58 protein-coding genes (2 of these 58 running past the window's edge) are annotated in these 54937 nt (G+C 70.2%); 27 read left to right on the forward strand and 31 right to left on the reverse strand.

From position 1 onward, the window contains the following. Positions 1-464, forward strand: the 3' end of a protein-coding gene (glnA, locus tag R5H19_RS07200; RefSeq protein ID WP_318158309.1) for a type I glutamate--ammonia ligase. Its footprint begins 946 nt before the window's first position; the window shows 464 of its 1410 coding nt (coding positions 947-1410); its start codon lies off the left edge, out of view; it ends in the stop codon at positions 462-464. A 348-nt stretch (positions 465-812) separates the two neighbouring features. Next, on the forward strand, positions 813-1196 hold the full coding sequence (locus R5H19_RS07205; protein WP_318158310.1) for a DoxX family protein: 384 nt from the start codon (positions 813-815) through the stop codon (positions 1194-1196). Positions 1197-1275: 79 nt separating this feature from the next. Here the strand turns inward: R5H19_RS07205 and R5H19_RS07210 are convergent, their stop codons facing one another. Beyond that, entirely contained in the window at positions 1276-1848 is a 573-nt protein-coding gene (locus R5H19_RS07210) for an NADPH-dependent FMN reductase (RefSeq protein ID WP_318158311.1), read from the reverse strand. A gap of 49 nt (positions 1849-1897) precedes the next feature. Further along, a complete protein-coding gene (locus R5H19_RS07215) occupies positions 1898-2509 on the reverse strand; it encodes an NAD(P)-dependent oxidoreductase (protein WP_318158312.1) in 612 nt (203 codons plus the stop codon). Positions 2510-2650: 141 nt separating this feature from the next. Between R5H19_RS07215 and ygiD the strand changes: the two genes are divergently transcribed. After that, positions 2651-3433, forward strand: coding sequence for a 4,5-DOPA dioxygenase extradiol (gene ygiD, locus R5H19_RS07220; RefSeq protein WP_318158313.1), 783 nt, complete (start codon positions 2651-2653; stop codon positions 3431-3433). Between the two features lie 25 nt (positions 3434-3458). Here the strand turns inward: ygiD and R5H19_RS07225 are convergent, their stop codons facing one another. The 10 genes from R5H19_RS07225 to R5H19_RS07270 all read right to left on the reverse strand — a co-directional run bounded on the left by R5H19_RS07225 (position 3459) and on the right by R5H19_RS07270 (position 11676). Continuing rightward, the gene (locus R5H19_RS07225; protein WP_318158314.1) at positions 3459-4658 is read right to left on the reverse strand and encodes an amidohydrolase family protein; all 1200 of its coding nucleotides are present in this window, start codon (positions 4656-4658) and stop codon (positions 3459-3461) included. A gap of 31 nt (positions 4659-4689) precedes the next feature. Next, on the reverse strand, positions 4690-5385 hold the full coding sequence (locus R5H19_RS07230; RefSeq protein ID WP_318158315.1) for a trimeric intracellular cation channel family protein: 696 nt from the start codon (positions 5383-5385) through the stop codon (positions 4690-4692). A 4-nt stretch (positions 5386-5389) separates the two neighbouring features. Continuing rightward, positions 5390-6649, reverse strand: a complete 1260-nt coding sequence (locus tag R5H19_RS07235) for a M20 family metallopeptidase (protein ID WP_318158316.1) — start codon at positions 6647-6649, stop codon at positions 5390-5392. Between the two features lie 49 nt (positions 6650-6698). Beyond that, the gene (locus R5H19_RS07240; RefSeq protein ID WP_318158317.1) at positions 6699-7247 is read right to left on the reverse strand and encodes a DsbA family protein; all 549 of its coding nucleotides are present in this window, start codon (positions 7245-7247) and stop codon (positions 6699-6701) included. Further along, positions 7244-7762 carry a redoxin domain-containing protein gene (locus R5H19_RS07245; protein WP_318158318.1) on the reverse strand — a complete coding sequence of 173 codons (519 nt, stop codon included), beginning with the start codon at positions 7760-7762 and terminating at the stop codon, positions 7244-7246. Before R5H19_RS07245 ends, R5H19_RS07240 begins: the two co-directional genes overlap by 4 nt. A gap of 47 nt (positions 7763-7809) precedes the next feature. Next, a complete protein-coding gene (locus R5H19_RS07250) occupies positions 7810-8193 on the reverse strand; it encodes a TraR/DksA family transcriptional regulator (protein WP_318158319.1) in 384 nt (127 codons plus the stop codon). A 90-nt stretch (positions 8194-8283) separates the two neighbouring features. Beyond that, the gene (locus tag R5H19_RS07255; protein ID WP_318158320.1) at positions 8284-9585 is read right to left on the reverse strand and encodes a S8 family serine peptidase; all 1302 of its coding nucleotides are present in this window, start codon (positions 9583-9585) and stop codon (positions 8284-8286) included. Continuing rightward, on the reverse strand, positions 9582-10217 hold the full coding sequence (locus tag R5H19_RS07260) for a zf-HC2 domain-containing protein (RefSeq protein ID WP_318158321.1): 636 nt from the start codon (positions 10215-10217) through the stop codon (positions 9582-9584). The genes R5H19_RS07255 and R5H19_RS07260 overlap by 4 nt, the downstream gene beginning before the upstream one ends. Beyond that, on the reverse strand, positions 10214-10801 hold the full coding sequence (locus tag R5H19_RS07265; RefSeq protein ID WP_318158322.1) for a sigma-70 family RNA polymerase sigma factor: 588 nt from the start codon (positions 10799-10801) through the stop codon (positions 10214-10216). Before R5H19_RS07265 ends, R5H19_RS07260 begins: the two co-directional genes overlap by 4 nt. 74 nt (positions 10802-10875) lie before the next feature. After that, complete coding sequence (locus tag R5H19_RS07270; RefSeq protein WP_318158323.1) at positions 10876-11676, reverse strand: hypothetical protein; 801 nt, start codon at positions 11674-11676, stop codon at positions 10876-10878. Between the two features lie 461 nt (positions 11677-12137). On the opposite strand from R5H19_RS07270, the gene R5H19_RS07275 reads away from it, so the two are divergent. The 15 genes from R5H19_RS07275 (at position 12138) to R5H19_RS07345 (ending at position 27076) form a co-directional block, all read left to right on the forward strand. After that, entirely contained in the window at positions 12138-12575 is a 438-nt protein-coding gene (locus R5H19_RS07275) for an FdtA/QdtA family cupin domain-containing protein (protein ID WP_318158324.1), read from the forward strand. Continuing rightward, positions 12560-13225, forward strand: coding sequence for an acetyltransferase (locus R5H19_RS07280; protein WP_318158325.1), 666 nt, complete (start codon positions 12560-12562; stop codon positions 13223-13225). The genes R5H19_RS07275 and R5H19_RS07280 overlap by 16 nt, the downstream gene beginning before the upstream one ends. A 7-nt stretch (positions 13226-13232) precedes the next feature. After that, on the forward strand, positions 13233-14183 hold the full coding sequence (locus R5H19_RS07285; protein WP_318158326.1) for a hypothetical protein: 951 nt from the start codon (positions 13233-13235) through the stop codon (positions 14181-14183). Continuing rightward, positions 14170-15102, forward strand: a complete 933-nt coding sequence (locus tag R5H19_RS07290) for a GNAT family N-acetyltransferase (protein ID WP_318158327.1) — start codon at positions 14170-14172, stop codon at positions 15100-15102. Before R5H19_RS07285 ends, R5H19_RS07290 begins: the two co-directional genes overlap by 14 nt. A 14-nt stretch (positions 15103-15116) precedes the next feature. Next, on the forward strand, positions 15117-16259 hold the full coding sequence (locus tag R5H19_RS07295; RefSeq protein ID WP_318158438.1) for a DegT/DnrJ/EryC1/StrS family aminotransferase: 1143 nt from the start codon (positions 15117-15119) through the stop codon (positions 16257-16259). Further along, positions 16256-17506 (forward strand): O-antigen translocase, encoded by a 1251-nt coding sequence (locus tag R5H19_RS07300; protein WP_318158328.1) that lies wholly within the window; start codon positions 16256-16258, stop codon positions 17504-17506. Before R5H19_RS07295 ends, R5H19_RS07300 begins: the two co-directional genes overlap by 4 nt. Before the next feature lie 2 nt (positions 17507-17508). After that, entirely contained in the window at positions 17509-18453 is a 945-nt protein-coding gene (locus R5H19_RS07305) for a glycosyltransferase (protein ID WP_318158329.1), read from the forward strand. Further along, entirely contained in the window at positions 18450-19625 is a 1176-nt protein-coding gene (locus tag R5H19_RS07310; protein WP_318158330.1) for a hypothetical protein, read from the forward strand. The genes R5H19_RS07305 and R5H19_RS07310 overlap by 4 nt, the downstream gene beginning before the upstream one ends. Further along, the gene (locus tag R5H19_RS07315; RefSeq protein WP_318158331.1) at positions 19612-20451 is read left to right on the forward strand and encodes a Wzz/FepE/Etk N-terminal domain-containing protein; all 840 of its coding nucleotides are present in this window, start codon (positions 19612-19614) and stop codon (positions 20449-20451) included. Before R5H19_RS07310 ends, R5H19_RS07315 begins: the two co-directional genes overlap by 14 nt. Positions 20452-20533: 82 nt before the next feature. Next, the gene (locus tag R5H19_RS07320) at positions 20534-21376 is read left to right on the forward strand and encodes a class I SAM-dependent methyltransferase (protein WP_318158332.1); all 843 of its coding nucleotides are present in this window, start codon (positions 20534-20536) and stop codon (positions 21374-21376) included. Positions 21377-21378: 2 nt separating this feature from the next. Beyond that, a complete protein-coding gene (locus R5H19_RS07325; RefSeq protein WP_318158333.1) occupies positions 21379-22611 on the forward strand; it encodes an amidohydrolase family protein in 1233 nt (410 codons plus the stop codon). Then, entirely contained in the window at positions 22611-23309 is a 699-nt protein-coding gene (locus R5H19_RS07330; RefSeq protein WP_318158334.1) for a class I SAM-dependent methyltransferase, read from the forward strand. Before R5H19_RS07325 ends, R5H19_RS07330 begins: the two co-directional genes overlap by 1 nt. Positions 23310-23333: 24 nt before the next feature. Continuing rightward, a complete protein-coding gene (locus R5H19_RS07335) occupies positions 23334-24845 on the forward strand; it encodes a cobalamin-dependent protein (protein WP_318158335.1) in 1512 nt (503 codons plus the stop codon). Positions 24846-24860: 15 nt separating this feature from the next. Next, a complete protein-coding gene (locus R5H19_RS07340; protein ID WP_318158336.1) occupies positions 24861-25976 on the forward strand; it encodes a glycosyltransferase family 4 protein in 1116 nt (371 codons plus the stop codon). Next, positions 25973-27076: a glycosyltransferase family 4 protein gene (locus R5H19_RS07345; protein ID WP_318158337.1), complete on the forward strand. Its 1104-nt coding sequence runs from the start codon at positions 25973-25975 to the stop codon at positions 27074-27076. Before R5H19_RS07340 ends, R5H19_RS07345 begins: the two co-directional genes overlap by 4 nt. 281 nt (positions 27077-27357) lie before the next feature. On the opposite strand, the gene R5H19_RS07350 is transcribed toward R5H19_RS07345, so the two are convergent. The 5 genes from R5H19_RS07350 to R5H19_RS07370 form a co-directional block, all read right to left on the reverse strand. Next, a complete protein-coding gene (locus tag R5H19_RS07350; protein WP_318157052.1) occupies positions 27358-28797 on the reverse strand; it encodes an IS1182 family transposase in 1440 nt (479 codons plus the stop codon). Between the two features lie 143 nt (positions 28798-28940). Further along, the gene (locus R5H19_RS07355) at positions 28941-29660 is read right to left on the reverse strand and encodes an SDR family oxidoreductase (protein WP_318158338.1); all 720 of its coding nucleotides are present in this window, start codon (positions 29658-29660) and stop codon (positions 28941-28943) included. Between the two features lie 107 nt (positions 29661-29767). Then, positions 29768-30412 (reverse strand): HD domain-containing protein, encoded by a 645-nt coding sequence (locus tag R5H19_RS07360; protein ID WP_318158339.1) that lies wholly within the window; start codon positions 30410-30412, stop codon positions 29768-29770. A gap of 17 nt (positions 30413-30429) precedes the next feature. Further along, positions 30430-30891 carry a carboxymuconolactone decarboxylase family protein gene (locus R5H19_RS07365; RefSeq protein WP_318158340.1) on the reverse strand — a complete coding sequence of 154 codons (462 nt, stop codon included), beginning with the start codon at positions 30889-30891 and terminating at the stop codon, positions 30430-30432. Between the two features lie 8 nt (positions 30892-30899). Then, complete coding sequence (locus R5H19_RS07370) at positions 30900-31310, reverse strand: cupin domain-containing protein (protein ID WP_318158342.1); 411 nt, start codon at positions 31308-31310, stop codon at positions 30900-30902. Between the two features lie 92 nt (positions 31311-31402). On the opposite strand from R5H19_RS07370, the gene R5H19_RS07375 reads away from it, so the two are divergent. After that, positions 31403-32806, forward strand: a complete 1404-nt coding sequence (locus R5H19_RS07375; protein ID WP_318158344.1) for a PLP-dependent aminotransferase family protein — start codon at positions 31403-31405, stop codon at positions 32804-32806. A gap of 211 nt (positions 32807-33017) precedes the next feature. On the opposite strand, the gene R5H19_RS07380 is transcribed toward R5H19_RS07375, so the two are convergent. The 4 genes from R5H19_RS07380 to R5H19_RS07395 all read right to left on the reverse strand — a co-directional run bounded on the left by R5H19_RS07380 (position 33018) and on the right by R5H19_RS07395 (position 37344). Beyond that, a complete protein-coding gene (locus R5H19_RS07380) occupies positions 33018-33881 on the reverse strand; it encodes a flavin reductase (protein WP_318158345.1) in 864 nt (287 codons plus the stop codon). A 61-nt stretch (positions 33882-33942) separates the two neighbouring features. Next, the gene (locus R5H19_RS07385) at positions 33943-34572 is read right to left on the reverse strand and encodes a methyltransferase domain-containing protein (protein WP_318158346.1); all 630 of its coding nucleotides are present in this window, start codon (positions 34570-34572) and stop codon (positions 33943-33945) included. 8 nt (positions 34573-34580) lie between these two features. Beyond that, positions 34581-35864 (reverse strand): nucleotidyltransferase family protein, encoded by a 1284-nt coding sequence (locus tag R5H19_RS07390; protein ID WP_318158347.1) that lies wholly within the window; start codon positions 35862-35864, stop codon positions 34581-34583. 7 nt (positions 35865-35871) lie between these two features. Further along, on the reverse strand, positions 35872-37344 hold the full coding sequence (locus R5H19_RS07395; protein ID WP_318158348.1) for a radical SAM protein: 1473 nt from the start codon (positions 37342-37344) through the stop codon (positions 35872-35874). A 226-nt stretch (positions 37345-37570) separates the two neighbouring features. Between R5H19_RS07395 and R5H19_RS07400 the strand changes: the two genes are divergently transcribed. The 8 genes from R5H19_RS07400 to R5H19_RS07435 all read left to right on the forward strand — a co-directional run bounded on the left by R5H19_RS07400 (position 37571) and on the right by R5H19_RS07435 (position 47435). Then, positions 37571-38599 carry a serine kinase gene (locus R5H19_RS07400; protein ID WP_318158349.1) on the forward strand — a complete coding sequence of 343 codons (1029 nt, stop codon included), beginning with the start codon at positions 37571-37573 and terminating at the stop codon, positions 38597-38599. 157 nt (positions 38600-38756) lie between these two features. Further along, on the forward strand, positions 38757-39365 hold the full coding sequence (locus tag R5H19_RS07405) for a peroxiredoxin (RefSeq protein WP_318158350.1): 609 nt from the start codon (positions 38757-38759) through the stop codon (positions 39363-39365). A 165-nt stretch (positions 39366-39530) separates the two neighbouring features. Beyond that, on the forward strand, positions 39531-41279 hold the full coding sequence (locus R5H19_RS07410) for an ABC transporter ATP-binding protein (RefSeq protein WP_318158351.1): 1749 nt from the start codon (positions 39531-39533) through the stop codon (positions 41277-41279). 52 nt (positions 41280-41331) lie between these two features. Then, positions 41332-42345, forward strand: coding sequence for an ATP-binding protein (locus tag R5H19_RS07415; protein WP_318158352.1), 1014 nt, complete (start codon positions 41332-41334; stop codon positions 42343-42345). A gap of 662 nt (positions 42346-43007) precedes the next feature. Then, entirely contained in the window at positions 43008-44384 is a 1377-nt protein-coding gene (gene ntrC, locus R5H19_RS07420) for a nitrogen regulation protein NR(I) (protein WP_318158353.1), read from the forward strand. 128 nt (positions 44385-44512) lie between these two features. After that, a complete protein-coding gene (locus R5H19_RS07425; protein WP_318158354.1) occupies positions 44513-45838 on the forward strand; it encodes a glucoamylase family protein in 1326 nt (441 codons plus the stop codon). Positions 45839-45872: 34 nt separating this feature from the next. Further along, positions 45873-46778 (forward strand): phosphogluconate dehydrogenase (NAD(+)-dependent, decarboxylating), encoded by a 906-nt coding sequence (gene gnd / locus R5H19_RS07430; protein WP_318158355.1) that lies wholly within the window; start codon positions 45873-45875, stop codon positions 46776-46778. A 189-nt stretch (positions 46779-46967) separates the two neighbouring features. Beyond that, complete coding sequence (locus R5H19_RS07435; RefSeq protein WP_318158356.1) at positions 46968-47435, forward strand: hypothetical protein; 468 nt, start codon at positions 46968-46970, stop codon at positions 47433-47435. A 9-nt stretch (positions 47436-47444) separates the two neighbouring features. On the opposite strand, the gene R5H19_RS07440 is transcribed toward R5H19_RS07435, so the two are convergent. The 10 genes from R5H19_RS07440 to R5H19_RS07485 all read right to left on the reverse strand — a co-directional run. Then, a complete protein-coding gene (locus R5H19_RS07440; RefSeq protein WP_318158357.1) occupies positions 47445-47990 on the reverse strand; it encodes a DUF488 domain-containing protein in 546 nt (181 codons plus the stop codon). Between the two features lie 59 nt (positions 47991-48049). Next, positions 48050-48370, reverse strand: a complete 321-nt coding sequence (locus R5H19_RS07445; protein WP_318158358.1) for a type II toxin-antitoxin system RelE/ParE family toxin — start codon at positions 48368-48370, stop codon at positions 48050-48052. After that, positions 48358-48615, reverse strand: coding sequence for a type II toxin-antitoxin system prevent-host-death family antitoxin (locus R5H19_RS07450; RefSeq protein ID WP_318158359.1), 258 nt, complete (start codon positions 48613-48615; stop codon positions 48358-48360). Before R5H19_RS07450 ends, R5H19_RS07445 begins: the two co-directional genes overlap by 13 nt. Positions 48616-48695: 80 nt before the next feature. Continuing rightward, positions 48696-48908: a DUF2945 domain-containing protein gene (locus R5H19_RS07455; protein WP_318158360.1), complete on the reverse strand. Its 213-nt coding sequence runs from the start codon at positions 48906-48908 to the stop codon at positions 48696-48698. A gap of 87 nt (positions 48909-48995) precedes the next feature. Continuing rightward, positions 48996-49349 carry a hypothetical protein gene (locus R5H19_RS07460; protein WP_318158361.1) on the reverse strand — a complete coding sequence of 118 codons (354 nt, stop codon included), beginning with the start codon at positions 49347-49349 and terminating at the stop codon, positions 48996-48998. A 249-nt stretch (positions 49350-49598) separates the two neighbouring features. After that, positions 49599-50303 (reverse strand): LytTR family DNA-binding domain-containing protein, encoded by a 705-nt coding sequence (locus R5H19_RS07465; RefSeq protein ID WP_318158362.1) that lies wholly within the window; start codon positions 50301-50303, stop codon positions 49599-49601. Further along, the gene (locus R5H19_RS07470) at positions 50303-51355 is read right to left on the reverse strand and encodes a histidine kinase (RefSeq protein ID WP_318158363.1); all 1053 of its coding nucleotides are present in this window, start codon (positions 51353-51355) and stop codon (positions 50303-50305) included. Before R5H19_RS07470 ends, R5H19_RS07465 begins: the two co-directional genes overlap by 1 nt. Positions 51356-51385: 30 nt before the next feature. Next, complete coding sequence (locus R5H19_RS07475; RefSeq protein ID WP_318158364.1) at positions 51386-52048, reverse strand: dienelactone hydrolase family protein; 663 nt, start codon at positions 52046-52048, stop codon at positions 51386-51388. A 16-nt stretch (positions 52049-52064) separates the two neighbouring features. Then, positions 52065-52814: an energy transducer TonB gene (locus R5H19_RS07480; protein ID WP_318158365.1), complete on the reverse strand. Its 750-nt coding sequence runs from the start codon at positions 52812-52814 to the stop codon at positions 52065-52067. A 99-nt stretch (positions 52815-52913) separates the two neighbouring features. After that, positions 52914-54937 carry the 3' portion of a prolyl oligopeptidase family serine peptidase gene (locus R5H19_RS07485; RefSeq protein WP_318158366.1) on the reverse strand. 139 nt of this gene lie beyond the right edge of the window, so the window shows 2024 of its 2163 coding nt (coding positions 140-2163); its start codon lies off the right edge, out of view; it ends in the stop codon at positions 52914-52916.

Genomic DNA, 54937 nt, shown 5'->3' on the forward strand with positions numbered 1-54937 from the left:
CCACCAACAGCTACAAGCGCCTGGTGCCGGGCTTCGAGGCGCCGGTGATGCTGGCGTATTCGGCGCGCAACCGCTCGGCGAGCTGCCGCATCCCGTACGTGGCCAGCCCGAAGGGCCGCCGCATCGAGGTGCGCTTCCCCGACCCGATGAACTCCGGCTACCTGGTGTTCACCGCGCTGATGATGGCCGGCCTCGACGGCATCCTGAACAAGATCGACCCCGGCGCGCCGGCCGACAAGGACCTGTACGACCTGCCGCCGGAAGAGGAGAAGAACATCCCGCAGGTGTGCTCCAGCCTGGACGCCGCGCTGGAAGCGCTGGACAAGGACCGCGAGTTCCTGAAGGCCGGCGGCGTGTTCACCGACGACTTCATCGACGCCTACATCGAGGTGAAGATGAAGGAAGTGACCAAGTACCGCGCCAGCACCCATCCGCTGGAGTTCCAGATGTACTACTCGCTCTGAGCGGGTCGATCGTGCGGTGAAGGCAACGGGCGCCTCGGCGCCCGTTGTCGTTTCAGCGGGGTCGCGCTCGGAACGTCACCTGCGTGTACAGGCCGATCACGAAGGCGTCGGGGATGGTGCCGGTGCCGTGGGGCGCCCGCGTGCACGGGATGCTGGCGTCCTCCCGTGCGTGCCGGCGAACCGATTGCGCGTGGATGGCGCCAGGCAGATGATCCTCGCGGGATGGCATGCGTGATTGCGAGTCATCCTGACGGCGTAATGTGGCGAGGTTCGAGTCCAATCCAGGCCATGCCGCCCGTCCCGGACGAGCCGGCATGCGCCATCTGACGAAATCCCGAGGAGAACGTCATGGACAAATTGATAAGCGTGGCGGCACGTCTGTTGATGGCGCAGATCTTCATCATCTCCGGCTGGCAGAAGCTGACCGGTTTCAGCGCCACGGTGGCCTACTTCACCTCGGTGCACATCCCATTGGCCGTGGTGGTGACGCCGTTGGTCATCCTCATCGAGCTGGGCGGTGGACTTGCCCTGCTGTTCGGCTTCAAGACCCGCTGGGTGGCGGCCGTGATCGCATTGTTCACCGTGGGCGCGGCGCTGATCGCGCACACGAATTTCGCCGACCAGGGCCAGGTGATCAACTTCATGAAAAATCTCTCGATCGCCGGCGGCCTGCTGTGGTTCGTCAGGAACGGCGGCGGCACGGCGAGCATCGACGCGCAGATCGAGGAATAGCGTTGCCGGAACCCCCGTGAGCCGCCGCCGTACCCGTGCGCGAACGGCGGCGAGGTTATGCGGGCGGGAAGTCGCGGCTTCAGTTCTCGCGCGGATGCACGGTCAGCACGCGCTCGATGAACAGGTGCAGTTCCTTCAGGTAGTTGCCCAGGAACTCGGCGGTGGAGTCGTCGCTGACCGTGCCGTCTTCCGAGATCAGCCCCGGCTTGAACTGGATGTACGCCTCCATCGTGTTCATCAGCGGCGAGTTGCAGAAGCACAGCACGCCGCGCAGCTGCTGCTGGGCCACCGCGGTGCCGATCGAGCCGGGCGAGGTGCCGATGATGCCGGAGGGTTTGCGCGCGAACGAGTTCTTGCCCCATGGCCGGCTGGCCCAGTCGATCGCATTTTTCAGTGCGCCGGGGATCGAGCGGTTGTACTCCGGGGTGACGAACAGCACCCCGTCGACCTCGGCGATCGCCTGCTTGAACGCGCGCGCCACCGGCGGGAAGTCGGCGTCGTAGTCGTAGCTGTACAGCGGCAGGTCCCGGATCGGGATCTCCACCAGTTGCAGCCCGGACGGCGCGAGGCGGGTGAGCGCCTTGGCCAGCAGACGGTTGATCGAGCCCTTGGCGAGGCTGCCGACGAGATAGCCGACTTTGTAGGTTTTCATGTGCGTGTCGTCCTGGTGGGTGGAACGCGCCGCAGCCACCCGGCTGCGGTCAGTAACCGACGGTGAAGCGCTGTCGCGAATGCTTCGGCGCCTCCAGTTCGTCGACCATGGCAATGGCGAAGTCTTCCATCGAGATCCAGCTGCGGCCGCTCGCGTCGGTGAGCAGGCGCTCGTCGCCGAGCCGGAAGCTGCCGGTGCGCTCGCCCGGCACGAACTCGGCCGAGGGTGACAGGAAGCTCCAGTCGAGCCGCGATTCCTGGCGCAGCGTTTCGAGAAAGCGGCGCCCGGCCTCCGCCTCCGGCTTGTACGCTGCCGGGAAACCCGGCGCATCGATCAGGGCCTTGCCCGGCGCGACCTCCAGGCTGCCGGCGCCGCCGACCACCAGCAGCCGGGGCACGTCGGCCTGCTTCAGCGCGGCGATCAGCGCCGCGGCGTCGGACGTGGCGAATTTCATGGCGCTGATCACGGCGTCGTGGCCGGCCAGCAACGGCGCCAGCTGCGCCGGCCGGGTGGCGTCGGCGTTCTTCAGCAGCAACCGCGGCCGGGCGGCCACCCCGCCGGTATTGCGGGCGATGCCGGTGACCTCGTGCCCGCGCCGAAGCAGTTCCGCCAGCAGGCGCGAGCCGACCTGTCCGCTGATGCCGATCAGTGCGACCTTCATGCTTGTCATCCGGCGGGCCGGCCGGGAATGGACATCCATTCGCCATCGCCATCGCTCACGCCAAGCTAACGCCGCGAATGTCATCACGGCGTGGACACGGGCGGCCACGGGGCTGCGTCCGGCGATACCGAAGGACATGCCATGAACACACGTATGCCGACCATCTTCCTCGGCCACGGCAATCCGATGAATGCGCTGCACGTCAACGCCTGGACGCAGGGCTGGGCGGCGCTCGGCCAGCGCCTGCCGCAGCGGCCGCGCGCGGTGCTGGCGGTGTCGGCGCACTGGTACCTGCCGGGCACCGCGGTCACCGCGATGGCGGCGCCGCGCACCATCCATGATTTCGGCGGCTTCCCGCGCGAGCTGTTCGAGGTGCAATACCCGGCACCCGGCGATCCCAGCCTGGTGCGCCGCGTGCGCGAACTGCTGCAGCCGCTGGACGTGCGCGCGGATCTTGCGTGGGGGCTGGACCACGGCACCTGGTCGGTGCTGCGCCATGTGTTTCCCGCCGCCGACGTGCCGGTGGTGCAGTTGTCCATCGACGAGACGCAGCCGCCGGCGTTCCACTACGAACTGGGTCGCCGGTTGCGTCCGTTGCGCAACGAAGACGTGCTGCTGCTCGGCAGCGGCAATGTGGTGCACAACCTGCACGCCTATGCCTGGGGCCGGCATCCGGTCGAGCCGTTCGACTGGGCGCAGCGTTTCGAGGCGACCGCGCGCGAGCTGATGTTGCGGGGTGACCACCCGGCGCTGGTGGACTACGAGGCGCTGGGCCCCGACGCGGAGCTGGCGATCCCCACGCCGGAGCACTACCTGCCACTGCTCTACGTGATCGGCGCCAGCGAGCCGGGCGAGCCGGTGACGTTCCCGGTCGAGGGCATGGACGGCGGTTCGATCTCGATGCTGTCCGTGCAGTTCGGCTGAGCGCCGACGGCGCCCGCGCCCGTCTTCAATGGCTCGCCGCCTTCGCCGGCCCGCGCTGGACGCGCCCGCTCTTCATCACGAAATCCACCCTGGCAGTGGCGCCGATGTCGGCCAGCGGGTCGCCCGGCATGGCCACGATGTCGGCGTGCTTGCCGACCGCGAGTACGCCAATGTCGTCCTGGCCGAGCAGCTCCGCGGCGACGCTGGTAGCGGCTTTCAGCGCGCGCAGCGGCGTAAGGCCGGCCGCCACCATCGCCTGGAATTCGAGGATGCCGTGGCTGAAGGGGAACATGCCGCAGTCGGTGCCGTAGGCGATCTTCACCTTGCTCTGCGCGATCAGCCGCTGCGACTCGACGATCGTGCCGCTGTCGCGGCTGAACTTCCAGATCGCCTGGCACGGCAAGGTGTGCTCGTGCAGGGCGTGCAGGTCTTCCTGGGTCATCTGCATCGTCGGCACCAGCCAGGCGCCGACCTGCTCCGCCATCGCCAGCGCCTCGGCATCGATCAGGTAGGCGTGTTCCAGGCTGCGCGCGCCGGCGCGGATCGCCTGCCGGCAACCGTCGGCGGCGCCGGTGTGCACCGCCACCGGCATGCCCAGCTGCCGCGCGGTGGCGGCGAGCAGGTTCATCTCGTCGTCGAACCAGGTCACCCGGGCCGGGTCGTCGCCGGGGCTGAAGTAGCCGCCGGTGTTGGTGGTCTTGATCCAGTCGCTGCCGAAGGCGTGCTCGCGGCGCACCAGCGCCTTGATCGTGCCCGCGTCGTCGGCGAGGGCGGAGACGGGGATGTCCCAGCGCGGGCCGTAGAACCCGCGCAGGTCGCCATGCCCGGCCGACGAGCTGATGATGTGCGCGGCGACGATCAGCCGCGGCCCCTCGACGAGGCCGGCGGCGAGCGCGTTGCGCAGGTCCACGGTGGGGAAGTCCGGATCGACGCAGCCCATGTCGCGCAGGGTGGTGAAGCCGTAGCGCATGTACTCGCGGGCGATGCTCAGCCCCTTGAGCGCCTTGGTTGCGGACGAGGCCAGCGTCTGCTGCGCCAGGTCGGCGGCATCCATGGTCAGGTGGACGTGGCAGTCGATGAAGCCGGGGCTCACCGTGTGCCCGGACAGGTCGATCGTCTGCACGTCGGGCGGGCGGCGCACCGCGGGTCCGATCTCGGCGATGCGATCGTCTTCCACGAGGATCTCGACCGGGCCGGTCAGGCGGTCGGCTACGCCATCGAACATGCCACCGCACCGCAAGACGCAGGTTCCCATGTCAGTTCTCCTCGTCGTGGTGTCGGCGCTGCGGCGCGTCCGCTGCTGCAGCCTCTGGCGGCCGCGCCGTCGGCAGGTGCCAGCCGTGGCGGATCGCCATGAAACGCAGCGCGAAGCACACGCCGCCGCCGGCTAGCGCAGCCGCCATCGGCGACAGGTGCAGCAGATGGGCGCTGACCACCACGCCGGCGCCGGCCAGCGCCGCCAGCGCATACAGGTCGGCGCGCAGCACGCTGGGGATGCCAGACACCAGCACGTCGCGCAGCATGCCGCCGCCGATGCCGGTGAGCATGCCGAGCAGGGCCGCCATGACCGGGTCGATGCCGTGCAGCAGTGCCTTCTGGGCGCCGGCGACCGCGAAGAAAGCCAGTTCCACGGCATCCAGCCACAGCACGTCGCGGCGCAACCGGTTCGTCACCGGGTACCAGAAAAAGGTGAGCAAGCCGGCCAGCGCGGACACGCCGACGTACTTCAGATCGGCGATCGCCGCCGGCGGCACCGCACCGATCAGCAGGTCGCGCGTGATGCCGCCCGCGTTGCCTGCTGCGAACGCCAGCACCAGCACGCCGAACACGTCGAGCCGATGCCTGACCGCGACCACCGCACCGCTGATGGCGAACACGAAGGTGCCGCCGAGGTCCAGCACCAGCGGCAGCACGTGCAGCACGGCCCGGGTGGCTTCGACCGGCTGTTCCATGGGCTCAGGGCGCCGCCGCCAGCCACGCCCGCGCGGCCACCATCAGCGTCTCCACGCCGGTCTCCAGCGTGGGGTGCAGCACCGGCAGGAAGCGCGGGTTGTGGTTGGTGGGGATCTCGTTGAGCCGGTTCGCGGCCTTGGCCTTGGCGTAGGTGTCGGGATCGGTGCCGCCGACGAACCAGAACACCGACGGCACGCCCCACTCGGCGCCGAACGAGCCGAAGTCCTCGCTGGCCGAGGTCGGCCCGGTCTGCCGGATGCGCTCGGCCGGGAAGTGGCGGCGGAAGGCCTCGACCACGGTCGTGGTCGCCGCCTCGTCGTTGGTGACCAGCGAGTAGTTGTCCAGCGGCGTGATCTCCGGCGGCTTCGGCGCGCCCGATGCCGCCGCCTCGGCGTTGACGATGCGGGTGATCGCGGCCAGCACGCGCGCGCGCACGCCCTCGTCGAAAGTGCGCACGTTGAGCTTGATGACGGCCTCGTCGGGAATCACGTTTTCCTTGGTGCCGGCCTGCAGCGAGCCGATCGTGAGCACCGCCGCCTCGGTGGGCGCCAGTTCGCGCGCGACGATGGTCTGCAGCCGCAGCACCGTCGATGCCGCCATCACCACCGGATCGATGCTGGCCTGCGGCATCGAGCCGTGCGCGCCGCGCCCGAACAGGCGGATCTGCAGGCTGTCGGCCGCCGAGGTGATCACCCCCTTGCGTCCACCGATGGCGCCGGCCGGACCCACCATCACGTGCTGGCCGAGCACCACGTCGGGCTTGGGGAAACGCTTGAACAACCCGTCGTCGATCATCGCCTGGGCGCCTTCGGCCGTTTCTTCCGCCGGCTGGAACACCGCCATCAGCGTGCCGCGCCAGCTGTCGCGCGTCTGCGCCAGCAGCGTGGTGGCGCCGACCAGCCAGGCGACGTGCATGTCGTGGCCGCAGGCGTGCATCACCGGTACGGTGTTGCCCTCGCGGTCGGTCGCGGTGGCTTTGCTGGCGTACGGCGCGCCGGTGGCTTCCTCGACCGGCAGCGCGTCCATGTCCGCGCGCAGCATCACGGTGGGCCCGTCGCCGTTGCGCAGCAGGCCGATCACACCGGTCTTGCCCACGCCGGTGGTCACTTCATACCCGGCCGCACGCAAGTGGTCGGCGGCCAGGCTCGCGGTGCGGGTCTCCTGCATCGAGAGTTCGGGGTGCGCGTGGATATCGGTGTACAGCGCTTCGAGCTGCGGCAGCAGCGCCGGGAGATTTCCCGGCAATGATTCGGTGGAGGGCATGGTCTTCTCGTTCGTGGTGGTTGGCGTTTCGGGTGCCGGCCGCATGCTGTCACTGCTGCCGCGCGATGACCCGGCCGATGGCGTGTACCAGCGAATCGAAGTCGCCCTGGTACAGGTAGCCGTTGACGTAGAAGCTGGGCGTGCCGTTGACGCCGCTGCGCACGCCGCCCATGAAGTCGCCGCGGATGCGGGCGTCGATGTCGGGGTTGCGCAGCGTGGCGGCGATCGCCGCCTCGTCCAGACCCAGCGCGCGCACGCCGGTCTCCAGGCCGGCGGCGCCACGTGGAGCCCAGGCCGCCTGGTTCTCGTACAGCCAGTCGTGCATCGCCCAGAACCGGCCATCGACCGCCGCGGCTTCGGCCAGCTCGGCTGCCAGTTGGGCATATGGGTGGGCCTGGCTCAGCGGAAAATGGCGGAACACGAAGCGCAGGTTGCCGGCATAGCGGTGCTGGATCTGCTTCACCAGCGGGTAGGCGCCGCCGCAGGCGGGACACTGGAAATCGCCGTATTCCACCAGGGTCACCACGGCATGGGGGGTGCCCTGGATGTGGTCGCGTGCGGAGACCGGCACGGCCAGGACGGCTTCTTCGGAGATCATGCGGTCCCCCGTGCGTCGGCGTCCGGCGCGTCGAGCGCTTTCTGGATGTTGTTCGAGGGCAGCGCCTCGAGCGCCTTGACGATGCCTGCGGCGCCGGGGTTCACGCCCATCGGCGACAGGTAGCTCCAGCGGATCACGCCGTCGCCGTCGATCACGAACAGTGCGCGCTGCGCCAGGCCATGCTGCTCGTCGTACACGCCATACGCGCGCGCCACCCGGCCCTTGGGCTCGAAGTCGGACAGCAGCGGGAAGTGGTACTTGCGCTCGCGCGCCAGCGCGGCGTGGCTCCATACGCCATCGACCGAGATCGCCAGCAATTGCGCGTTGAAGCGGGCGAACTCGTCCAGCAGTTCGTTGTACAGCGCCAGCTGGTCGCTGCACACCGGGCTCCAGTCGGCGGGGTAGAACGCCAGGATCACGTTGCGGCCGCGGAACTCCTTGAGCGCCACGGTCTGGTCGGGGGTGGAGTGCAGGGTGAATTCCGGTGCGGCGGTGCCGGCGGCAAGCATGCTCATGGCTGGCTCGTTTCAGGCGCTGTTCGGTGACGTGGGCGATGCGCGGCTCAGCCGCCGGTTTCGCGGCGGCGTTCCTCCTGCACGGTGAGGGTCGCCTCGGGCGTGCTTTCCAGCCGGGCCCGCGGGATCGGTTCGCCGCTCAGGTCGGACAGGCCGTAGCTGCCTTCGGCGATCTTCTGCAGCGCCCGCTCGATGTCCGCCACGCGGCGGTCGTCCACGTCATGCAGGGCCTGGTCGATTTCGTACTGTGACAGGGCCTGCGCCCGCTCCTCTTCTTCCTTGGCCTCGTCGCCATGCTCCTGGCGGAACGCGCGCTCCCTCGCCAGGTTGGCTCTCTCGCCGCCAAGCAGCCGCTCGCGCAACGCCAGCAGGCGCTGGCGCTGCTGCTCGATGAACTCCCGGCTCAGGCCGGCATGCTGTTCCGACGGCATGGGATGCTCCCGCCCGCAGCGCCTGTTCGCGTGCGTCCGTGCAGACTGGAAGCAGCCGGGTGAATGCGCCGTAAAAAATCGGTAGCCGGATCAGCGGGCGGCGTTCGGCGTGTTGCGCAGCTCCGTCACGGCGGCGGCGGCGTTCACCTGCAGCACGCCGCCGGAGAGTTTGCTGCTGCGGAGCAGGAGATCGCGGATCGCGCGCGCGTCCAGCCCCGGCGCCAGCGACAGCAGCAGGGCGGCCATGCCGCTGACGTGCGGCGCGGCCATCGAGGGGCCGGAGGTGAAGTCGTAACCGCCGCCGGGCTGGGTGGTCAGGATGTCGTTGCCGGGCGCGCTGAGCACGTCGGCCGGCGCTGCCGACGGGCCGCTCACGCGGACCAGGATGACTCCCGGTGTGGCGTCGGGGAAGCCGTTGACGTTGCCCTCCGGCGGGATGGCGGCGACCACGATGCGGCCCTGTTCCAGGATCTGCCCCAGCAGCAGGTCGAGCAGCGGATCGGCGGGGCCGCCCAGGCTCAGGTTGATGATGCGCGCGTCGCTGTCGATGATCGTGGCCAGCGCCTTGGCCAGCGTGAAGGAGTTGCAGCGCGCGCCGGCGTTCGGCGCGGGCGGATACCAGCAGGCCTTGTAGACGCTGAGCTCGGCCCGGGGCGCCATCCCCACGATGCCCTGATGGTTGTCGCCGACCGCGGCGATGACGCCGGCGACTTCCGTGCCGTGGCTGTCGCGGTCGAACGCCGCCGCATCGTCGTCGACCATGTTGTGTGCGTCGTGGATGCGCCCTTGCAGATCGGGATGGGCCAGGTCGACGCCGGTGTCGACGACCGCGATGCGTACCCCGCTGCCCTGGCTGAAGGCGTGTGCGCGGGCGGCATCGGTCTCGACGAAGCCGCGCTGCAGGCCGACGTAGGGGTCGTTGTACGAATGCCTGCCGGCGGGTTGCTTCGCGTAGACGGCATAGTCGTGCAGCGGCTGCGCAAGCCGCACCCGGCGGTCCCCGGCCAGCGCCTTGAGCAGGTCGTCACGATTGGTGCCGGGCGGCGGCTGCAGCACGATGCAGTACAGGTCGAGCGCCTTGATCGGCCAGCCGGCGAGTTCGCTGAATGCATAGTGCCGCTGCAGCGCGGCCAGGGCGGAGGCCGCCTGCTGGCCGGCGCCGTAGTAGCGGGACGGCGCGTAGCCGAGCAGGCTGGAGCCGGCGTGGATCGGCGGCGGCTCCAGCGGGTTGGCCACGGCCAGGATGATGTCGCGCCGGCTGTCCATCGCCGCCGCGCTGGCCACCGTCATGCGGCCGAGGCCGGCGTGGTCGCTCGCCGTCGGCAGCGGGCGCGTGGACGCGCATGCGCCCAGGGCCACCGCCATGACGGGGATGAGCAGGCCGTGCTTCATGGCGTGGCGGCGACCGGCTCCGCCAGCAGGATGCCCCGCGTGGTGCGCAGCTGCTGCAGTGCCTGCTGTGCGGTGGAGGCGGAGCTCGCCGGCGCGACCGTATAGGCGCCCACGTCGTTCGGACCACTCACCACCTGCAGCCGCAGGGCATGCAACAGCGCATTCCAGTCGGCCAGCGTCATGCCGGCATCGGGCACCACGCGGATCGCTCCCGGCGCCGCGGGCGGGGCTTCCTGGCTGAGCGTGCGATACGGCGGGTGGCCGTCCGCCGACCACAGCCTCACGCCCAGGAAGCCGATGCCGAGCGCCTGCACCAGCACCGCGGCGACCAGTGCCCGGCTCACCCAGCTTCCTGCCCGCGCGCGGGCCGGAGCCTGCTGCGGGTCGTGCGTGTCGAGGCGGGTCAGCAGGTGCTCCAGTCCGGCGTCGACGTCGACCGGCACGTCCGCCGGCAACGACAGCGCCAGCCGCAGGCGGCTCTGCTGCGCGAACTCCGCGCGGCACGCCGCACATTGCGCCAGGTGGCCTTCCAGCCAGGCGCCCTGTTCCGGCGTGGCGCTGTCCTGCAGCACCCACGGCATCATTTCCCAGGCGCGGACGCAGTCCTTGCCGGAATCCTGCGGGAACGTCATGGCGCGTTCTCCGTGCGTTGAGGCGGCTCTCCCGCCAGGCTCGGCAGCACGTTGCGCAGCTTGACCCGCGCATGGAACAGGCGTGCCTTCACCGTACCCACCGGACACTGCATGATCACCGCGACGTCGTCCAGGCTGTGCCCCACGCCGTAGACCAGTTCGATCACCACGCGCTGGTCCACCGACAGCCGCTCCAGCCCCTTGCTCAGCCAGTCGCGCAACTCGCGGTCCTCGTCCGCCAGGTCGTGGGCGGGGCTGCGTTCCTCGTGGCGGGGGTCGTCCTCGACCGGCTCGTCGCCGTGCTGGCGCAGCGTCTTCAGCCCGCAGCGGTAGGCGATGCCCATCAGCCAGGTGGAGACGCGCGAATCGCCGTGGAACGTGCCGGCCTTCTGCCAGGCGATCCAGAAGCAGTCGTTGATGACTTCCTCGATGACGTCGGCGCGCCGCGTCAGGCGGGCCAGGAAGCGGCACAGCCGGCCGTGGTAGCTGCGGTAGAGAATCGCCAGCGCGGCGCGGTCGCCCGTCGACATGCGTTGCAGCAGCATGCGGTCGGTGGCGTCGGAGTCGATGTCGTCGTCGTTCATCGGTCTGCGCGGACTGGGGCGGTGTTCAGGTCACGAGGTAAGTACCGCGCCGGCGGCAAAAGGTTGCCTGCGGTTCAAAAGGATCGCGTGACGGTGGCGACCCAGGGCGAGGCGCCCATGACGTCCCACTGCCAGCGGGTTTGCGGGTCGGCCAGGATGCGGTCGAGTTCGATGCGCCAGGGGCCGTGGTTCCACAGCAGCCCGAGGTGGCCGTAGCGGTGGCGGTCCGTGCCGCGGCGGCGACTGCAGGAACCCGCAGGGCCGTACTCGCAGGCGTCGGCGTAGCCGTAGCCGTAAGCGTTGTAGGGCGCGATCGGAGACTGCGCGATGCCCGCGCCGGCGGAAAGCGAGAGCTGGCGGGTCAGCGGCCAGTGCAGGCTGATGTCCGCGGCGCCGCGCAGCCGGTGCCGGCTGCCGACGACGTGGATGGCCGACAGGCCGAAGGTCAGCACGTCGCGGTAGCTCCAGCTGAGCCCCGATTCGGCGCGCTCGAAACGGCGGGAACGGGCCGTGCCGGCATAGCGGTAATAGAGCAGGTTCGCCTGCATCTGCCAGTCGCCGCTCAGCGACCAGTGGCGGGAAGCCTGGGCGATGGCCGCCACGAGGCGGCCAGGCGAGCGCAGCTCGGCGCTGCCGGACAGCCCCAGCGACCAGCCGCTGGGGAAGGTCCAGTCGGCGGCGCCCTGCAGGACCGGCGTGCGGGAAGTCATCGCCTGGCCGCGATCCACCAGCTGCGAGCTGAGTGCCGCGGCGCCACTGAACGTGACCGCTTGTGCATGCAGCGCCGGCGGCAGGCCGGTGCCGGCGAGCAGTGCCGCGAAGCCGCTGCGGATGAACCGGCTGCGGCGGGCAGTAGCGGGTTGCGGTCGCTTCACGTGCGCATCAGCCGCGTGAGGCCCGCGCCGGCCGCAGCGCGCCGGCGGCCGGAGTGCAGCGCGATTCCCTACTGCTTGCCAGAGTGTGCTCGTGCCCATCGGTTCGTGGTGCAACGGCCAGTGATGACATCGGTGGCGTTCGCGTCATCCCGAAACGGATGGCGCGGGATGCCGTCGTGCTGCGCTGGCTGAAGCATGTCACGGATGGAGGTCGCCGAGCCATGAAAAAAGGATTGGCCGGGTCGCGGGAACCGGGCCTCGTGCCTGCCGCGACAGGCAACCGGGTATCGGCTCCCACGCCAGGCGTGCAGGCATCCGATGGCTTGCCGCCCGGCAAGGTTCCCGTGGCGGAACCGTGCGCGGTCCACGCCGCTCGCGTTGCCGCCGCCGACGCAACCTTTCGTCCGCCGGGCGGCACCCAGACAGGTCGGTCTTTCCCGACATCACCGCCGGGCCGGAACATGGAAATCGAGCGCATCCCGTTGCAGAAACACGGCGACAGCCGCGGCATGCTGATCGCCCTGGAGCAGGACCGGAACGTGCCTTTCGTGATCCGGCGCGTGTACTACCTGTTCGCCACCTGCGGCGGCGTGCACCGGGGCTGCCACGCGCACCGCCACCTCAACCAGCTGGCGGTGGCGGTGCGCGGCTCGGTCACCTTCCTGCTGGACGACGGCAGCGGGCCGGTGGAAGTGGTGCTCGACGACCCTGCGTACGGCCTGCACCTCGGCAGCATGGTGTGGCGCGAGCTGTACGACTTCAGCGAGGACTGCGTGCTGATGGTGCTGGCCGACCACCTGTACGACCCGGCCGACTACATCACCGACTACGCCGCCTTCCTGCGTGAAGTGCGCGGCCCGCTGCCGCAGGAGGACATGGCCGCATGCCAAAGCCTCTAGTCCTCGTCGGCGCCGGCGAGTTCGCGCAGATCGCCTGCGAATACTTCGAACACGACAGCGACCGCGAGGTGGCCGCCTTCAGCGTCGAGCGCGACTATCTCGCGCAGCCGCAGCTGGCCGGCCGCCCGGTGGTGGCGTTCGAGACGCTGGAGGCGCACTACCCGCCGGCGGAGTTCGACGCGTTCGTCGCGGTGCCGGCCAGCCAGCTCAACCGCCTGCGCGCGCGCCTCTACCGCGAGGCGAAGCGCCGCGGCTACCGGCTCGCCAGCTACGTCAGCTCGCGCGCCTTCGTCTGGCGCAATGCCGAGGTGGGCGAGAACAGCTTCATCTTCGAGGGCAACGTGGTGCAGCCGTTCGTACGCATCGGCAACAACTGCGTGCTGTGGAGCGGCAACCACGTGGGCCATCGCACGGTGGTGCACGACCACGTGTTCGTCGCCTCGCACGCGGTCATCTCCGGCTATTGCGAAATCGGCGAGAGCAGCTTCGTCGGCGTCAACAGCACCTTCAACGACCACGTGAAGGTCGCCGCCGACAACGTGATCGGCGCCGGCGCGCTGGTCACCCGCGACACCGAGCCGGGCCGGGTCTACGTCGGTTCGCCGGCGCACGCGCTGCCCGACCGCTCCAGCCTCGACGTGAGGCTTTGACGCGCGCATGTTCGCCTGGGCCAAGCAAGGGTTGGTCTTCGACGCCGCGCGGCAGGGCGTGGGCGGCTGGATGCGCCACTCGGCGCTGACGCCGACGCCGTACCGCCTCGACGACGAGCTGATCCGCGTCTACGCAGGCTTCCGCGACGCCGACGGCGTCAGCCGCATCGGCTACGTCGACGTGCGCGCGGACGATCCCGCGACGGTGGTGCGGGTCAGCACCGAGCCGGTGCTCGACGTCGGCCGGGCCGGCTGCTTCGACGACAACGGCCTGATCCTCGGCGACGTGGTGGACGCGCCCGGCGGCCTGCACCTGTTCTACGTCGGTTTCCAGCGCGTGGCCCGCGCCAAGTTCCTCGCCTTCAGCGGCCTGGCCATTTCCCGCGACGGCGGCAACAGCTTCCGGCGCACCCAGGAAACCCCGATCCTGGATCGCGCGCCCGGCCGCAGCACCATCGGCGCGGTGCATTCGGCCATGTACGAAAACGGCCGCTGGCGCTTGTGGTACGCGGTGGGCGACGACTGGGAAAGCATCGGCGGCCAGCCGTTCCCGCGCTACCACATCCGCCATGCGCAGACGGCCGACCTCGCCGCGCTGCCGCGCGCGGACCAGGTCTGCCTGCTGCCGCAGGGCAGCGAGTACCGCATCGGACGGCCGCGCGTGTACCGCTTCGGCGACCGCTACGTGATGTACTTCACGCGCGGCAACCGCACCGGCGAATACTTTCCCGGCGTCGCCGTGAGCGACGACGGCATCGCCTGGGAACGCCGCGACGCGATGCTGGGCATCGCGCTGTCCGCCGACGGCTGGGACTCGCGCACGCTGTGCTATCCCGCGCTGATCCGCAGCGGCGACAAGCTGCTGATGTTCTACAACGGCAACGACATGGGCGTGGACGGCTTCGGCGTGGCCGCGGCCGAGCTGCGTGGCGACGGGGAAGCCGATGTGCAGCGTTAGGCCCTACACCGCCGCCGACGTGAACACCTGGGACGCACTGGTCGGGCGTTCCCGCAACGGCAACCTGCTGCACCGGCGCGGCTACATGGACTACCACGCCGACCGCTTCGTCGACCGCTCGCTGATCGTCGAGCGGCACGGCGAAGCGGTGGCGGTGTTCCCCGCGGAGATCCGCGGCAAGCAGGTGACCAGCCACGGCGGCCTCACCTACGCGGGCCTGGTCACCACGCATGCGCTGCGCGCCGAATCGACGCTGGCGGTATTCGGGCAGATCGCCAGCCACTACCGCGCGCAGGGCGTGGAGCGGGTGATCTACAAGGCGGTGCCGCACATCTTCCACGCCTACCCGGCCGAGGAGGACCTGTATGCGCTGCACCGGCTGGGCGCGCGGCTCAGGCGGCGCGACCTCTCCTCGGCGATCCCGCTGCGCGAGGCGTTCCACTTCTCGCAGGGGCGCCAGCGCGCGATCAACAAGGCGCGCAGGACCGGCATCGAGCTGCAGGCCGGCACCGATCCGGCGGACTTCCACGCGCTGCTGAGCGAGGTGCTGCGCAAGCACGACGCCGTGCCGACCCACAGCCTGGCGGAGCTGCGTCTGCTGCAGTCGCGCTTCCCGCAGCAGCTGGTGCTGCACGAGGCGCGCCGCGACGGCGTGCTGTTGGCGGGCGTGCTGGTCTATGACCTGGGCAAGGTCGCACACACCCAGTACATGGCCGTGTCGGAGGAAGGGCGCCAGCTCGGTGCGCTGAGCTTCCTGCTGGCGGAGCTGATCGGCGGCGTCTACGCGCAGCGGGCGTACTTCAGCTTCGGCATCTCGACCGAGCGGGAAGGGCAGCTGCTCAACGGCGGCCTGGTCAGCCAGAAGGAGTATTTCGGCGCCCGTGCCGTGGTGCACGACTTCTACGAGTGGTCGCTGTGATGGCGGGCGGGCCGATGGACGGCGTGCTGCTGCGGACCGAGCCGGCGGACGTCCCGTTCCTCGACGTCGGCGCGATCAATGCGCGCCACGCCGACGAGCTGAAAGCGGTCGCCGCGCGGGTGATCGACTCGGGCCGGTACGTGCTGGGCGAGGAGCTGGCCGCGTTCGAGCGCGAGTTCGCCGCCTGGTGCGGCGTGCCGCATGCCGTGGGCGTGGGCAACGGGCTGGACGCGCTGGCGCTGATCCTGCGCGGCTACAAGCAGCTCGGCGCGCTCGGCGAGGGCGACGAGGTGATCGTGCCCGGCAACACCTTCATCGCCAGCTTCCTCGCGGTCAGCGCGAACCGGCTGCTGCCGGTGCCGGTGGAACCCGACCCGCTGAGTTTCAACCTGGACCCGGCCCGCGTGGCGGCAGCGATCGGGCCGCGCACGCGCGCGATCATGGCGGTGCACCTCTACGGCCAACTGGCCGACATGCCGGCGCTGGCGGCGCTGGCCCGGCAGCACCGTCTGCTGCTGATCGAGGACGCGGCGCAGGCGCACGGCGCGGCGTGCGATGGCCGCCGCGCCGGCGCGTTCGGCGACGCGGCGGCGTTCAGCTTCTTCCCGGCCAAGAACCTCGGCGCGCTGGGCGACGGCGGCGCGGTGGTGACCGCCGACGCGCGGCTGGCGCGGGCCGTCGCGGCGCTGCGCAACTACGGTTCAGAGGTGAAATACCGCCATCTTTTCCAGGGCGTCAATTCGCGGCTCGACGAGCTGCAGGCGGCGCTGCTGCGGGTGAAGCTGAAGTACCTCGACGACGAGGTCGCCTGGCGTCGCCGCGTGGCGCGCCGCTATCGCGACGGCATCCGCCACGCGCAGATCCGGCTGCCTGGCGTGGCGCGCGAGGAGCAGCACGCCTGGCATTTGTTCGTGCTGCGCTGCCCCCACCGCGATGCGTTGCAGCAGCACCTGCAGGCGCACGGCATCCACAGCCAGGTGCACTACCCGGTGCCGCCGCACCGGCAGCCGGCCTACCCGGAGCTGCACCACCTGTCGCTGCCGCTGACCGAGCGCCTGCACGAGGAAGTGCTGAGCCTGCCGATCGGGCCGACCCTGGGCGAGGACGCGGTGGCACGGGTGATCGCCGCCTGCAATGCGTTCCGGTGTCCGCCGTGAACATCGCACGCGCCGGTTTCTACTCCGCCTTCGCCACCGGCGCGCGGCTGCTGGCGGCGCTGGTGGTGGTCAAGCTGGTGGCCTGGTTCGCCGGGCCCGAGGGGGTGGGCAAGCTGGGCCAGTTCATGAGCCTGATGTCGTTGCTGGCCGTGCTCGCCGGCGGCGGCATCGGCGCCGGCATCGTGAAGTACGTGGCCGAGTACCGTCACGACCCGCAACGGCTGGAGCGGTTGCTGGCCGCGGCGCTGTGGTATGCGCTGTGCGCCTCGCTGCTGATGGGCTGCCTGGCGCTGGCGTTCAGCCGGCCGCTGGCGCAGTGGCTGCTGGACGACGTCGCCTATGCGGGATTGATCCGCGTGCTGGCCGTGGCCCAGCTCGGCATCGCGCTGCTCAACTACATCCTGGCTGTGGTCAACGGCTTCATGGACGTGCGCCGGCTGGCGCTGATCCAGGTGCTGGGCTCGCTGCTCGGCATCGTGACGGTGATCGTGCTGGCACGCTGGCTGCAGCTGTACGGCGCGCTGCTGGCGCTGATCGTGGGCCAGCTGCTGTGGCTGCTGGTCGGCCTGCCGGCGTGGTGGCGCAGCCCGTACTTCCGGCGCAGCATGCTGCGCCTGCGCTTCGACCGCGAGATGACCCTGCGCCTGGCGGGCTTTTCGGTGATGACGCTCACCGCCGCGCTGGTCTCGCCGCTGGTGAACATCGCGGTGCGCGACCACCTCGCGCTGGAACTCGGCTGGCAGCAGGTCGGCTACTGGCAGGCGGTGAGCAAGGTCTCGGATGCCTACCTGCTGTTCCTCACCGCGGCCATCAACATCTACTACCTGCCCAAGCTGGCGGCGATCCAGGAGCGCGCCGCGCTGGTGGCCGAGCTGCGCAACGCGTACCGCTACCTCCTGCCGGTGGTGGTCGCGCTGGCGGCGGCGGTGTACCTGCTGCGCGACTGGGTGACGCGATGGCTGTTCAGCGCGGACTTCGCGCCGGCCAACGCGCTGTATGCGCCGCAGCTGGCCGGCGACGTGGTCAAGATCGCCGCCTTCATCCTGTCCTACGTGATGCTGGCCAAGGCGATGACGTGGCTGTTCGTGGTCTCCGAATGCGTGTTCGCGGCCAGCTACCTGGCGCTGGTCTACGTGTTCACCGCGCGCTTCGGCCTGGTCGGTGCGATGTACGCCTTCGCCGCCAACTACCTCGGCTATCTCGCCTTCAACGTGCTGGTCGTGCGGCGCTACCTGGGAGGGCCGTGACGATGGCCTTCGACGTATCCAAAGGCACGGCGGCGCCGCTGGTCTCGGTGCTGATCCCGGCGTTCAACCACGAGCGCTTCGTGCGGCGCTGCCTGGACAGCGTGCTGGAGGACCCGTATCCGGCCAAGGAGCTGATCATCATCGACGACGGCTCGACCGACCGCACCGGCGCGCGGATCGCCGACTGGGTGGCCACGCACTGCATGGACATCCCGATCGAGTACGTGCAGCGGGAGAACCGCGGCATCGCGGCGACCCTCAACGAGCTGGCGGCGCGCGCCAACGGCGAGTTCCTGCGCCCCGGCGCCAGCGACGACTACCTGCTGCCCGGCGGCCTCGACGCCCAGGTCCGCTACCTGCAGGAACACCCGGACAAGGGTGCGGTGATCGGCGATTCGGTGGTGGTCGACCAGAACGACCGCAAACTGCACGACAGCGGCATGTGCGACCTGCACGGCGCCGACAAGAGCCTGTACCGCTCCGACGATGGCATCCGCCGCGCGGTGATCCGGCAGTGGGCCATCGGCGGGCCGGTCGCGCTGATCCGCAAGAGCGCGCTCGACACCGTCGACCGCTGGAGCGAAGGGCTGCGCATCGAGGACTGGGACCTGTTCCTGCGCCTGGCCGCGCGCGACGCGCTCGGCTTCGTCGACGTCAGCGTCTGCGCCTACCGCATGCACGACGCCAACCTGAGCCGCACGCGGCACCGGGAGACGCGCCTGGGCAACCTCGCCGAGTCGCGCCACATCGCGCTGCGCCGGGCCGGCCTGTTCGACGAGCCGTACCGCACCCTGCTGCACGCGCAGTCGCACTACATCGGCGCCAAGATCTCCTTCCTGGAACACAAGCCGGGGCCGCTGCTGCTGCACCTGGCGGCCTACCTGTCGCTGGTCGTGGCGGCCCGGGCCCGGCCGTCACCGGCGGGCCGCGGCGCGGAGGGCGCATGAAACGGCTGCTGCGGCTCCCTTCGACCTGGCTCGGCCTGCCGCTGCTGTTCGCCTGCGCGCTGACCTGGTTCACCTACGACCTGCCGGTCGACTACCTGCAGGGCCTGCTGCTGCTGAGCGTGCTCGCCGCGGCGATCATCCTGTTCGACGTGCAGACCGGCGTGCGGCTGCCGCCGTTCGCGCAATTCCGCGCACGCCGCTACGCCGGCACCCGCGAGGCGTTCCTCGCGCTGATCCTGGCCGGGCTGATCGTGCTGTTCTGCGTGCTCGACCTCACGCTGTTCCCGATCCCGCTGTTCGACAAGCCATCGGCCTATGCGGTGATGGACGGCGGCCGCGCGCACGTGCGGCACGTCTCGGACATGTGCTGGGTGCTGCCGCCGATCGGCTTGCTGTGCACGCGCAGCCGGCGGCTGCGCGTCGCGCTGATCGCCATCGGCTTCGCGTTCCCGGTGCTGGTGATCGACCGCAACCGGCTGTTCGCCACCTTCTTCTCGTTCGCGCTGGTGCTGGTGCTGCGCCGCGACGAGGCCAGGCCGCTGCCGTGGAAGACCCTGCTTGGCCTGGCGTTCGCCGCCGGCGGCATCTTCTCGATCCTCGGCCTGCTGCGTTCGGGGCCGCTGGAGTACGTCACGCTGCCGTTCAGCGCGACGTACCACGCCGCGCCGCAGGGCATCAAATGGCTGCTGCTGTACGCCAGCGCCGGGCCGTACAACTTCAGCTCGATCCTGGCCAAGGGCTATCTCAACCCCGACTTCCTGATCAACCAGCTGGTGCCGCTGCGCGGTTCGGTGGCGACGGCGGGCACGGGCATCCCGCTGGATGCGTCGAACATCAACGTGGGCACCGAGCTCTTCCCCTTCCTGATGGCGTTCGGCCCGGTCGGTGCTGCGCTGGCGCTGCTCGCGCTGTACGCGATGCTGCTGTGGAGCGTGCAGCGCCTGCGTCCGGCGGTGCCGCTGTTTTCCCTGCTGATGTTCCTGCGCGTCTCCTATGTCTGCGTGATGTCGCCGTTCGCGCCGCAGGCCTTCACCTGGACCAATGCCGGCTTCATCGGCATCTGCCTGCTGCTGCCGGTGCTGGCCAGCTGGCTGCCGAACCGACGGACGTCGGCCGCCCCCGATCCGTCTTCACCCTCTTTCCAGCGAGTGCCGAACCATGGAACGCGATGAAATCTATCTGATCGACCTGTGGCGGATCTTCACCCGCGAATGGCTGTGGTTCGTGCTGGTGCTGGTGCTGACGCTGGCCTGCACCTGGGCCTTCGCGCACCTGGCGAAGCGCCAGTGGGAAGCGACTGCCTGGATCCAGATCGCGCAGGTCGGGCTGGTGCCGCCGGGCCAGGATCCGAAAGTCGAGCCGCTGCAACGCGTGACCGAGCGGCTGCAGCTGGTGCCGTTCAAGAACGAGGTGCTGGCCAGCGCCGGCTATGCGAAGACCTCGGCGGTGGCCCGGCTTTACCGCAACAGCCTGAAACTGGAGCCGATGCTGTACGCGGGCTCGCTGGTCAAGCTGACCGTGCGCGCCTACTCCCGTGAGCAGGCCGGCGCACTGGCCGCGGCCACGGTCGCCCGGCTGCGGGCGGTCCACCGCGAGCTGGAAGAGGCGCCGCTGAAGGCGGCGCACGCACGGCTGGCGCAGCTCGAGGCCGACCTGCAGAGCGCCGAGGCCGACCGCGCCCGCTACCAGCAGGCTGCCGCCGCGGGGAACCGGCGCGAGGCCGGTGGCCAGGACGTGGCGAATCCGATGCTGGCCAGCCTGCTGCTGGCCGGCAAGAACGAGGAGATCCGCAGCCTGCGCCAGGCGCGGGGCGATCTCGTCGAGCGCCTCGGCCCCGCCTACACCTACGACACCTCGATGGTGTGGCCGGCCTATGTGCCCGAGCGGCAGGCGTTTCCGAATCCCGAGCTGACCTGGGGCATCGGCCTGCTGCTGGGGATTTTCCTGGGCTCGTCCGCGGCCCTGGCCAGGGACGTCGCGCGGCGGTCGCGGGGTTAGTCCGCACCGGTCGGGCATTCAACCAAAGCAGTCCGGGCCGGCACTCACCGGGAAGGTTGGCAGCAGCGAAACGCGGATGGGCATGAACGGGCAGCACAAACTCGAAGGCGTCGGCATGTCGCTGGACCAGGCGCAACTGCTCGACACGCAGCGCGCCTTCGACAGCGTCGCCGTGGACTACGACGGTCCGCGCGGCAACAACGAACTGATCCAGCGCATGCGCCTGACCCTGTGGAACACCATGCAGGACCAGTTCCCGACCGCCTCGCGCCTGCTCGACCTGGGCTGCGGTACCGGCATCGACGCCATCGAGTTCGCGCGGCGCGGCCACCAGGTCGTCGCCAGCGACTGGTCGCCGCAGATGGTCGAGCGCACCCGCGCGCGCGCCGCCGCCGCGGAGCTGCCGTCGCGCGTCAGCGCGATCCATCTGGGCATCCAGCAGCTCGACCGGCTCGACGACGCGTTCGACGGCATCTACTCGGACTTCGGCCCGCTGAACTGCGCGCCGGATCTCGGCGGCGTGGCGGCCGAATGCGCGCGCCTGCTGCGCCCCGGCGGCCGGCTGGTGTTCTCGGTGATGGGCCGGATCTGCCCGTGGGAACTGGGCCACTACGCGCTGCGCGGCCGCTTCCGGCGCGCCGGCGTGCGCGCCGCGCGCGGCGCCACGCCGGTGGGCATGAACCGCCACACGATCTGGACCTGCTACTACCTGCCGCGCGAGTTCTACCGCGCCTTCGCCGCGCACTTCACGCTGGCCGGCTACCGCGCGCTCGGCCTGTTCATGCCGCCGCCCTACCTGGTGGACTACTACCGCCGCCACCGCCGCTGGTGCGAGTGGCTGGGCCGGCTCGACGACCGCTTCGGCGCGCTGCCGCTGCTGCGCGACATGGGCGACCACTTCCTGATCGTGATGCGGCGGCGCTGACGATGGACGTGTTGCAGGCCGCGCTGGATGTCAGCCTGTGCCGCGGGGCGACGGTCACGCCGGCCGGCACCTCGCGCGCGCCGCTGCCGATCCGCGCCGGGCGCATCGGCGCCTCGCTGGCCGCGCGGGCGTGGCGCATCGACCTGCGCGACCACCTGATCTTCCCCGGCCTGATCAACGCGCACGAGCATCTGCACGTCAACGCCGTGCCGCCGCTGCGCAGCGGCGCGCCGTTTCCCGACAGTTACGCCTGGATCGCGGCGTTCCAGGCGCACTTCGCCGAACCGGCCGTCGTCGCCGCGCTGCAGGTGTCGAAAGAACTGCGGCTGCGCCACGGCGCGCTGAAGAACCTGCTTGCCGGCGTCACCTGCGTGGCGCATCACGACCCGTGGCATGCAGCGCTCGACGCAACGGATTTCCCGGTGGCGCTGCTGCGCGACTACGGCTGGAGCTACGCGCTGGGCTGGCCCGATTACGGGCCGCCGGTGCAGCCAAGCTTTGCCGCCACGCCGGCCGATCGCCCGTGGCTGATCCACCTGGCCGAAGGCACCGACGCCACCGCGCAGGCGGAACTCGATCAGCTCGATCGGCTGGGCTGCCTGGCGGCGAACAGCGTGCTGGTCCATGGCGTGGGCCTGCGCGAACGCGACGTCGATCGGGTGATCGCCAGCGGCGCGGCGGTGGTGTGGTGTCCGACCAGCAACCGCAACCTGCTCGGGCGCACGCTCGATCCGCGGCGGCTGCACGCGGCCGGGCGGCTGGCGCTGGGCAGCGACTCGCGGCTCAGCGGCGCGCGCGACCTGCTCGACGAGATGCGCGGGGTGGTCGAGCGCGGCGAGCTCGATCCGGCAGCGCTGCTGGAACTGGCCAGCGTCGCTGCCGCGCGCATCCTGCGGCTACCCGGGCGCGGCAGCCTCGCGCCCGGCGCGCGGGCGGACCTGGTGATCGTCGCGGACCGCGGCGGTGATCCGGCGAGCAGCCTGGCCGGCATCCGCCGCAGCGAGTTGCGCGCGGTGGTGCGCGACGGCGTGCCGCGCATCGCCGATCCGGATTTCGCCGACTGGTTCGCCGCCGCCGGCGTGGACGCGGTGCCGGTGATGCTGGACGGCAAGCCGAAGCTGCTCGCCGCGGCGCTGGCCGAGCCGGCGCTGCTCGCGCTCGAACCGGGGCTCGAACTTCTCGCCGGGCGCCACGCACACGCAGGCGACGCCACCGCCGAAGCCGGGTGCCGGTGATGGCCCGCCCGCCGCTGCTCGAACCGCGCGAGGCCTACATGCTGTGGGCGACCAGCTATCCGGCGCATGCGCACAATCCGGTGATGCAGGCCGAGGAGCGCGCGCTGCTCCGGCTGATGCCGGACGCGCTGCACGGGCAGGCCGTGCTCGACGTCGGTTGCGGCAGCGGACGCTACATGCTGCATGCGCTGCGCCGCGGCGCGGCACGCGTGACCGGCGTGGATCTGTCGCCGCACATGCTGGCGCGCGCCGGCGCCGAACTGGAGGCGCTGCATGCCGACGCGCCGGTCGCGCTGGTGCAGGGCAGCCTGGCGGCATTGCCGCTGCCGGATGCGCGGGCGGACCTGAGCGTGTGCGGGCTGGTCGTCGGACACCTCGATGACCTGGCGCAGTCGCTGGCCGAGCTGCGCCGGGTGACCCGGCCCGGCGGCACCGTGTTGTGCAGCGACGTGCACCCGATCGGCCACGCGCTCGGCTGGCGGCGCGACTTCAAGTCCGGCGGCCGCCGCTACGCCGTGCGGCATACCCAGCACCTGTACAGCCACTGGCACGCCGCCTGCGCCGCGCTCGGGCTGCGCATCGAGCGCGTGCTGGAACCGATGCTCGACCCCGCCGACATCCCCGCCGGCGCGCATTTCGACCGCATGGCGCTGGAGGTGCCCGTCGCGCTGGTGTTCCAGCTGCGCCGGGCGCCCTGACGCCGCTTGCCTGCAGGCCCTGCCATGACCGCTCCGCGCACCTTGCTGATCAACCCCACCATCACCTCGCGCCACAGCGCGCGCTTCCCGCTGGCGCTGCTGCACCTGGCCGCGGAGCTGGACCGCAACGGCGAGAGCCGCATCATCGATGGCAACGTCGACCGCGACTTCGTCGCCGACACCCTGCGCGCGATCGAAAGCGAGCGCTACGACGCGGTCGGCATCGGCGTGATGGGTGGCCCGCAGGTGGCGCCGGCGATCGCCGTGTCCAAAGCGATCCGCGCACGCCAGCCGACGCTGCCGATCATCTGGGGCGGCTACTTCCCCACGCTGCACACCGACGCCACGCTGGCCGCGCCCTACGTCGACTACGCGGTGCGCGCGCAGGGCGAGGACACCTTGTCGGAACTGGTCGCCACGCTGAGCGGCAGTGGCGGCCCGGCGCTGGAGCAGATCGCCGGGCTGTCCTGGAAAAACGCCGGCACGGTGGTGCACAACCCGGCCCGCCGCATCATGCGCCACGACCCCGCCGGGCTGCTGCCGTACGACAAGCTCGGCGACCCGCGCCGCTACCTGGCGCGCACCTACCTCGGCGAGCGCACCGTGGCGCACCAGGCGGCGATCGGCTGCCGCTACCACTGCACCTTCTGCGGCGTCGCCGCGATGTTCGGCGGCGCCACCTTCCTGCCGGCCGCCGCGCGGCTCGAACGCGAGCTCGGCTACCTCAAGCACACGCTGGGCGCCGATTCGGTGCAGTACTTCGACCACAACTTCTTCGACCGCGAGGCGGACATGGTGCCGCTGCTCGAGGTGATGGCCCGCTTCGAATTGCCGTGGTGGTGCTTCGCCCGTGCCGACGCGCTGCTGAACCTGTCCGAGCGCTCGTGGGAGCTGGTGCGCAAGAGCCGGCTGCGCATGGCCTACATCGGCGCCGAATCGCCCAGCGGCCAGATGCTGCACGACATCCGCAAGGGCACGCGGCCGGACCAGACCCTGGCGGTGGTCGAGCAGTGCCGCCGCTACGGGGTGATCCCCGAGCTGTCGTTCATGGTGGCGCCGCCGGAGCACACCGAGGAAGAAACCGAGCGCACCTTCGAGTTCATCCGCGAGCTGAAGCGGATCAACCCGCAGACCGAGATCGTCATCTACGTCTACACCCCGCTGCCGGAGCACAGCCGCCACGAGCAGGACCGCCGCAAGCGGCCGGGCGCGCCTCTGCGCGACCTCGACGGCGCGCCGGTAGTGTTCCCGCGCACGCCGGACGAGTGGACCGAGCCGCGCTGGGTGCACTACGCCTGCCACGTCGACGCGCCCTGGCTCACCGACAAGCTGCGCCAGCGCATCAACGACTTCGTCACCGTGCTGCGCTGCCGCTACCCCACGGTGCAGGACCTGCGCGCGCCGCCATGGGCCAAGCGCAACCTGAGCGCGCTGGCCAGCTGGCGTTACCGCTTCCGCCGCTACGACCGGCCGTGGGAACTGCAGCTGGCGAACCGACTGGTGCGCCTGCGCATGCCGCAGGTGTCGGGCCTGTAGGCGCGGAGGCCGGCCATGCACGTGGCGCAGATCAACTTCCTGCCCGCGCCGGCGAACTTCGCCGCGGCCGACGTGTTCGAGCAGTGGCCCACGCTGGCCGACGTGGCCGAGGCGACGGCCAGCGCCGGCACCCGCGTGTCGGTGATCCAGCTGGCGGCGCGCCCGGAGCGGGTGCTGCGCAACGGCATCGACTACCGCTTCGTCGCGCTGCCCGGCGTGCAACGCACGCGTCGTCTCGCCGATGTGCTGGACGAGCTGCGCCCCGAGGTGCTGCACGTACACAGCCTGGGCTTCGCCGCGGATGCGTTCGCGCTGGCGCGCTGGCTGCCACAGCTGCCGATCGTGATCCAGGACCACGCCGACCGCCCGCCGCATCGCTGGCGGCGGCCGTGGTGGCGACGCTGGTACGCCGCCGCCGCCGGCATCGCCTTCACCGCCACCGAGATGGCGCAGCCGTTCACCCGCGCCGGCCTGTTCGCGCCGCGCACGCGGCTGTTTTCGATCCCCGAATCCAGCAGCCGTTTCACGCCGGGCGATCGCGCCCGCGCGCGCGTCGAAACCGGCTTGCGCGGCGATCCCTGCGTGCTGTGGGTCGGTCACCTGAACTCCAACAAGGACCCGCTGGCGGTGCTCGACGGCGTGGCGCAGGCCGTACCGCAGTTGCCCGGACTGCAGCTGTGGTGCGTGTTCGGCAAGGCGCCGTTGCTCGACGTGGTGCAGCAGCGCATCGCGCACGATCCGCGGCTGGCCGGGCGCGTGCATCTGCTCGGCAAGGTGGCGCACGCGCGGGTCGAAACCCTGATGCGCGCGGCGGACCTGTTCGTCGCCGGCAGCCATGCCGAGGGCTGCGGCTACGCGCTGCTGGAGACGCTGGCCTGCGGCGTGGCGCCGGTGGTCACCGATATCCCCGCGTTCCGCGCGCTGACCGACCAGGGTCGCATCGGCCGCCTGTGGCCCTGCGGCGACGCCGCGGCGCTGGCCGAGGTGCTGGTGGCGATGGCGGCGCAGCGGCCGTCGCCGGCACAGGTGCGCGCGCATTTCGAGGCCGCGCTGTCGTTCGCCGCGCTGGGTCGCCGTTGGGCCGATGCCTACGCGCAGGTGCGCGCCGACCGGCTGTGGAGGCCGGGATGAAACTCGCGCTGGTGGTGCCGGGCGGAGTGGACCGCAGCGGCGAGTTCCGCGTGATCCCGGTGCTGCTGGCGCTGATCGGGCGGCTGGCGCGCGCGCATGAAGTGCACGTGTTCGCGCTGCAGCAGGAGGCCGCAGCGGCACGCTGGGAACTGGTCGGCGCCACCGTGCACAACATCGGCGAGGGCTGGACCCGGCTGCGCGCGATCGCGGCGATCCGCGCCGAGCATCGCCGCGCGCCGTTCGATCTGGTGCAGGCGATCTTCTCCGGCTCGTGCAGTTTGGTGGCGGTGGCCGCGGCGAAATCGCTGCGCCGGCCGAGCCTGGTGCACGTCGCCGGCGGCGAGCTGGTGGCGCTGCGCGCGATCGGCTACGGCGGCCGGCTCAAATGGAAAGGGCGGCTGCGCGAAGCGGTGGTGTTGCGCGGCGCCGACGCGATCACCGCAGCCAGCACGCCGATCATCGACGCGCTGGCCGCGCTCGGCCTCAAGGCCCGGCGCGTGCCGCTGGGCGTCGACCTGCGCGGCTGGCCACCGCTGGCGCCGCACGCGCGCAGCGCGGGGCCGGCGCGGCTGATCCACGTCGCCAGCCTCAACCGGGTCAAGGACCAGCCGACCCTGCTGCGCGCGCTGGCCGCGCTGGCCAAGGCGGGTCTGGATTTCCACATGGACATCGTCGGCGTCGACACGCTGCACGGCGAGATGGAGCAACTGGCCTGCCGGCTCGGGCTGCAGGAGCAGGTCCATTTCCACGGCTTCAAGACCCAGCGCGAACTGCGCCCGCTGATGGCCGCTGCCGACCTGCTGGTGCTGTCCTCGCTGCACGAAGCCGGCCCGCTGGTACTGCTCGAAGCGGCGGTGGCCGGTGTGCCCACGGTCGGCACCGCCGTCGGTCACCTGGCCGAATGGACGCCTGCGGCCGCGCTGGCCGTGCCGGTCGGCGACTGGGCCGCGCTGGCCAGCGCCATCAGCCGCGTGCTGACCGACGAAGCGCTGCGCCTGCAACTGGCCGCCGCCGCGCAGTGCCGCGCGGTGCGTGAGGATGCGGATCACACCGCGCGGGCGTTCGAGATGCTGTATCTGCGTTTGCTCGCAGCGCGCTGATGAAAGGCGTCGCGGGGCTCGTCGTGACCCGCAGGGTCGAGATTAGCGGGCTGCCATGCTGATTGCCGGGTTCGCGCGGCGGCTATCGGCCCAGGCTGTGTGAAAACGCGTGCGCGCTGCAAATGATGGCGTAATGGCTGCGCCGAGCGGTTTGCTGGCCGCTTGCAATCACCTACAGACGCCGCCGCGAAGACTTCGCCTCTTGAATTTCGGAGCAACTGATCGAGACCGAAGATCGCCATCGCGCCCCTTGGCGGAGGTATTTCGGGTGCAAAGCGCCTTCAGGCGCACATCGTCTGCATCAGCGGTGCGATGCCCAAGATTTTCATCACGCGTTTGAGGTTGTAGGCGAGCACGTGCAGGCTCATCTCTGTGCTGACGTGGTTGAGCGTACGCATCAGGAAGTGCGTCGACCCCATCCAGGCCTTCAGGGTGCCGAAGGGGTGTTCGACCGTCTGCCGTCGGATGCGCATCTTGTCTGGATCCTGATCCAGACGCTGCTGCATCGCGTCGATTACGGCTTCATGCTCCCAGCGTTTGACGCGTCGTTGCGGCGAAGAGGTGCACTGCGTCTTGAGCGGGCAGGCCTTGCACGCAGAGCTCCAGTAGCAATGCAGCGTCAATCCCTTTTCGACCGTGCTGAAACGCCAGATCAGCGACTGTCCGGCCGGGCAACGGTAAGAGTCGGTCTCGGGCAGATAGACGAAGTCCCGCTTGCCGAACAGGCCCTTGGCCTGGTTGTTGGAGGTCTGCGGACGAGGGACGTAGGCGGTGATGCCGACTTCCTCGCACGCCACGATTTCTTCCCCGCTGAAGTAACCACGATCAGCGACAACCTCAATGTGTTCGGCCTGCATTGCGGTGCGCGCACGCTTTGCCATGGCCGCCAGTTGGCTGCGATCGTTACCGATGTTGGTGACCTGATGGTCGACGATCAGGTGGTGCTGCGCATCGACCGCCGTCTGTACGTTGTAGCCGACGGTGCCGGTACCCTTGCCGCTGGTCGCCATGGATCGTGCATCCGGGTCGGTCAGCGAGATCTGCTGGTCAGGGGCGGCCTCGACTTCTTTGGCTAACGCCTGCATGCGCTGCATCTCCGACTGCAACTTCTCGACCTTTTCGTGAAGTCGCGTCGTGTGCGCTTCGGCGACCGGGGCTGCACCCTGGCGATCCGCGCTGTCCAGTTCCGACAGATATCGCGCCACGCTCTCTTCGATCTGCTCGATCCGGCGCTGCACCTTGGCGCGGGTGTAGTTCCGGTCGCGATTGTTGACCGCCTTGAACTTGCTGCCATCAATGGCTACCAGCGCCTGCGAAAACAGATCCAGCCGCCTACACAACACCACGAACTCGCGGCAGACCCGGCGGATCGCCGCACCATTGTCCCTGCGGAAATCGGCGATCGTCTTGAAGTCCGGCGACAGTCGACCGGTCAACCACATCAGCTCAATGTTCCGCTGCGCCTCGCGCTCCAGACGCCGGCTCGACTGCACGCGATTGAGGTAGCCGTAGATGTAGATCTTCAACAGCGTGGCCGGGTGATAGCCCGGACGACCAGTGGCCTGTGCAATCGCTCGCTCAAACCCCAGCGCGGTCAGATCGAGGTTGTCGACGAAGACGTCCACCACCCTCACGGGGTTGTCTTCCGTCACGTAGTCGTCGAGGCGCTCGGGAAGCAAGGTGCTCTGCGAGCGATCTTCACCTTCAACAAAACGTCCCATCGGCAACTCTCGTCGGCGCGGTGGGACAAGTCTATCGACTCAGAGAGTTTTCACACAGCCTGGGCCAGAAGCGGACATCCCGCCCCTTCCAGCCGCCAGGGACACGCGAACCCGTGCCCTGATGCGGAGGTCAGGCAGCTAGGTCAGAACGGCAGCTTGCCGATCGAGGCACCGCCATCGACGTGGAGCGTCTGCCCCGTAATGAAGCTTGCCTCCTCCGACAGGAAAAAGGCGATCGCCGCCGCCAGTTCCTCAGGCTTGCCGAAGCGGTTCATCGGAACGGAGGCGAGGTATCGCTTTTCACCCTCGCTGCCAGGCGGATTGTTCTCACGGAATAGCACGGTCTCGGTCGGGCCCGGTGCTACCGCGTTGACGGTGATGCCGGTGCGCGCCAACTCCAGCCCCCATGAGCGGGTGAAGCTCACCATGGCGCTCTTGGCGGCCGCGTAGGCGGTGCGCTCGATCATGCCCAGGATGGTGAGGCTGGAGATGTTGACGATCCGGCCCCAGCCGCGCTCGCGCATGCCCGGGAGCAACGCCTGCACGGCCTGGACCGCCGGGTGGAGGTTGAGGGCGAGCGTCGCATCGAGATCGTCGAGGTCGATGTCGCCGATGCGCTGCGGACGCACGAGCGCAACGTTGTTGACCACGCCGTCGAAAGCATGGCGCGCGTTCAGGTCGCGCAGGGTCCGGTCGGTGGCGTCGCGGTCGGCCAGATCGAGCGCGACCAGCTCGCCGGGGAAGTTCGCATCACCCTGGCGCGCGACGCCAACGATGTGGTGACCGGCCCGGGCGAGCCGCTCGGACAAGGCGCGGCCGATGCCCTTGCTGGCGCCGGTGATGAGAAACGTACGGGAAGGCATGGGTTCTTCTCCTTGGGACGCGCCCGGCCGAAGGCTTTGCCAGACGAAGGCATTCGGCTGGGCCGTGAACGCGGGGGGCTTATACAGGCCAGCAGGCGGCGGATGCTCTAGTGCGCCCATGGCGAACGCAGGATGACGCTGCACAGGTCCACGCGCTGGAACGTGGGATCCTTGAAGGCCAGGAAGTCATCGTTGAACGTGCCGAAGGTGCTGTCCGGTCGGTGCTTCAGGCCCTCGTAGAATGTGTCGATGATGGCGTGCTTGAAGTCGTTCGCGCGTGGCCAGGCCGCGGTCACGGCGTCCCGCTCGGCGTCGGTGAACTGGTCGTAGGCGCGACCGGCCACGTCCATCCCTGTCGCCATGTGCAGCAGCGTGGCCTCTGCATGCATAAACTGCGGGATGCCTGGCGTGGTGTGGAGTGCGATGGCGCTCCACACCTTGTCGATCTCGTACTCGGGCAGGCGGTGGGTGCGCAGGAAGTCGCGCGCCGCGTTGGCACCGTCGACTTCGAAGCGCAGGGCGCTGCCGCGGAAGCGCTCGGTTAGGCCGAGGTCGTGGAACATCGCGCCGACGTAGAGCAGTTCCGGATCGAAGACCAGGCCCAGGCGCTCGCCCGCCAGTGCGCCCCAGGCGTAGACGCGCATCGAGTGCAGGAACAGCAGTTCACTCTCCGTATCGCGAACGAGTTCCGTCGCCTCCCGGACCATCATGCTGTCGGGAATACGGATACCAGGAATCTGGGGGATGGACATGAGGTGTTCTCCGCGTTTCAGTCTTCCGCGCGCAGCGCCGCCTCTGGCGTGTTGCGGAAGCTGATGGCCAGGCGGTTGTAGGTATTCATCAGGCCGATGGCGAACGTCAGGTCGACCAGTTCCTTTTCGCTGAAGACGGCCGAGGCGGTCTGGAAATCGCCTTCGGGCACGCCGGTCTGCGCCACGCGGGTCACCGTTTCGGCCCAGGCCAGAGCCGCTTTCTCGCGTTCGCTGAAGACCTTGCCGGCCTCGCGCCAGGCTTGCACGAGCGCGAGCTTGTCGATGGCGACACCTTTCTTCACGAGGTCGCGCGTGTGCATGTCCAGGCAGTAGGCGCAGCCGTTGATCTGGCTCACGCGCAGGTAGACCAGATCCACCAGGACCGGATCCAGGCCGGACTGCATGACGTAGCCGTACACAGCGCCGAGCGCCTTGGCGCCGGCCGGCGCGACGTGCGTGTAATCGATGCGGGGAGACATAGCGATACCTATTTGTCGGGGGTGGTGAGGGGTTGCTCGCCGGTGTCGACGACGAACACGGCAAGCAGCTTGGCGGGCTGGGTCTTGCTGGCGTTGCGGCTGATCCGGTGATGGGCGCCCGGCGCCTCGTAGAAGGACTCGCCGGCCCGGTAGATCCGCGCGGCACCGTCGTCGACCTGGCTCTGGATTTCGCCGGAGACCACGTAGGCATAGATGAAGGCGGAATGGGCGTGGCGGTGCGGTGCGGAGGCCCCACCCGGCGGATAGCTCACCTCCACCGCCACGAGCGACTTGCCCGGAACGTTGGGGAGCGCGTGCGCGAAATTGGGTCTGACCGTGCCCTCGGGGGCGTGCGCATGGGCGGCCCCGGCGAGCGCGGCGGTGGCCAGCAGCGTGGCAAGCAGGCGTTTGATCGACATGACGGACTCCTGTTCGGAATGGCCGCGATCTTGCGCCCGGGGCGGTGCACTTCAAAGAACCATAAGTCGATTTTTTCGCTGTACCATGAAGCATGCCGCACGCGCTCGATATCCGCATCGACCGGTCTGCCGCAGCCACGCTGACCGAGCAGATCCGCCTTGGTGTGCTGGCGGCCATCCACAGCGGCGTCCTCGCTCCGGGCGCGAAGTTGCCCTCGTGGCAGGCCCTGGCTGCGCAGTTGGGCGTCTCCCGGGGCACGGTCAAATCGGCGTACGAGCGGCTGGCGGATGAACAGGTCATCGTCTCGATGCGACCGGGCGGCACGCGGGTGGCCGAACACCCCGCGACCCTCCGGACCGTCCCGGCCACGGGTTTCGAGGACGTGCCGGAGCTGTATCAGCACCTGTTCGTGGGCCCGGCGATGTTCCAGATGGGGGTGCCCGCATCCGACTGCTTCCCAGCCACCCTGTTCGCCCGCTTGCGCGCGCATGCCGCCCGACGCGAGGTCGCGGCGCCGGCGGTCTATCCCGATCCCCGTGGCGAGCTGGAGTTCCGGCGCGAGATCGCCGCCCACCTTGCGCTCGCGCGGGGTATCGCGTGCCGTCCATCCCAGGTCTTCGTGACGGCCGGTTTTGCCGGCGCGCTGGAGATCACGCTACGTGTCCTGCGCGTGGAGGGCGGCATGGCATGGATGGAAAACCCGGGATTCTTCCAGAGCCGTCGTGCGCTCGAACTCGCCCAGCTCGTGCCCGCGGCAGTTCCAGTGGACGACGATGGCATGGACGTCGGCTATGGCATGGAGAAGTTTCCGGACGCCGCGCTCGCCCTGGTCACGCCGGGCCAACAGGCGCCACTTGGCGGAACGCTGTCGCTCAGCCGGCGGGTGGCGCTGATCGCATGGGCCGCACGCACCGGCGCGTGGATCATCGAGGACGATTACCTGGGCGAACTCCAACTCCGGCGCCGCGCTGCACCCGCGCTGGCTGGCCTGGACGACAATGGACGCGTCATCCATATCGGCTCGTTCAGCAAAACCATCAGCCCAGCGCTGCGACTGGGCTTCATCGTCGCGCCTGCGGAGTTGGCGGATCGGTTCACAGAGGCGGTGATGTGCCTGGGCTCGGCGCCTGGCCCGGCCGTCCAGCGCGCCACTGCACGATTCATGAGCGAAGGACACTACATGCGGCATCTGCGTCGAATGAAGCGCGTCTATTCGGCCAGAGGCGAGGCTTTGCAAAGCACTCTGGAACGCAAGGGCTACCAGGTACGCATCGGCGGGCTGGCCGCCCTCGTGCACCTGCCCGCTGGAGTGCCTGATGTCGCTCTAGCGAAGGAGGCCCGCGCCTGGGGCCTTGCGCCGGAACCGCTGTCGACCTGGTTCGAGCCCGGCAGCGCGCGGCAATCGGGACTGCTGTTGGGGATCGCCACGGTGGACGAAACCAGACTCTCGCTCGCGTGCGAGCGCCTGCATCGCCTGATTAGCCAGTATCGTTAACGTGCGCTCGCAGCTCTGGCGCCGACAGGCGAGCCGATGACCTCTCGCCACGAAAGCGAATCACCCGCCCCGCGCAATGGCCCAATCGCCCCTGCGTTCGCTTTCGGCGGCGGAAGCAGACATTCATCCACCGCGGCGCGCCCAAGCGCGTCACGGCACAACACGTGCAGCGATACCTCGCAACGTGAGGCCACCGCCCAGGATGAGTGGGCTAAATTTCCGCAAACTGCACACCCTGCCGCCGGCGCCAGGCCTGGTGAAAGCCGGCCGTGTGATGCAGCTGGGTACCCTCCGCCAGGCTCTCGTCGGAAACGATGCGGCCAAGGAACAACGTGTGCGAGCCGATCTCCTTGCTGTGCACGATGGCCAGCTCCCGGACGTGCAGCGCCGCGGCGACCGCGGGTATCCCGAACTCCCGCGACGGCCGAACCGGAAACGGAAGCTCGCTCCAGTCCGACAGCGGCTGCTTGTGATGCTCGGCAAGCTGGTAGACGACGTCCTTCATCGCTGCCGGGATGGCGGACAGGGCGACCCGGCGCACCTCGCGCATGGTCGGCACGGAGACGTTGGTGCTGCGCAGTGCGAGCGAGAAAAGTCCGCTGCGTTCCAGCGGGCCGATCAGGTCCATCGGGAAGAGGTTGCGGTGGCCGGGCGCGTCGACCGAGACCAGCACGACCGGCCGCGGGCACAGGTAGGCGATCATCAGCTGCTGCGCCACCGCCGGTTCCATGTTCAGGTGGCTCGACGCGCGGTGCTTGCGCATGACGCGGTTCTGCAGCCACGTGTTCCAGGGGCGCCGCGGCCAGCGAAGGCAGCGGTGTTCGCCGGCGGCGACGTGGTAGAGGGTGAGCGAGGCGTTGTCAGCCGCGATCGCCGCCGCCCGCGTCAGCTGCAGCACGCCCAGCAGCAATCCTGTCGCGCGGTCGCGGTATTCGAGCACGGGGCGCGGGCCCGCATCGAGGCTGCTGGCGATGGTGAGCGGCCTGAGCGACGCCACCGTGTGGTCGGCGGTGACGTCGGCGGTTTGGCCGTCCCAGCGCAAGCGGGCGATCACCGCCTGCTGCGGCGGTGCCACCGCCACTACCGACCATTGCGGCAGGGGGCGCACGAACGGCCTTAGCCAGTCTTTCCACATGTCAGATCAGCCGCAACAGCAGGAACATGTAGAGCTGGACGGCCAGCCCGAGGCCGTGCGGCACGAGGCGCTCCAGCCGGAAATACGGCGCGGCCGCCCGCGCCACCACGCGCGGCGCGAAGCGATGGATGCGGCTCTCGCTTTCGATGGCGTAGCGGCCGCTGCGCAGGAGATCGACGAGGTTCGCCCGCCACCAGCCGTAGCGCGCGTCGCCCAGGTAATAGGGGTTGAGCATGCTGGCGAGGACGAAACCGCCCCGGCGGACCACGCACGACAATTCCTCGAAAAGCGCCACATGGTCGGCGAAGTGGTTGAGCACCGCGAAGTTCGCCGTGACCGCCTGCGCTCGGCAGGCGAGCGGCGAGGCCACCGCGACGACGCGCTTGCCGGCGATCTCGTCGCGACAGTAGCGCGCCAGGCAGGTGCGCATCGCGGCCGAGGGTTCGTACACGAACGTCGGGTGGCCGCTGGCGGCATACACCTTGGCGTCGATGCCGGTGCCGGCGCCGAAGTCGAGCAGGTCCGCTCCGTCGGGCAGCAGCTCCAGCGCCATCTGCTGGAACCGCTCGCGCACCGCCTGGTCGCGCGGCGAGGCCAGCATGAACGCGTGGTACTGCTCGGCGGTATGCATGGCGTGGACTACCTGGCGGGTGAATCCGCCGTCCGATGCGCCGCCGCCGCAGCGGGCCTTGTCCCGAAGCGATCCATGCCGTCGTCGCCGGCAGGCGGCTCCAGCGCCACGCGCACCGCGTACAGCATGTCCATGCGCGGCACCGGCCGCGTGAGCCAGGTCAGCACGCGCCGTCGATGCGGTGCGGTGACCCAGCGTTGCCCCTGCAGCCAGAGCTGGGTGCGCGCCATGTCGGCGCGTTCCTGCCGCGCTTCGTCGGTCGGGCGCACGCGGTTGCGCAGATAGCGCCCGGCTTCGCCGAGCGTGCGCGACCATTCGATGCCGGCGAGCGCGTGCAGCCACAGCTCCGAACTCGACACCTGGGTCAGCGTCTGCCGCCGCGAGATCGCGCGCAGCAGGGGCGGGCAGGCGCGTTCGAGCCGGGCCAGCACGGCGGCTGGAATCGCCTCCGGGTAGTGGCGTGCGGCCAACCGCAGCGGCGGCAAGGCCCACCACGGCGGTTCGTTGGCGTCGGCCCACAGCACGTCCCAGTCGCTGGCGCTCAGCCGCATGGCCAGCCGCGCGATGTCGTGCAGGTGCAGCAGACGCAGGCTGCGCCCGCACATGTTGCCGGCGGCGTGCAGCAGCAGGTGGCTCATCAGCGCGCCGCTCGACGGGTAGGGGTTCAGTCCGGGCTGCGCGGCGCGCGGGTAGATGCGCGCGGTGATGTCGACCATCGACACCGGCAGCCGCTCGCGGATGCGCGTGTGCAGCTCGATGGCGACCGGCGTGTCGCGGTGCTCGCCCAGCCCGGCGAACGGCTGGCCGCTGGCCGGCTTGAACACGCGGTGCTTCCATTGCGCGAACGATTCCACGTAGCCGAGCTTGCGCAGCAGCGCGCTTGCCGCGGCGGCATCCTCTTCGCGCACCAGCAGGTCGATGTCGGCCATCGGCCGCTCGCCCGGCGTGTAGACACCCAGCGCGTGCAGCGCGGCGCCCTTCAGCGGCAGCACCGCCAGCGCGGCTTCGCGTGCGCCGGCGTGGATCTGCTGCAGCAGTGCGTCGATGCGCTGGTGGCGCCACTCGACATGGTCGCGCTGGTTTTCCAGGAAGCGCCGCCACGACTCGTGCTTCCACGCGCAGCAGTGGCACAGCAGCGGCGACACGCCGTGCGCGACGGCCACCGCGGTGGCGAGGCGCCATTCCAGTTCGCTCCACGCCGGCGTGGCGCGGCCCGGCCCGGCCAGTTCCGCGGCGAACGCCTCGGTGATGCGGCGCAGGCCATGCCGGACGGTTCGCAGGGGCGGCAGCATGGCGCGCTCAATACAGCGGCAGGGCGATGTGCCGGGTCGGCACGGAAGGCAACGACGTGGCGTTGCGGTTGCGGTGCGCGCCCTCGCACGCGATCAGCGCGTCCCATTGCGCGTCGAGCGCGGCGCCGCGCCCGGCCTGCTCGGCGGGCGCCGCCTGCTGGATGGCAACCTGCTCGTGCAGCAGGTCGCGCACGCGGCGGTAGAAGTCCGAGTCGTAGGCGCCGCGGAACATCATGGCCAGGTCGCCGCTGTCCTGCCAGTGCGTCTTCGCGCCCAGCTGCGCCTTCACCTGCTCGTAGAACTTGGTGCCCGGCAGCGGGTAGGACACGCTCACCCCGATGTCGTCCGGCGCGGCCTGCGCGATCAGCTCGCGGGTCGCCAACAGGTCGGCCAGTTGCTCGCCGAGGTAGCCGAGCTGGATGAAGAAGCCCACGCGGATGCCGTGCGCGCCCAGCCGCGTGCGCGCGGTGACCAGGTCGGCGACCTTGGTGCCCTTGTTCATCGCGTCGAGCACGCGCTGGCTGCCGCTTTCCGCGCCGATCCACGCCTCCGCGCAGCCGGCTTCGCCGAGCGCGGCGGCCATGCGTTCGCTGATCAGGTCGGCGCGGGTCTGGATGGTGAACGGCACCGGCCCGTCGGCGGCGTGCAGCTGCGCGGCGAACTGCATCACCCAGTCGACGCGGAAGCCGAAGATGTCGTCCGCCAGCCAGACGTGGTCCGGCCGGAACGTGCGCTTGAGGTAGCTCATCTCCGCGGCCACGTCCTCGGCGCTGCGCTGGTTGTAGTGGTTGCCCCAGATCGGCTTGGCGCACCAGTGGCAGCGGAACGGGCAGCCGCGCGAGGCCGCCATGTTGAGGCTGAAGTAGCCGTGCCGTTCCTGCCACAGCGCGCGGTAGCGCTCGACGTCGATGAGGTCCCAGGCGGGGTGGCCGACCAGCCGCGGGTCCGGCGGCAGCGCGCCGAGCCGGGTCAGTCGGATCTGTCCGTCGAGCAGGGTGGCGACGCCGCCGAGACCGGCGGCCCAGTCGTCATCGGCTTCGTTGCGCTGCAGCCGTTCGACCAGGGCGACCAGCGCGGCGATGCCTTCGCCGAGCAGCACGGCGTGTGCACCGGCGGCGAGGAACGCATCGGGGTGGTCGGAGGCGTCGGAGCCGGCAACGATCACCCGCGCGCCGCCGGCGCGCGCCGCGGCGATCATCTGGCAGGCCGCCTCGCGCATGCGGCCCAGGCACATCTTGGTCAGGAAGTTGAAGTTGTCCTCGTACAGCACCACCAGGTCCGGCCGGGTGGTGCGCAGCGAGGCTTCGAAGTCGTCGACGCCGTCGGCGAGCATCGCGTCGAACAGGCTCACTGCGTGTCCCATCTGGCGCAGCAGTGCGGCGACCTGGATCGTGGCGAGCGGCGGATACGGCTTGCCGCGCTCCCACTGTTTCGGGTCGAAGCGCAGGAAGTAGGAATGGCCGACGTGGATCCTCAGCATCGCGCAGTAGCCTCGATCATGGCCATGGGGCCGACGAGCGGCGCCATCGCTCGACGCAGCCGGGCGTAAGTGCCCCGGCACGGGCCTTCGGTTGCCTCTGCGGCGAAAAACTTCGGGGCGGCGGCGTGGGCGCAACCTTTGCGGCCGACGGCCGCACTCACCGGTCGGCGTGTTCGCACGCCCGGTGCCCTGCGCTCAACCACGGCGGAACCCGCGACCGGCGACGATGACCCTGAATCCACCCCGTGCTGTCCCGGACGCCGCCGCCGACCCGTTTGGCGAGCGCCCGCGCGGGCGGGTTTCGCTGTGCCGGCAGATCATGGGCGGGAGCTTTCGCTTCGAAAGCGCCAGCGCGGCACTGCTGGATTTGGTCGAGGCCGCCTACGCCGGCCTGCCGCCGCACCGTTTTGCGATGAGCGTGCCGGAGTTCCACGTCGAGCTGCGCCTGCTGCCGCGCCGCGCATCGCCGCCGGCCGCCGCCGAGCCGCCGCCGGTGCGGATGCAGTCCGGTGCCGGCCTGCTCTGCGGCGTGATGGACGCGTCGAACTACGTGGTGCTGGCGCCGGAGCAGCGCCGCGCGCTGGTGGTGGCTGCCGCGGACATGCTCGATCGCCCTTATTACCTGCGCTACGAGCTCATCGAATTCGCCGTGTTCACCCTGGCCACGCGCGGGCTGGGCCTGGTGCCGCTGCACGGCGCCTGCGTGGGCCGGGAGGGGCGCGGCATCCTGCTGCTGGGGGCCAGCGGCGCGGGCAAGTCGACGCTGGCCCTGCACAGCCTGCTGCAGGGCCTGGATTTCCTCGCCGAGGACGCGGTGTTCGTGCAGCCCGAGAGCCTGCTCGCCACCGGCGTCGCCAACTACCTGCACGTGCAGGCCGATGCGCTGCGCTTCGTCGACGACGGCGAGATCCGCCGCTGGATCGACACGGCGCCGGTGATCCGCCGCCGCAGCGGCGTGGAGAAGTTCGAGGCCGACCTGCGCCAGGGCCACGGCCGGCTCGCACCGGCGCCGCTGCAACTGGCCGGCGTGGTCTTCGTTTCCGGCCGGGCGGCCGACGATCCCGGTGCGCTGCTGGCTGCCGTGCCCGCGGACGAGGTCGCCGCGAGGCTGCGCGCCGACCAGCCCTACGCGTCCGGTCAGCCGGGCTGGCATGCGTTCCAGCAGTGGGTGGCGCAGACCGGCGCCCACGAGTTGCGCCGCGGGCGTCATCCACGGGATGCCGTCGCTGCCTTGTGCCGGCTGCTCGACGGATGACGTCGTCCTGCGCCGGCGGGGTAACCATCGGCAGGTGCGTGGCGAAGCACCTCGGAGTAGCTTGCCGGGGCGTACCGGACAGTTCGGTGTTCAACGGGCGAGAGCGCGGCGCGGATGCATGGCGTGCCGGTCGATGCCCTTCACGAGGATCACGACCATGAAGAAACGTCTTGCGGGAGCGGTGGCCGGTGCGGTGCTGGCGTTGGCCCTGGCGCTGCCGGCCGTCGCCGCGCTCAAAACCGGCGCCACCGCGCCCGACTTCACCGCCGCGGCCAGCCTGGCCGGCAAGCATTTCACCTTCTCCCTCGGCGAGGCCCTGAAGAAAGGGCCGGTGGTGGTGTACTTCTACCCCTCGGCCTTCACCGGCGGCTGCGATCTCGAAGCGCACACTTTCGCGACCGAGAAGGACAAGTTCGATGCGGCCGGCGCCACCATCATCGGCGTGTCGGCCGACAGCATCGAGCGGCTCGACGCGTTCTCGGCCGACCCCAAGTACTGCGCCGGCAAGTTTCCGGTCGCCTCCGACCCCGACGGCAAGGTCGCCGCTTCCTACGACCTCGAGACGGTCGCGGCCAAGCCGGGCATGAAGGACGTGCGCGGCGTGGAGATCGACCACGTGTTCATCCCGCGCACCACCTTCGTGATCGCCGCCGACGGCCGCATCGTCGCCACGCTGTCGTCCGAAGCCGACCACCTGCGGCCCGACCAGCACGTGCACGAATCGCTGGCCATCGTGCAGCGCCTGCAGGCGACCAAGGCGCCCTGAAAACGGACGCGGGAATGCCGCACGCGCGGCGTTCCCGCGGTCCGTCGTCGCAACCTTTTCGGCGGTGCACCGCACCTACCGGCGTGGACATTCCGGCCCGCCGAGGTGTTGCCCTGAACCGCCACGCCACACGTCGAAACCGTGGCCGCGCCACGCGGAGCCGTCGTGAAGCCGGCTGAGTCGCTGCGGCCGACCGAGCGGCCCGCGGCGCTGCTGCGTTCGCTGGCGCGCACGCTCAGCGGGGTCGAGCGGGTGGAGACGCTCGCCTACGTGGCGCTGTCGCTCGGCGCGGCGTTCGCCGGCGCCCTCGCGGCGCTGCTGCTGGTGCCGCTGGTGCAGCCGGGACAGGCGCTTCCGTTCGGCGGCGTGCTGCTCGATCCGCAGCGCAGCGTCGAGCTGCAGGCTGCCGCCTTCGCCGCCGCCACCGGCACCTTCGCGTTGCTGCGCTGGCAGGCGGCACGGCTGGGCGCGCGCCTGGTCGGCCGCTACGGCATGCATTTGCGGCGCGCGGTGCATGCGCGCCTGATCGAGGCGCCGCTGGGCTCGCTGGCGGAGGCGACCTCGGCGGAAATCGCCAACGTGCTCACCCACAACGTCGAGCTCATCGTGCAGGGCTTCAGCGCGCTGCAGCAGCTGCTGATCGCCGGCGTCAGTGCCGCCGTCAGCCTGGGCTTCGCATTCTGGGTCTCGCCGCCGCTGATGCTGGCGGCGCCGGTGCTGGGGGGATTGGGCCTGCTGGCGTCGCGCGCCTACGGTCGCGAGCAGTCGCTGGTCGCCCGCCAGTACGTGGTCGACATGACCCGGCTGTTCTGGCACAGCGAGGATTTCCCGCGGCGCCTGCGCCACGTCCGCTCGTTCGAGCGCGAGGCGGCGGAAAAGGCGAGCTACGGCGCCATTTCCGAACGACTGTGCCACGGCTACCGGCGCCAGCTGGAACTGGTGGCGTCCGGGCGGCTGGTGCTCGAACTGCTGGCGGCGGCGGGTATCGCCGCGCTGTTCGTGCTTGCCCATCGCTGGCGCGGCGTCGGCCAGGCCGAGCTGATCGCGGTGTGCCTGCTGCTCGGCCGATTGCTGCCCTACCTGGTGACCACGCGGCAGAGCTTCCAGCAACTGCGCTCGGCCGCGCCGGCCTTCGAGTTGTGGCAGCGCTACGTGGACCTGGCGCCGCTGCATGCGTCCGCGGCGCCGTCGCCCACCGGCGCGTCGGGCGCCGCGCTGTACATCGAGCGGATGCGGCTGACGCCGCCGCCCGGCGGGCTGGAGATCGGCGATCTGCTGCTGCGGCCCGGCGAACTGACCCTGGTCTGCGGCGACTCCGGCATCGGCAAGAGCAGCCTGGTCGACGTGCTGGCCGGCATGATGGCGCCCGAGGTGTTCGTGGCGCGCCGCGATGGCCGGCCGATCGATTTCGGCGCGTACCGCGCGCTGGTGCGCCATGGCGCCTACGTCAGCCAGGAGGTGCGGCCGTGGCAGCACTCCGTGCGCGAATGCCTGCGCTGGGCGGCGCCCGACGCCAGCGACGCGATGCTGCGCGGCGCGCTGGCCGACGTCGGCCTCGACAAACGGCTGGCCGAGTCGCCGCACGGCCTCGACACCGCGCTGCGCGGCGCGTCGAGCCGGCTTTCCGGCGGCGAACTGCAGCGCCTGCTGCTGGCCCAGGTGATCCTGCGCCAGCCGTTCCTGGCCGTGCTGGACGAAGCCACCAGCGCGCTCGACGCCGCGTCCGAAACCGCGGTACTCACCGCGCTGCGGCGGCGCCTGCCGCAGACGATCCTGATCGTGGTGTCGCACCGCCCCGGCGTGGCCGCCATCGCCGACCAGTGCCTGAGCATCGGCAGCGACCTTGTCGCCACTGTCACCGCCAAGCCGCGCCGCGCTGCGGTGGCGGCCGGATCGCCCCGTCCCGTCGAATAGGCGGCAGCATTCCCCGTTTGCACCAAAACGAGACATTGACCATGATGGTGCAATGAATGAGCTGGCGTGGCGGGCGTGGGCGGAGCAGACGGCGACCGGGCTGGCCCTGGTCGACGCGGAGCTGCGCCTGCGCTGGCTCAACCCGGCCCTGATCGAGTGCCTGGGGCTGGGCTTCCGCCACGCGCCGGGGCAGCCGTTCGGTGTGCTGCTGGCCGATGCCGATGCGGGCATGGCGCGGGCGGCGAAGGTGCTGGCCGAGCAGCGGCCGACGCAATGGCGCGCCATTGCGCTGGCCGTGCCCGACGGCTGCGAACTCAGCGCGGACATCGCGCTGCAGCCGTTCGGCGACGGCCTGTTGCTGGAAGTGCACGTGCTGGCCGAGCCGCCGTCGGCCGCTTCGCCGCTGTCGGCCACCTTGCGTGGCTTCGCGCACGAGGTGAAGAACCCGCTGGCCGGCCTGCGCGGGGCGGCGCAACTGCTGCAGCGGCGGGTCGAGGGGGAGGACCTGCAGGCGCTGGCCGGCCTGATCATCGACGAGGCCGACCGGCTCGGCGCGCTGGCCAACCGCCTGCTGCACCACGACGGCGCGGCGCAGCTTGGTCCGGTCAACATCCATCGCCTGCTGGAACGGCTCGTCGACCTGTTGCTGGCCGAGCCTGCGCCGCCGCAGCTGCGCCACGACTACGACCCCAGCGTACCGGACCTGCACGGCGACGCCGATCGCCTGCAGCAGGTTTTGCTGAACCTGGCGCGCAATGCACTGGAAGCCGGTGCGCGCACGCTCACCCTGCGCACGCGGGTCGAGCACGGCGTGCGCGTGGGCGAGCGCATGCTGCGCATGGCGTTGCGGGTGGACGTGGTCGACGACGGCGCCGGCGTGCCCGCCGCGCTGCGCGACAGCTTGTTCCAGCCGTTGGTGTCCGGTCGCGCCGACGGCAGCGGTCTGGGCCTGGCGCTGTCGCGCGAGATTGCCCGCGAGCATGGTGGCGAACTGCGCTGCAGCGGCAGCCGTCCCGGCCACACCGTGTTCTCGCTGTACCTGCCCATGGAGCGCCCGCATGAGTGATTCCCGCGCGCACGCTGTACGCCCTCCCCTGCGAGCAGGGGGAGGAGCCAAGCCGTGCCGTGCTCCCTCCCCTGCGAGCGGGGGAGGAGCCAAGCCGTGCCATGCTCCCTCCCCTGCATCGCAGGGGAGGGTTGGGTGGGGTGTGCTCTTGATCTTCCCCGCGACCCCGCGCCACCCCCTCCCAGCCTCCCCCTGCAAGCAGGGGGAGGAGCCAAGCCGTGCCGTGCTCCCTCCCCTGCGAGCGGGGGAGGAGCCAAGCCATGCCGCGCTCCCTCCCCTGCATCGCAGGGGAGGGTTGGGGAGGGGTGCGCTCTTGATCTTCCCCGCGACCCGGCGCTACCCCCTCCCAGCCTCCCCCTGCGAGCAGGGGGAGGAGCCAGGCCATGCCGTGCTCCCTCCCCTGCATCGCAGGGGAGGGTTGGGGTGGGGTCGGCTCTTGATCTTCCCCGCGACCCGGCGCTACCCCCTCCCAGCCTCCCCCTGCGAGCAGGGGGAGGAGCCAGGCCATGCCGTGCTCCCTCCCCTGCATCGCAGGGGAGGGTTGGGGAGGGGTGCGCTCTTGATCTTCCCCGCGACCCCGCGCCACCTCCTCCCAGCCTCCCCTGCGACCGAAGGAAGTCCCTTTGGGGACGAGCGGGAGAGGAGCCAAGCGAGGCAAAGTCATGACGGATGAAATCTGGATCGTCGACGACGACCGCGGCGTGCGCTTCGTGCTGGCCGAGGCGCTGCGCGACGCCGGGCTCGCGGTGCGCGAGTTCGACGCGGTGGCCGGCGTACGCGCGGCGCTGCGCGAGGCACGGCCCGCACTGCTACTCACCGACGTGCGCATGCCGGGCGAGGACGGCCTGGCCCTGCTCGGCGAATTGCAGGCGCAGGGCATCGGCCCGGTGATCGTGATGAGCGCGCATACCGACGTGGCCACTACCGCGGCGGCCTATCGTCTTGGCGCGGTGGATTACCTGGCCAAGCCGTTCGACCTCGACCACGCGGTGGCATCGGTGCAGCGCGCATTGGCCAGTGCGGCGACGCCGGCGGCCGCTGGCCCGATGCCTGCGCCGGACCACGCGCTGCTCGGCGAGAGCGCGCCGATGCGCGAGGTGTTCCGGCTGATCGGCCGGGTCGCCGCCAGCGACTTGAACGTGCTGATCACCGGCGAGACCGGCACCGGCAAGGAACTGGTGGCGCGCGCGCTGCACGAGGAAAGCGCGCGCCGCGACAAGCCCTTCGTGGCGCTGAACACTGCGGCGATCCCCAGCGAACTGCTGGAGAGCGAGCTGTTCGGCCACGAGGCCGGCGCGTTCACCGGCGCCACCCGCCGCGTGCTCGGCCGCTTCGAGCAGGCCGAGGGCGGCACGCTGTTCCTCGACGAGATCGGCGACATGCCGCTGATCCTGCAGACGCGCCTGCTGCGCGTGCTGGCCGGCGGCGAGTTCTACCGCGTGGGCGGGCGCGAGCTGATCCGCGGCAACGTGCGCATCGTCGCCGCCACCCACCAGGACCTCGCCGCGCGCGTCGCCGCCGGTGCGTTCCGCGCCGACCTGATGCACCGCCTCGACGTGGTGCGCATCGAGCTGCCGCCGCTGCGCCGCCGCAGCAGCGACATCCCGCTGCTGGCCCGGCACTTCCTTGCCGCCACCGCGCAGGAGCTGAAGCTGCCGCCCAAGCGCTTCTCGAAGGCCGCACTGAAACTCATCGCCCAGCGCGACTACCCGGGCAACGTGCGTGAGCTGGAAAACCTGTGCCGGCGGCTGGCGGTGATCGCCCCCGGCAGCGAGATCCTGCCGGCCGACCTCGGCAGCGGCGCCGACGCGGCACGCGGCAGCGAGTGGACCGACGCGCTGCGCGAATGGGCCACCCAGGCGCTGGCCGACGGCGAGGCGGACATCCATGCGCGCGCCCGCGTGGCGCTCGACCAGACCTTGCTCAACGTGGCGCTGCAGGCCAGCGACGGCCATCGGCAGAACGCGGCGCAGGCGCTGGGCGTGGGCCGCAACACGCTGACCCGCAAGCTCGGCGCCTCGCGCCCGCGGCGGCGCTGAGCCGCGTCAGCGTCAACCTTCGCTTCACCGGGCTGCGGAGTAGGATGGCCGGGCCGTCGATCCGCCGATCGACCGGCGCGGGGGCGGCCGTTCCCGCCGCACCGCCCGCGGCGACCACGACGAGATCCATGCGTTCCCACCCATCCAGCCAACCGTCCACAGCGGGTCCGTTGCTGCAGCATCTGCAGAGCAAGGCGTTCGCCTACTTCCAGTGCGAGACGAATCCGGCGAACGGCCTGGTCGCGGACAAGACCGCACCGGACTGGCCGGCCAGCATCGCCGCCACCGGGCTGGCGCTGAGCTGCTATCCGGTGGCGGTCGAGCGCGGCCTGATGAGCCGCGATACCGCTATCAAGCGCACGCTGGCCACGCTGCGCTTCTTCCGCGACAGCGTGCAAGGCGAGCACCCCGACGCCAGCGGCTACCGTGGCTTCTACTACCACTTCCTCGACATGCGCAGCGGCCGGCGCGCGTGGCAATGCGAGCTGTCCACCGTGGACAGCGCCCTGCTGTTCGCCGGCATGCTGGCCGCCGCGGCGTACTTCGATGGCGACGGCGCCGAGCAGAAGGAAATCCGCGAGACGGCGAATTTCCTCTACCAGCGCGCGGAGTGGCCGTGGGCGCAGGCCGCCGACGGCACCCTCGGCCACGGCTGGCACCCGCAGAGCGGCTTCATCGCGCACAGCTGGCAAGGCTACGACGAAGGCCTGCTGCTGTACGTGCTGGCGCTGGGCTCGCCCACCCATCCGCTGCCGCCCGCGGCGTATGCGGCGTGGTCGTCCACCTACGAGTGGAAGCGCTGCTACGATATCGACTACCTGTATTGCGGGCCGCTGTTCACCCACCAGCTGTCGCAGGCGTGGATCGACTTCCGCGGCATCCGCGACGCGTTCATGCGCAGCAAGGGCATCGACTACTTCGAGAACAGCCGGCGCGCCACCCAGGTGCAGCAGCGCTATGCCAGCGACAACCCGCTCGGCTTCAAGGGCTACAGCGAGCACTGCTGGGGCATCACCGCCAGCGACGGTCCCGGCCCGGCCACGCGCAAGATCGACGGCATCGAGCGCCGCTTCGAGGATTACGTCGGCCGCGGTGCCCCATACGGCTTCGACGACGGCACGCTGGCGCCGTGGGCGGTGGTGGCCTCGCTGCCGTTCGCGCCGGAGATCGTGCTGCCGACGCTGCACCACTTCATCCACACGCTGCAGCTGCACGACGCGCATCCCTACGGCTTCAAGGCCAGCTTCAACGCGACCTGGCCCGGCCCGTCGCCGGGCGGCTGGATCTCGCCGTACTTCTTCGGCCTCAACCTCGGCCCGATCGTGCTGATGGTGGAGAACCAGCGCAGCGGCCTGCCGTGGCGGCTGATGCGCGGCTGCCGCGCCGTCGTCGACGGCCTGCGCCGCGCCGGCTTCGACGGCGCCTGGCTGGATGCCGGCAAGCGGCACGCATGAACGCGACAACCTTTCCCGTTACGGAGTGAACACGATGGAACTTGGCATGGTGGGTCTCGGGCGCATGGGCGCGAACATGGCCGAACGCCTGGTGAAGGGCGGCCACAAGGTGGCGGGCTTCGACCCCGGCGCCGACGCGCGCCGGGCTGCGTCGGCCAACGGCATCGCGGCCGTGGCCTCGCTGGCGGCGCTGGCCGCGGCGCTGCCGGTGCCGCGCGTGCTGTGGCTGATGGTGCCGGCCGGCAAGATCACCGAGGACACCGTCGAGGCCCTGCTGCCGCTGCTGGCGCCGGGCGACGTCGTGGTCGACGGCGGCAACTCCAACTACAAGGACACCCTGCGCCGGGCGCGGCGCTATGCCGAGCGCGGCGTGGGCTACGTCGACTGCGGCACCAGCGGCGGCGTGTGGGGGTTGAAGGAGGGCTACAGCATGATGATCGGCGGCGACGAAAAGACCGTCGAGTCGCTGCGGCCGATCTTCGAGACGCTGGCGCCGGCGAAGGACCAGGGCTGGGGCCGGGTCGGCCCGGCCGGCTCGGGCCACTTCACCAAGATGGTCCACAACGGCATCGAGTACGGCATGATGCAGGCCTACGCCGAAGGCTTCTCCATCCTCAAGCACAAGGAGGAGTTCGCCCTGGACCTGCACCAGATCGGCGAGATCTGGCGCACCGGCAGCGTGGTGCGTTCCTGGCTGCTCGACCTGGCTACCGACGCGCTCGGCAAGAACCCGAACCTGGACGGCATCGCGCCCTACGTGGTCGATTCCGGCGAAGGCCGCTGGACGGTGAACGCGGCGCTGGAACTCAACGTCTCCGCCCCGGTGATCACGCTGTCGCTGATGGAACGCTTCCGCTCGCGCGACAGCGATTCGTTCGCCGACAAGCTGCTGGCGTCGTTGCGCAACGAGTTCGGCGGGCACGCCATCAAGAAGGAATGACGCCCGGCAGGCACAAGCCCGTGCTTTCGCGGCGGCCCACCCGCAGGTGATACCCGCGTCACAAGGCGTGACGCCTGCCGGCAAGAGCCGCCGGAACTCCCTGCTAGACTCGCCCGACCGATCCGCGAACGCACTGCTGCGGTACCGGATCGCGGGGGTTTCGACAGTCCGGGCTGGGGGTTGGGCGACATGGCCATGCCGTTGTCATGGAAGCTGGGTGGTGCGCTGGCGGCGGTGATCGTCGCGGCCTTGGCGTGGCGCGGATTGTCGCTGTACCTGGCGGCCCGCCATGCCGACGAACTCACCCGCGACGTCGCGCGCAATGCGGAAGTGGAAGCGCAGCTGGCCAGGGCGCGTGCGCAGCAGCGCAGCGCCGAACTGGCGGCCACCCTGCGGCGCCAGCGCGAGGACCTGGCCAACACCTACCGGCAGGTGAGCGAGGATGCGGCGCGCCACCGGGTCGAACAGGCCCGGCGCGAGGAAAGGCAACGGCAGGAAGCGCTGCGGATCGAGGCCAGCCATCGGCTGGGTGCGGACCAGACCTGCGTCGACGGCATCGTCATCAACCGCCGCGGGTCGAGCTTCACCCAGGCGGTCGGCAGCAAGGGCCTGCCCATCCAGTGCAGCGGCGACACCGCGGCGGAGCCGTTGCGCTGAGCCGGCCGGCTAGATCAGGCCGGCCTGTGCCGGCGCATAGCTCAGCTTCCCATCCACGATCCGCGCCGGCGACGTGTACGGGTGCACCGTCGTGTGCGTCGCATCGATGAGGTGGATCACCTCGACGCCGCGCAGCTTCAGCACGTCGGCGATGATCGAGCGGTGGCAGCGCCACCACACCGCTTCGGCACACATCAGCGCAGTGCGCTGGCTGGCGGCCAGCGCCAGCAGTTCGGCCAGGCCCTCGGCGAATTCCGCGGTGGCGGTGTAGTCGGCATAGCCCTGGAACGAGGCATTGCGCCACGCGGTGTTCGGCGAGCCCGGCTGCACCTTGCGGCGGCCACCCAGCCTGGGCATCCATCGGTAGGCGATGCCGTGCGCGGGCAGCGTGGCGGCCAGCGCGTCGCTGGCGAAATGCGGATGACGGCGCGAGCCGGGAAAGCGGCGCACGTCGGCGATCGCCTCGATGCGGTACTCGCCCAGCAACCCGAGGAACTCCTCCAGCGTGCGGGTGGAGTGGCCGATGGTCCAGATGGTGGCGGGGTCGTCGGGCATCGCTCAGTCGATCCTGTGCAGCGCCGCGCGTATGGTGGCGGGAGTGCTCCGGGGGAAGCTCAGGCTTTTGCCGCCCCGGCGTGGGACACAAGCCGATGCTTGCGCAGCAGGCGTTCGAAACGCATGACGTGCAGGATGAAGACCCGTCGGCCGTCATGGCGGTAGAAGACGCGGCAAGGCGGTTCGACGATCTGGCGGTAGCGTGATCGCTTGAGTTCGGGCGGGCGGCTGCCGCTTTCGGGATGATCGGCGAGTTGCCCGACGTGATCCACGATGCGCTTGACCAGTTCGGCCGCCGCGACCGGGTTCTCCAGCGCGATGTAGTCGGCGACGGCTTCCAGATCGCTCAACGCCGGCTCCGACCAGATTATTTCAGCCATCGCGCAAGGCGTGTCCGGGCCTGGGCGTGAGTGGCCACGCGACCTTCGGCAACGGCCTGCTCGCCGCGGGCAATGCCTTCCAGCACGCTCATGCGTTGCTGCATGAGTTGATAAGTCTCGACATCCACCAGGTAGGCGCTGGGCAGGCCATGCTGGGTGATGAGGATAGGCTGCTTGTCCCGCTCTATGGCCGAGAGGAGTTCGGTCGCCTGGCGCTTCAGGGTGGTGACGAGTTCAGTACGCATGGAGTGACACTAAAGTATCACTCCGGCAGGCGCAAGTGGCGGCTGTTCAGGACGCTCCCGCAGCATGCAGGCAACCTCGCTCAGTCGATCCTGTGCAGCGCCGCGCCCTTGTGCATGGCGACGTGGTCGGTCTTGTCGCTCTTGATCTCGTACTGCGGATCGGCCTCGCTGCAGCGGCGCATGTGGCCCTTGTATTCCGTGTCGCGCGTGTGCACCGCGATGATCCGGCCGGTGACGTAGCCGGCCTCCGAATTCCAGCGCACGTGGTCGCCGATCTTGAAGGGGTGGTTCATGGCGAACGCCTCGAATCGTGTCTGGAAATGGTTGGGTTCACTTGACTTCATGGAGAGGTGAGCCTGCTCCGGTTCTTGTGAACCCGCTCAGGTGCGGCGCTTATGGCTGGAATTCCCCCCAAACAGCAGATACAGCAAGGGGGATGCAAAAGCCGACCACGCCATCCCGTTCACCGCGAACCAGGCAGCGGGTTTTTCCAGAAGCGCCGGCAGCCCGAGTGAGTAGCTCAGGATCGATGCGGGTATTCCCCACACGTCGATGAAGTGCCCATAGGACGCCAGCAAGTGACCTACGCCAGTCATGCCGCTGGCTCCGGGGGCGTCGTGGGCGAAACCGTTCATCAGGGCCAGGAAAAAGGCACAGAAGAAACTTCCGGCCACCACACCCACCAGGCCCACGGCGGTGACGAGATAGATGAGCGCGAGCTTCTTCCAATTCATGGCGTCCAATGCCTGGCGGATCCCTCACGCGGAGGGAGACTGCCAGATGGTCGGGTTCCCGCCACGTCCCGTCAAGCAAATCGGAACTTGCGTGGGTTCAATACGTTGGTCGTTGGCTCGGGCATGCCCACCACGACGTTGCCGCGTCGCATATCCCACGGATCGCGGTGTTATGTCGTGGCACCGACAACCCGCGGTGATAAAAGTCGCTGTTCCGGCTTGCCTTCAGGGTGTGGTAGCAACAGGCGTTTAACCGAGCCGCAGCAGCTTCCGCACCGCCGGCAAATTGCGCCGGCTGATCTCGGGGGCGAGCTCGCTGCCGTCGAGACGGGCCAGCACGCGGCCGTCGGCGAGGGTCTTGAGGCCGAGCAGGCGCGGCGGCGGCACCAGGCAGTTGCGGTGCAGGCGGATCAGCTGGTCGGGGTAGGCTTCTTCCAGCTGGCGCAGCGAGTCCTCGATCAGCAGTTCGCCGCGGCGGTGCTGCACCACCACGTATTTCTCCTCGGCGAGCAGGCAGATCACTTCGTCCAGCGCGATGCGCACCTGTTCGCCACGCAGGCGGCCGTACAGGTACGCGGCCGGTTCGCGCGGGGCGTCGGCGAGGCGGCGTTGCGCGCGCTGCAGCGCTTCGCGCAGGCGGTCGAGCCGTACCGGTTTCAGCAGGTAGTCGGCCGCGCCCAGTTCGAACGCCTTCAGCGCGTGCGCTTCGTAGGCGGTGCAGAAGATCACCTGCGGCCGCGTGCGGCCGGCCAGGCGCTGCGCCAGCGCCACGCCGTCGGTGCCGGGCATGTTGATGTCCAGCAGCAGCGCGTCCGGCTGCAGCTCGTCGAGCGCGGCCAGCGCGGTTTCGCCGTCGCCGAGGCTGCCGACGATCTCCGCCCCGGCGCAGTCGCCGAGCAGGGCGGCCAGGCGTGCGCGCGCCAGCGGCTCGTCGTCGACGATCAGCACGCGCATCAGGCGGAGCCTCCCGGCAGCTGCAGCAGCACCACGAAGCGCTCGCCCTGCGCGCCGGCCTGCACGCGCGCCTGCGGCCCGTAACGGTAGGCGACGCGCCGACGCACGCTGTCCAGACCATGGCCATTGCCGGCGGCGGGCGGGGTGGCCGGCAGCGGGTTGATGATCTCGATGCGCACGCCGTTGCCGTCGCGCCAGCCGCGCAGGGTCACCTCGCCGCCTGCGCGCAGCGGCTGGATGCCGTGGCGCACCGCGTTCTCCACCAGCGGCTGCAGCAGCAGCCGCGGCAGCGGAAAGTCGGCAGGCAGCTCGTCCAGCTCGCGCCGCACGCGCAGGCGTTCGCCCAGGCGCAACTGCTCGATCGCCAGGTAGCGCTCGACCAGCGCCAGCTCCTCGCCCAGCGTGCCGTCGGCGCTGTCGTGCTGGCCCAGCGCGGCGCGGAACAGTTCGCAGAGGTCTTCCACCGTGCGCTCGGCGGCGGCGGGGTCGACCCGGATCAGCGCGGCCACGGTGTTCATGCTGTTGAACAGGAAGTGCGGGCGGATGCGCGCCTGCAGCGCCTCGACCTGCGCGCGGCTCACCGCCGCCAGTCGTGCCTGCCACTGAGCCAGTACGTAGAAGTAGCGCAGCATGGCGGCGCCGAGCAGGGCGGCGATCAGCAGGTTGTCGCGCACGAAGGCGGGCAGGCTGCTCTTGATCAGCTGCATCTGCAGCGCGCCGTCGAACCAGTGCGCCATGATGCTGGCGGCCAGCACGATCGAGAGGATCAACAGCCACACGCCGACATACGGCAGGTGCCCCGGCAGGCGCTGCAGCCACGGCCGCAGCTTGCACAGCACTACCGCGACCACCAGCGCCAGCCAGGTCACGAACAGCATGCCGACGCTGTAGGCCGACCCGTCGCGCGGGCGATCGCCGGCCAGCCACATCACGGTCACGGTCAGCGCGCCGACCACGAACAGCGCGAACAGTGCCGGCAGCTGGCAGAAGTCCGGCAGCAGGCTGTGCTCGGTGCGGCCGCGCGGGTCGCGGTGGGGCGTGGGTTCGCGCATGCGGGCAAGTATGCCGCAGCGCGCCCGTGCTTACGCCAGTCGCTGGCCCAGCCAGCGACGCAGGTCGTCGATCTCCTCGGCGCAGACCGCGTGGGCCATCGGGTAGGTGTGCCAGTCCACCGTGTGGCCCAGTGCCAGCAGCGCGTCGCGCGAGGCGCTGCCGCGCGGCAACGCGACCACCGGGTCGGCCGTGCCATGGGCCTGGAAGATCGGCGTGGCCGCGTTCGCCGCGCTGCGCTCGGCGGCGAGCGTGGCGGCGATCGGCAGGTAGGTCGACAGCGCGATGATGCCGGCCAGCCTTTCCGCATGGCGCAGGCCGGCGGCCAGCGCGATCGCGCCGCCCTGCGAGAAGCCGGCGAGGAAGATCCGCTCGCTCGGCACGCCGCGTGCGTGCTCGCGCGCGATCAGCGTCTCGACCTCGGCGATCGAAGTGCGGATGCCGGCTTCGTCCTGGCGCGCGTGCGCATCGAAACCGATGATGTCGTACCACGCGCGCATCGACATGCCGTTGTTGATCGTCACCGGCCGCACCGGTGCATGCGGAAACACGAAGCGCAGTGGCGGCCATGCCGGGTCCACCAGTTCCGGCACGATCGGCGCGAAGTCGTTGCCGTCGGCGCCGAGGCCGTGCAGCCAGAGGATGCTGTAACGCGGCTGGGCAGCGGTTTCGTGTTCGACGGTGGGTAGGGTCATGCGGTGCTCGGCGGGGTCAGGGGGCGCTGATTATCGCGGCAACGGAGCTTGGCTGCAGCGGGCTGTCCAGCGCCAGTTCCTGCTCCGAGGGCAGCGGGATGCCGGGCTGGGTTTCCGCGGCGTCTTGCTGTCGCACCACCTCGCGCAGCATCCGGATCTGCTCTGCGGTGAAGTCCATATAGAAGTTCACCGGGATGCGCATGCGCGTCGCCACCGGCTGGCCATCGACCTGTTCCGGTATCGCACGCCAGCGCTTGGCGGCCTCCAGCACGGCCTGCTCGAATGAGGGGCGCGTGCGCCAACCTTCGAACCTGTTGCTCACCGTCATGTCGGCGAGGCGGCCGTCTGGTCGCACGGTGGCATCCAGGAAGAGGAACGCCGATTGCCGCAACTGGCGGGCGTCCCTGGGATACTTCGGCAGGACATTCAGTTTCCGCAACCGGGGACCATTGCCGTCAAAACTGATGCGCAGGCTGTAGTTGCCGCGCGCATCCGGTATGGCCTGCAATTTCGCGAATACGAACGTATGCGCCGGCACCGGTCGGCCGTCGCGTCGGGCCGGCACGAATTGCCATTGCTTCACCGCGGCAGCCAGGGTCGTGGCCAGTGCCGGCGGCACGTCAGAGTCGAACTGGGTATCGGTGACGTGACCCTGAGCATCTACATCGGCGCCGACTTTGTAGGTCATCTCGCGATTGTCGGCAGCTTGCGCCGACAGAGCGAAGGCCAACAACAGCATGCCGGAAAAAAGCATGAGTTTTTTCATCGCGATCCACTCCCTGTGAACGCCGGCGCCCCGCACCGCGCGAGCGAACATCATGACGCAGTGGCGACGCGCCGGATAGCCGGCGCGTCGCCGTTGCGGTTACGGCATGGCGTCCAGCCCCAACTCATGCGCGAAGAAGGTCAGCCCGATCGCGGTGTCGCCGACGCGCTGGCTGAACGGGGCGCCGACGCCGTGGCCGGCGTTCATGCGGGTCAGCAGCAGGACCGGCCGTGTCGATGCGGTGGCGTTCTGCAGCGCGGCGGCGAACTTGCGCGACTGCCACGGTGCCACGCGCGGGTCGTTTTCGCCGGTGGTGAGCAGCACCGCCGGATAGGCGGTGTTCGCCTGCACGTGCTGCAGCGGCGAGTAGGCCAGGGTGGCCTTGAACTGCGCCGGGTCCGCGATGCTGCCGTATTCGGGGATGTTGTATGGGCCGTTGGCGAAGTCGGTCTCGTGGCGCAGCATGTCGTAGATGCCCACGCGCGCCACCACCGCGCGGTAGTCGGCCGGGTGCTGCACGATCTGCGTGCCCATCAGCAGGCCGCCGTTGCTGCCGCCGAGGATGCCGAGGTGGGCGCGGTCGGTCCAGCGCGTGTCGATCAGCGCCAGCGCGGCGGCGTGGAAGTCGTCGAACACGTTCTGCTTGTCGAGCTTTTGTCCTTGCGCGTGCCACTGCTGGCCGTTCTCGTTGCCGCCGCGGATATTGGCGTAGGCGAGCACGCCGCCGTGTTCCAGCCAGGCCAGGTTCGGACCGATGAAGCCGGGCTTGATCGGGATGTCGAAGCCGCCGTAGCTGTACAGAATGGTGGGCCGCGCGCCGTCCGGGGTGGTGCCCGGCAGCGACAGCACGGTCACCGGGATCTTGGTGCCGTCCTTCGAGGTGCCGTCGATGCGCTGCACGACCACCTTCGAATAATCGGCGGCAGGCTTTACCTCGAACACGGTTTTCAGTGTGCCGCTGCGGCCGTCGTATTCGGCCCAGCGCGCGGGCGTGGTCCAGCCGCTGTAGCTCACCAGCGCCTTGTCGCTGCCGGATTCGGAAGCGATGTCGCCGATGCCGATGCCATGTTGCGGCAGCGGCAGGCGGCGCACGAACTTCGCGCCGGCGTCGTACTGCTCGACCCACCAGTCCGGGCCCCAGCTGCGCACCACCAGGAAGCCGTCGCCGAGCGGGGCGATCTGCTGGATCGCTCCGTCGCGTTCGGCCAGCACCGGCACGGCCTTGCCGTCGTCGCCGACGGCCACGATCTTGCCGCGCGGCGCATCGCGGAACGACGCCGCGTACAGACGTCCATTCACCCAGGCGGCCGTGCGCACGTTCGCGTCGCGACCGAGCACGCGCGTGAACTTGTCGCCGTGGCGCAGGAACACTTCGGCCGGGCCGCCGTCGCCGTCGTAGGCGAGCACCGCGGCCTGCGCCGTGGCCGGCGCATTCACCAGCACGTACTCGGCGGTCTTCGCGTAACCCTTGCCGAATACCACGCTGTCCGCGCTGGCGGCCTGGCCCAGCGTGTGGTGCACCAGGGTGGCGTGGAACTGTTCCACGTCCTGCCCCGCCGCCGGCGGCGCAAAACGCACGTAGCTGAAGCCGCGCTCGTCGGCATCCCAGGCCAGGCCTTGCGGCGTGGTGCCGCCGCCGGCCCAGGGCAGGGTGTCGGGCAGGGTCTTGCCGCTGGCCACGTCGAGCACGCGGAGGGTGGTCAGCTCGCTGCCGCCCTCGGCGGTGCCGTAGGCGAGGTAGCGCCCGCGCGGCGACGGCCAGTAGGCGGTGATCGCGGTGCCGCCGTGGTCCGCGTTGAGGTCCACCAGCACTTTCGCCTTACCGTCCGGCCACGCCTGCGCGATCAGCACCGGCTGCGGCTGCGGCGGAGTCTGCTGCAGGTAGAACAGGGTGCCGCCGGCCAGCATCGGGCCGGAGCGCGTGGTCGAGGTGATCGCCAGCTGCTGCACCCGCGCGGTGAGCGTCTTGCCTTGCGGCATCGCCGCCAGGGCGGCTTCGGTGTACGCGTTCTGCGTCACGATCCACTGCCGCACCGCCGGGTCGTGCGGGTTTTCCAGCCAGCGGTACGGGTCGGCCACGCTGACGCCGTGGAATTCGCTGGACGCGGCCTGCTGCGGCGTGG

Source organism: Rhodanobacter sp. KK11 (genome assembly GCF_033345435.1).
Classification (GTDB): Bacteria; Pseudomonadota; Gammaproteobacteria; order Xanthomonadales; family Rhodanobacteraceae; genus Rhodanobacter.

Excerpts from the sequence above, each read along its gene's own strand:
- R5H19_RS07205 (WP_318158310.1), top strand. The coding sequence starts at position 813 with ATGGACAAATTGATAAGCGTGGCGGCACGTCTGTTGATGGCGCAGATC.
- R5H19_RS07210 (WP_318158311.1), bottom strand. The coding sequence starts at position 1,848 with ATGAAAACCTACAAAGTCGGCTATCTCGTCGGCAGCCTCGCCAAGGGC.
- R5H19_RS07215 (WP_318158312.1), bottom strand. The coding sequence starts at position 2,509 with ATGAAGGTCGCACTGATCGGCATCAGCGGACAGGTCGGCTCGCGCCTG.
- ygiD (WP_318158313.1), top strand. The coding sequence starts at position 2,651 with ATGAACACACGTATGCCGACCATCTTCCTCGGCCACGGCAATCCGATG.
- R5H19_RS07225 (WP_318158314.1), bottom strand. The coding sequence starts at position 4,658 with ATGTTCGATGGCGTAGCCGACCGCCTGACCGGCCCGGTCGAGATCCTC.
- R5H19_RS07230 (WP_318158315.1), bottom strand. The coding sequence starts at position 5,385 with ATGGAACAGCCGGTCGAAGCCACCCGGGCCGTGCTGCACGTGCTGCCG.
- R5H19_RS07235 (WP_318158316.1), bottom strand. The coding sequence starts at position 6,649 with ATGCCCTCCACCGAATCATTGCCGGGAAATCTCCCGGCGCTGCTGCCG.
- R5H19_RS07240 (WP_318158317.1), bottom strand. The coding sequence starts at position 7,247 with ATGATCTCCGAAGAAGCCGTCCTGGCCGTGCCGGTCTCCGCACGCGAC.
- R5H19_RS07245 (WP_318158318.1), bottom strand. The coding sequence starts at position 7,762 with ATGAGCATGCTTGCCGCCGGCACCGCCGCACCGGAATTCACCCTGCAC.
- R5H19_RS07250 (WP_318158319.1), bottom strand. The coding sequence starts at position 8,193 with ATGCCGTCGGAACAGCATGCCGGCCTGAGCCGGGAGTTCATCGAGCAG.
- R5H19_RS07255 (WP_318158320.1), bottom strand. The coding sequence starts at position 9,585 with ATGAAGCACGGCCTGCTCATCCCCGTCATGGCGGTGGCCCTGGGCGCA.
- R5H19_RS07260 (WP_318158321.1), bottom strand. The coding sequence starts at position 10,217 with ATGACGTTCCCGCAGGATTCCGGCAAGGACTGCGTCCGCGCCTGGGAA.
- R5H19_RS07265 (WP_318158322.1), bottom strand. The coding sequence starts at position 10,801 with ATGAACGACGACGACATCGACTCCGACGCCACCGACCGCATGCTGCTG.
- R5H19_RS07275 (WP_318158324.1), top strand. The coding sequence starts at position 12,138 with ATGGAAATCGAGCGCATCCCGTTGCAGAAACACGGCGACAGCCGCGGC.
- R5H19_RS07280 (WP_318158325.1), top strand. The coding sequence starts at position 12,560 with ATGCCAAAGCCTCTAGTCCTCGTCGGCGCCGGCGAGTTCGCGCAGATC.
- R5H19_RS07285 (WP_318158326.1), top strand. The coding sequence starts at position 13,233 with ATGTTCGCCTGGGCCAAGCAAGGGTTGGTCTTCGACGCCGCGCGGCAG.
- R5H19_RS07290 (WP_318158327.1), top strand. The coding sequence starts at position 14,170 with ATGTGCAGCGTTAGGCCCTACACCGCCGCCGACGTGAACACCTGGGAC.
- R5H19_RS07295 (WP_318158438.1), top strand. The coding sequence starts at position 15,117 with ATGGACGGCGTGCTGCTGCGGACCGAGCCGGCGGACGTCCCGTTCCTC.
- R5H19_RS07305 (WP_318158329.1), top strand. The coding sequence starts at position 17,509 with ATGGCCTTCGACGTATCCAAAGGCACGGCGGCGCCGCTGGTCTCGGTG.
- R5H19_RS07310 (WP_318158330.1), top strand. The coding sequence starts at position 18,450 with ATGAAACGGCTGCTGCGGCTCCCTTCGACCTGGCTCGGCCTGCCGCTG.
- R5H19_RS07315 (WP_318158331.1), top strand. The coding sequence starts at position 19,612 with ATGGAACGCGATGAAATCTATCTGATCGACCTGTGGCGGATCTTCACC.
- R5H19_RS07320 (WP_318158332.1), top strand. The coding sequence starts at position 20,534 with ATGAACGGGCAGCACAAACTCGAAGGCGTCGGCATGTCGCTGGACCAG.
- R5H19_RS07325 (WP_318158333.1), top strand. The coding sequence starts at position 21,379 with ATGGACGTGTTGCAGGCCGCGCTGGATGTCAGCCTGTGCCGCGGGGCG.
- R5H19_RS07330 (WP_318158334.1), top strand. The coding sequence starts at position 22,611 with ATGGCCCGCCCGCCGCTGCTCGAACCGCGCGAGGCCTACATGCTGTGG.
- R5H19_RS07335 (WP_318158335.1), top strand. The coding sequence starts at position 23,334 with ATGACCGCTCCGCGCACCTTGCTGATCAACCCCACCATCACCTCGCGC.
- R5H19_RS07340 (WP_318158336.1), top strand. The coding sequence starts at position 24,861 with ATGCACGTGGCGCAGATCAACTTCCTGCCCGCGCCGGCGAACTTCGCC.
- R5H19_RS07345 (WP_318158337.1), top strand. The coding sequence starts at position 25,973 with ATGAAACTCGCGCTGGTGGTGCCGGGCGGAGTGGACCGCAGCGGCGAG.
- R5H19_RS07350 (WP_318157052.1), bottom strand. The coding sequence starts at position 28,797 with ATGGGACGTTTTGTTGAAGGTGAAGATCGCTCGCAGAGCACCTTGCTT.
- R5H19_RS07355 (WP_318158338.1), bottom strand. The coding sequence starts at position 29,660 with ATGCCTTCCCGTACGTTTCTCATCACCGGCGCCAGCAAGGGCATCGGC.
- R5H19_RS07360 (WP_318158339.1), bottom strand. The coding sequence starts at position 30,412 with ATGTCCATCCCCCAGATTCCTGGTATCCGTATTCCCGACAGCATGATG.
- R5H19_RS07365 (WP_318158340.1), bottom strand. The coding sequence starts at position 30,891 with ATGTCTCCCCGCATCGATTACACGCACGTCGCGCCGGCCGGCGCCAAG.
- R5H19_RS07370 (WP_318158342.1), bottom strand. The coding sequence starts at position 31,310 with ATGTCGATCAAACGCCTGCTTGCCACGCTGCTGGCCACCGCCGCGCTC.
- R5H19_RS07375 (WP_318158344.1), top strand. The coding sequence starts at position 31,403 with ATGCCGCACGCGCTCGATATCCGCATCGACCGGTCTGCCGCAGCCACG.
- R5H19_RS07385 (WP_318158346.1), bottom strand. The coding sequence starts at position 34,572 with ATGCATACCGCCGAGCAGTACCACGCGTTCATGCTGGCCTCGCCGCGC.
- R5H19_RS07390 (WP_318158347.1), bottom strand. The coding sequence starts at position 35,864 with ATGCTGCCGCCCCTGCGAACCGTCCGGCATGGCCTGCGCCGCATCACC.
- R5H19_RS07395 (WP_318158348.1), bottom strand. The coding sequence starts at position 37,344 with ATGCTGAGGATCCACGTCGGCCATTCCTACTTCCTGCGCTTCGACCCG.
- R5H19_RS07400 (WP_318158349.1), top strand. The coding sequence starts at position 37,571 with ATGACCCTGAATCCACCCCGTGCTGTCCCGGACGCCGCCGCCGACCCG.
- R5H19_RS07405 (WP_318158350.1), top strand. The coding sequence starts at position 38,757 with ATGAAGAAACGTCTTGCGGGAGCGGTGGCCGGTGCGGTGCTGGCGTTG.
- R5H19_RS07415 (WP_318158352.1), top strand. The coding sequence starts at position 41,332 with ATGAATGAGCTGGCGTGGCGGGCGTGGGCGGAGCAGACGGCGACCGGG.
- ntrC (WP_318158353.1), top strand. The coding sequence starts at position 43,008 with ATGACGGATGAAATCTGGATCGTCGACGACGACCGCGGCGTGCGCTTC.
- R5H19_RS07425 (WP_318158354.1), top strand. The coding sequence starts at position 44,513 with ATGCGTTCCCACCCATCCAGCCAACCGTCCACAGCGGGTCCGTTGCTG.
- gnd (WP_318158355.1), top strand. The coding sequence starts at position 45,873 with ATGGAACTTGGCATGGTGGGTCTCGGGCGCATGGGCGCGAACATGGCC.
- R5H19_RS07435 (WP_318158356.1), top strand. The coding sequence starts at position 46,968 with ATGGCCATGCCGTTGTCATGGAAGCTGGGTGGTGCGCTGGCGGCGGTG.
- R5H19_RS07440 (WP_318158357.1), bottom strand. The coding sequence starts at position 47,990 with ATGCCCGACGACCCCGCCACCATCTGGACCATCGGCCACTCCACCCGC.
- R5H19_RS07445 (WP_318158358.1), bottom strand. The coding sequence starts at position 48,370 with ATGGCTGAAATAATCTGGTCGGAGCCGGCGTTGAGCGATCTGGAAGCC.
- R5H19_RS07450 (WP_318158359.1), bottom strand. The coding sequence starts at position 48,615 with ATGCGTACTGAACTCGTCACCACCCTGAAGCGCCAGGCGACCGAACTC.
- R5H19_RS07455 (WP_318158360.1), bottom strand. The coding sequence starts at position 48,908 with ATGAACCACCCCTTCAAGATCGGCGACCACGTGCGCTGGAATTCGGAG.
- R5H19_RS07460 (WP_318158361.1), bottom strand. The coding sequence starts at position 49,349 with ATGAATTGGAAGAAGCTCGCGCTCATCTATCTCGTCACCGCCGTGGGC.
- R5H19_RS07465 (WP_318158362.1), bottom strand. The coding sequence starts at position 50,303 with ATGCGCGTGCTGATCGTCGACGACGAGCCGCTGGCGCGCGCACGCCTG.
- R5H19_RS07470 (WP_318158363.1), bottom strand. The coding sequence starts at position 51,355 with ATGCGCGAACCCACGCCCCACCGCGACCCGCGCGGCCGCACCGAGCAC.
- R5H19_RS07475 (WP_318158364.1), bottom strand. The coding sequence starts at position 52,048 with ATGACCCTACCCACCGTCGAACACGAAACCGCTGCCCAGCCGCGTTAC.
- R5H19_RS07480 (WP_318158365.1), bottom strand. The coding sequence starts at position 52,814 with ATGAAAAAACTCATGCTTTTTTCCGGCATGCTGTTGTTGGCCTTCGCT.